The 57,671-nt window shown below is 62.7% G+C and carries 50 protein-coding genes and 2 tRNA genes (2 of these 52 cut by a window edge); 32 read left to right on the plus strand and 20 right to left on the minus strand.

Annotated features, from left to right (window positions below; translation table 11 throughout):
- Positions 1-811 carry the 5' portion of a 1-acyl-sn-glycerol-3-phosphate acyltransferase gene (locus JNK74_04915; protein ID MBL7645515.1) on the minus strand. It extends 323 nt beyond the left edge of the window, so only the first 811 of its 1,134 coding nucleotides appear in the window; the start codon lies at positions 809-811; the stop codon falls past the left edge of the window.
- 182 nt (positions 812-993) lie between these two features.
- A complete protein-coding gene (locus JNK74_04920; protein MBL7645516.1) occupies positions 994-2,217 on the minus strand; it encodes a cofactor-independent phosphoglycerate mutase in 1,224 nt (407 codons plus the stop codon).
- A 376-nt stretch (positions 2,218-2,593) separates the two neighbouring features.
- On the opposite strand from JNK74_04920, the gene JNK74_04925 reads away from it, so the two are divergent.
- Positions 2,594-3,229, plus strand: a complete 636-nt coding sequence (locus JNK74_04925; GenBank protein MBL7645517.1) for a class I SAM-dependent methyltransferase — start codon at positions 2,594-2,596, stop codon at positions 3,227-3,229.
- 685 nt (positions 3,230-3,914) lie between these two features.
- Here the strand turns inward: JNK74_04925 and JNK74_04930 are convergent.
- On the minus strand, positions 3,915-4,946 hold the full coding sequence (locus tag JNK74_04930; GenBank protein MBL7645518.1) for a glycosyltransferase family 9 protein: 1,032 nt from the start codon (positions 4,944-4,946) through the stop codon (positions 3,915-3,917).
- A gap of 163 nt (positions 4,947-5,109) precedes the next feature.
- A tRNA-Ser gene (locus JNK74_04935) sits at positions 5,110-5,199 on the minus strand.
- Positions 5,200-5,451: 252 nt separating this feature from the next.
- Between JNK74_04935 and trxA the strand changes: the two genes are divergently transcribed.
- Both trxA and JNK74_04945 read left to right on the plus strand, forming a co-directional pair.
- Complete coding sequence (gene trxA, locus JNK74_04940) at positions 5,452-5,772, plus strand: thioredoxin (GenBank protein ID MBL7645519.1); 321 nt, start codon at positions 5,452-5,454, stop codon at positions 5,770-5,772.
- Positions 5,773-6,055: 283 nt separating this feature from the next.
- Positions 6,056-7,060, plus strand: coding sequence for an aspartate-semialdehyde dehydrogenase (locus JNK74_04945; protein ID MBL7645520.1), 1,005 nt, complete (start codon positions 6,056-6,058; stop codon positions 7,058-7,060).
- A gap of 63 nt (positions 7,061-7,123) precedes the next feature.
- Here JNK74_04945 and idi read toward each other — a convergent pair whose 3' ends face one another.
- Positions 7,124-7,648, minus strand: a complete 525-nt coding sequence (idi, locus tag JNK74_04950; GenBank protein ID MBL7645521.1) for an isopentenyl-diphosphate Delta-isomerase — start codon at positions 7,646-7,648, stop codon at positions 7,124-7,126.
- Positions 7,649-7,863: 215 nt separating this feature from the next.
- On the opposite strand from idi, the gene crtY reads away from it, so the two are divergent.
- From crtY to JNK74_04975, 5 genes are all read left to right on the plus strand, one after another.
- Positions 7,864-9,030, plus strand: a complete 1,167-nt coding sequence (gene crtY / locus JNK74_04955; protein ID MBL7645522.1) for a lycopene beta-cyclase CrtY — start codon at positions 7,864-7,866, stop codon at positions 9,028-9,030.
- The gene (locus tag JNK74_04960) at positions 9,027-10,097 is read left to right on the plus strand and encodes a polyprenyl synthetase family protein (GenBank protein ID MBL7645523.1); all 1,071 of its coding nucleotides are present in this window, start codon (positions 9,027-9,029) and stop codon (positions 10,095-10,097) included. The genes crtY and JNK74_04960 overlap by 4 nt, the downstream gene beginning before the upstream one ends.
- A complete protein-coding gene (locus JNK74_04965; protein ID MBL7645524.1) occupies positions 10,090-11,646 on the plus strand; it encodes a phytoene desaturase in 1,557 nt (518 codons plus the stop codon). Before JNK74_04960 ends, JNK74_04965 begins: the two co-directional genes overlap by 8 nt.
- Positions 11,647-12,639, plus strand: coding sequence for a phytoene/squalene synthase family protein (locus JNK74_04970; GenBank protein MBL7645525.1), 993 nt, complete (start codon positions 11,647-11,649; stop codon positions 12,637-12,639). It abuts the gene before it with no gap.
- Between the two features lie 81 nt (positions 12,640-12,720).
- Positions 12,721-14,286, plus strand: coding sequence for an NAD(P)/FAD-dependent oxidoreductase (locus tag JNK74_04975; GenBank protein ID MBL7645526.1), 1,566 nt, complete (start codon positions 12,721-12,723; stop codon positions 14,284-14,286).
- A gap of 593 nt (positions 14,287-14,879) precedes the next feature.
- Here JNK74_04975 and JNK74_04980 read toward each other — a convergent pair.
- The 4 genes from JNK74_04980 to JNK74_04995 form a co-directional block, all read right to left on the minus strand.
- Positions 14,880-15,824, minus strand: coding sequence for a MerR family transcriptional regulator (locus JNK74_04980; protein MBL7645527.1), 945 nt, complete (start codon positions 15,822-15,824; stop codon positions 14,880-14,882).
- Between the two features lie 54 nt (positions 15,825-15,878).
- Positions 15,879-17,153, minus strand: a complete 1,275-nt coding sequence (locus JNK74_04985; protein MBL7645528.1) for a hypothetical protein — start codon at positions 17,151-17,153, stop codon at positions 15,879-15,881.
- A gap of 133 nt (positions 17,154-17,286) precedes the next feature.
- Positions 17,287-18,513 (minus strand): phosphoglycerate dehydrogenase, encoded by a 1,227-nt coding sequence (gene serA, locus JNK74_04990; protein ID MBL7645529.1) that lies wholly within the window; start codon positions 18,511-18,513, stop codon positions 17,287-17,289.
- Positions 18,514-18,650: 137 nt separating this feature from the next.
- Positions 18,651-18,800 carry a hypothetical protein gene (locus JNK74_04995; GenBank protein ID MBL7645530.1) on the minus strand — a complete coding sequence of 50 codons (150 nt, stop codon included), beginning with the start codon at positions 18,798-18,800 and terminating at the stop codon, positions 18,651-18,653.
- Positions 18,801-19,044: 244 nt separating this feature from the next.
- Between JNK74_04995 and JNK74_05000 the strand changes: the two genes are divergently transcribed.
- Positions 19,045-19,626: an NAD(P)H-dependent oxidoreductase gene (locus tag JNK74_05000; protein ID MBL7645531.1), complete on the plus strand. Its 582-nt coding sequence runs from the start codon at positions 19,045-19,047 to the stop codon at positions 19,624-19,626.
- Positions 19,627-20,417: 791 nt separating this feature from the next.
- Here the strand turns inward: JNK74_05000 and truA are convergent.
- Together truA and JNK74_05010 are read right to left on the minus strand one after the other, a co-directional pair.
- The gene (gene truA / locus JNK74_05005; GenBank protein MBL7645532.1) at positions 20,418-21,176 is read right to left on the minus strand and encodes a tRNA pseudouridine(38-40) synthase TruA; all 759 of its coding nucleotides are present in this window, start codon (positions 21,174-21,176) and stop codon (positions 20,418-20,420) included.
- Between the two features lie 85 nt (positions 21,177-21,261).
- On the minus strand, positions 21,262-21,579 hold the full coding sequence (locus JNK74_05010) for a hypothetical protein (GenBank protein MBL7645533.1): 318 nt from the start codon (positions 21,577-21,579) through the stop codon (positions 21,262-21,264).
- Here JNK74_05010 and JNK74_05015 point away from each other — a divergent pair.
- The 18 genes from JNK74_05015 to JNK74_05100 all read left to right on the plus strand — a co-directional run bounded on the left by JNK74_05015 (position 21,554) and on the right by JNK74_05100 (position 40,930).
- On the plus strand, positions 21,554-22,336 hold the full coding sequence (locus tag JNK74_05015; protein ID MBL7645534.1) for a sulfite exporter TauE/SafE family protein: 783 nt from the start codon (positions 21,554-21,556) through the stop codon (positions 22,334-22,336). The two genes, JNK74_05010 and JNK74_05015, sit on opposite strands and share 26 nt — an antisense overlap.
- 72 nt (positions 22,337-22,408) lie before the next feature.
- Entirely contained in the window at positions 22,409-22,861 is a 453-nt protein-coding gene (locus JNK74_05020; protein ID MBL7645535.1) for a DUF4330 family protein, read from the plus strand.
- Positions 22,858-24,231, plus strand: a complete 1,374-nt coding sequence (locus JNK74_05025) for a hypothetical protein (protein ID MBL7645536.1) — start codon at positions 22,858-22,860, stop codon at positions 24,229-24,231. Before JNK74_05020 ends, JNK74_05025 begins: the two co-directional genes overlap by 4 nt.
- Positions 24,228-24,668: a hypothetical protein gene (locus JNK74_05030; GenBank protein MBL7645537.1), complete on the plus strand. Its 441-nt coding sequence runs from the start codon at positions 24,228-24,230 to the stop codon at positions 24,666-24,668. The genes JNK74_05025 and JNK74_05030 overlap by 4 nt, the downstream gene beginning before the upstream one ends.
- Before the next feature lie 629 nt (positions 24,669-25,297).
- Positions 25,298-26,746, plus strand: coding sequence for a PAS domain-containing protein (locus JNK74_05035; GenBank protein MBL7645538.1), 1,449 nt, complete (start codon positions 25,298-25,300; stop codon positions 26,744-26,746).
- 31 nt (positions 26,747-26,777) lie between these two features.
- Positions 26,778-27,113, plus strand: coding sequence for an STAS domain-containing protein (locus JNK74_05040; GenBank protein ID MBL7645539.1), 336 nt, complete (start codon positions 26,778-26,780; stop codon positions 27,111-27,113).
- Entirely contained in the window at positions 27,110-28,831 is a 1,722-nt protein-coding gene (tadA, locus tag JNK74_05045; protein MBL7645540.1) for a Flp pilus assembly complex ATPase component TadA, read from the plus strand. Before JNK74_05040 ends, tadA begins: the two co-directional genes overlap by 4 nt.
- A 4-nt stretch (positions 28,832-28,835) precedes the next feature.
- A complete protein-coding gene (locus JNK74_05050) occupies positions 28,836-30,065 on the plus strand; it encodes a type II secretion system F family protein (protein ID MBL7645541.1) in 1,230 nt (409 codons plus the stop codon).
- Positions 30,066-30,097: 32 nt separating this feature from the next.
- Positions 30,098-30,631 carry a prepilin-type N-terminal cleavage/methylation domain-containing protein gene (locus JNK74_05055; protein ID MBL7645542.1) on the plus strand — a complete coding sequence of 178 codons (534 nt, stop codon included), beginning with the start codon at positions 30,098-30,100 and terminating at the stop codon, positions 30,629-30,631.
- Complete coding sequence (locus tag JNK74_05060) at positions 30,609-31,175, plus strand: prepilin-type N-terminal cleavage/methylation domain-containing protein (protein MBL7645543.1); 567 nt, start codon at positions 30,609-30,611, stop codon at positions 31,173-31,175. Before JNK74_05055 ends, JNK74_05060 begins: the two co-directional genes overlap by 23 nt.
- 16 nt (positions 31,176-31,191) lie before the next feature.
- Entirely contained in the window at positions 31,192-31,584 is a 393-nt protein-coding gene (locus JNK74_05065; protein ID MBL7645544.1) for a prepilin-type N-terminal cleavage/methylation domain-containing protein, read from the plus strand.
- Positions 31,581-32,453, plus strand: coding sequence for a prepilin-type N-terminal cleavage/methylation domain-containing protein (locus JNK74_05070; GenBank protein ID MBL7645545.1), 873 nt, complete (start codon positions 31,581-31,583; stop codon positions 32,451-32,453). The genes JNK74_05065 and JNK74_05070 overlap by 4 nt, the downstream gene beginning before the upstream one ends.
- On the plus strand, positions 32,450-36,328 hold the full coding sequence (locus JNK74_05075; protein ID MBL7645546.1) for a hypothetical protein: 3,879 nt from the start codon (positions 32,450-32,452) through the stop codon (positions 36,326-36,328). The genes JNK74_05070 and JNK74_05075 overlap by 4 nt, the downstream gene beginning before the upstream one ends.
- Positions 36,329-36,446: 118 nt before the next feature.
- Positions 36,447-37,526, plus strand: coding sequence for a hypothetical protein (locus JNK74_05080; GenBank protein ID MBL7645547.1), 1,080 nt, complete (start codon positions 36,447-36,449; stop codon positions 37,524-37,526).
- Positions 37,527-38,117, plus strand: coding sequence for a hypothetical protein (locus JNK74_05085; GenBank protein MBL7645548.1), 591 nt, complete (start codon positions 37,527-37,529; stop codon positions 38,115-38,117). It abuts the gene before it with no gap.
- Positions 38,114-38,671, plus strand: a complete 558-nt coding sequence (gene pilO / locus JNK74_05090) for a type 4a pilus biogenesis protein PilO (protein MBL7645549.1) — start codon at positions 38,114-38,116, stop codon at positions 38,669-38,671. Before JNK74_05085 ends, pilO begins: the two co-directional genes overlap by 4 nt.
- Complete coding sequence (locus JNK74_05095; GenBank protein ID MBL7645550.1) at positions 38,664-39,212, plus strand: hypothetical protein; 549 nt, start codon at positions 38,664-38,666, stop codon at positions 39,210-39,212. The genes pilO and JNK74_05095 overlap by 8 nt, the downstream gene beginning before the upstream one ends.
- On the plus strand, positions 39,209-40,930 hold the full coding sequence (locus tag JNK74_05100; protein ID MBL7645551.1) for a hypothetical protein: 1,722 nt from the start codon (positions 39,209-39,211) through the stop codon (positions 40,928-40,930). The genes JNK74_05095 and JNK74_05100 overlap by 4 nt, the downstream gene beginning before the upstream one ends.
- 126 nt (positions 40,931-41,056) lie before the next feature.
- Here the strand turns inward: JNK74_05100 and JNK74_05105 are convergent.
- Positions 41,057-41,133, minus strand: a tRNA-Met gene (locus JNK74_05105).
- 203 nt (positions 41,134-41,336) lie between these two features.
- On the opposite strand from JNK74_05105, the gene JNK74_05110 reads away from it, so the two are divergent.
- Positions 41,337-43,757 (plus strand): LysM peptidoglycan-binding domain-containing protein, encoded by a 2,421-nt coding sequence (locus tag JNK74_05110; GenBank protein MBL7645552.1) that lies wholly within the window; start codon positions 41,337-41,339, stop codon positions 43,755-43,757.
- Between the two features lie 110 nt (positions 43,758-43,867).
- Here JNK74_05110 and JNK74_05115 read toward each other — a convergent pair whose 3' ends face one another.
- The gene (locus JNK74_05115; protein MBL7645553.1) at positions 43,868-44,761 is read right to left on the minus strand and encodes a hypothetical protein; all 894 of its coding nucleotides are present in this window, start codon (positions 44,759-44,761) and stop codon (positions 43,868-43,870) included.
- 181 nt (positions 44,762-44,942) lie between these two features.
- On the opposite strand from JNK74_05115, the gene JNK74_05120 reads away from it, so the two are divergent.
- The gene (locus tag JNK74_05120; GenBank protein MBL7645554.1) at positions 44,943-45,935 is read left to right on the plus strand and encodes an aldo/keto reductase; all 993 of its coding nucleotides are present in this window, start codon (positions 44,943-44,945) and stop codon (positions 45,933-45,935) included.
- 244 nt (positions 45,936-46,179) lie between these two features.
- Here JNK74_05120 and JNK74_05125 read toward each other — a convergent pair whose 3' ends face one another.
- The 4 genes from JNK74_05125 to JNK74_05140 all read right to left on the minus strand — a co-directional run bounded on the left by JNK74_05125 (position 46,180) and on the right by JNK74_05140 (position 49,658).
- A complete protein-coding gene (locus JNK74_05125) occupies positions 46,180-46,536 on the minus strand; it encodes a flagellar protein FlaG (GenBank protein MBL7645555.1) in 357 nt (118 codons plus the stop codon).
- Positions 46,537-46,746: 210 nt separating this feature from the next.
- The gene (locus tag JNK74_05130) at positions 46,747-47,568 is read right to left on the minus strand and encodes a flagellin FliC (protein ID MBL7645556.1); all 822 of its coding nucleotides are present in this window, start codon (positions 47,566-47,568) and stop codon (positions 46,747-46,749) included.
- A 207-nt stretch (positions 47,569-47,775) separates the two neighbouring features.
- Positions 47,776-48,591, minus strand: a complete 816-nt coding sequence (locus JNK74_05135) for a flagellin FliC (protein ID MBL7645557.1) — start codon at positions 48,589-48,591, stop codon at positions 47,776-47,778.
- A 251-nt stretch (positions 48,592-48,842) separates the two neighbouring features.
- Positions 48,843-49,658, minus strand: coding sequence for a flagellin FliC (locus JNK74_05140; GenBank protein ID MBL7645558.1), 816 nt, complete (start codon positions 49,656-49,658; stop codon positions 48,843-48,845).
- Positions 49,659-50,464: 806 nt separating this feature from the next.
- Between JNK74_05140 and JNK74_05145 the strand changes: the two genes are divergently transcribed.
- Positions 50,465-51,616 carry a VCBS repeat-containing protein gene (locus tag JNK74_05145; GenBank protein MBL7645559.1) on the plus strand — a complete coding sequence of 384 codons (1,152 nt, stop codon included), beginning with the start codon at positions 50,465-50,467 and terminating at the stop codon, positions 51,614-51,616.
- 468 nt (positions 51,617-52,084) lie between these two features.
- Here the strand turns inward: JNK74_05145 and JNK74_05150 are convergent, their stop codons facing one another.
- From JNK74_05150 to JNK74_05160, 3 genes are all read right to left on the minus strand, one after another.
- A complete protein-coding gene (locus JNK74_05150) occupies positions 52,085-53,971 on the minus strand; it encodes a cation acetate symporter (GenBank protein MBL7645560.1) in 1,887 nt (628 codons plus the stop codon).
- The gene (locus JNK74_05155; protein ID MBL7645561.1) at positions 53,971-54,273 is read right to left on the minus strand and encodes a DUF485 domain-containing protein; all 303 of its coding nucleotides are present in this window, start codon (positions 54,271-54,273) and stop codon (positions 53,971-53,973) included. The genes JNK74_05150 and JNK74_05155 overlap by 1 nt, the downstream gene beginning before the upstream one ends.
- A 179-nt stretch (positions 54,274-54,452) precedes the next feature.
- Positions 54,453-55,424 (minus strand): DUF1559 domain-containing protein, encoded by a 972-nt coding sequence (locus JNK74_05160; GenBank protein MBL7645562.1) that lies wholly within the window; start codon positions 55,422-55,424, stop codon positions 54,453-54,455.
- Positions 55,425-56,148: 724 nt separating this feature from the next.
- Here JNK74_05160 and JNK74_05165 point away from each other — a divergent pair.
- Positions 56,149-57,174 (plus strand): DUF1559 domain-containing protein, encoded by a 1,026-nt coding sequence (locus JNK74_05165; GenBank protein MBL7645563.1) that lies wholly within the window; start codon positions 56,149-56,151, stop codon positions 57,172-57,174.
- A 168-nt stretch (positions 57,175-57,342) separates the two neighbouring features.
- Positions 57,343-57,671 carry the start of a DUF3748 domain-containing protein gene (locus tag JNK74_05170; GenBank protein MBL7645564.1) on the plus strand. The gene runs 1,078 nt beyond the window's last position, so 329 of the gene's 1,407 nt are visible here — the first part of the coding sequence; the start codon lies at positions 57,343-57,345; its stop codon lies beyond the right edge, outside the window.

Consider the following 57,671-nt stretch of genomic DNA (forward strand, 5'->3'; position numbering starts at 1 on the left):
GTTGATGGAGGCATTTGAGATAAATGAACATGCTCAAAAAGTGCAGCATGTGCAATTCCACCAGATCGGAAAGATCGCAAAACAGCGCCGCATCGAAGTCGCGCTGGGCCTCCCGACGCGCGTTGGGCTCCAGGTGGCGGGGCGTTCCGACGATGACCGCACTGACCTTCTTGATGGGATTATAGGTTCGCCCTACCGGTACGCCGGGCACGGGAAGGTCCGGATTGCGTCGTTGGGCCTGGGCCACAAAGAAGGCCACCGAGCCGGGCTCGTCGCCGCCGGTATGTACCTCCAGCCAATGCCCGCTCCGGCTTCGCCCGCCGCAGGGGAAGATGACAAAGGAGTCGGGCTCCAGCAGAATATCGATCAGCGGCTTGAGCTGGGCGAGGGAGGGGCTGCCCTGGGCGATGTTGTAGGAGCCGCCCATTTCCGCCACCTCGTTCATATCGATGGGAATCCAGTTCCAGGGAAAGCCGCCAAAGTAATCGTCGCGCATGACGAAGCGCGTTTTCATCGTGTAATCACTGGCTTCCTGCACGGCGTAGCACACGAAGAATTGATCGTCCAGCTTGAGGTGGTTGCCGACGTAGACGGCGGGGTGCTGCTTCGGGCAGCGCTCGGTGTGGCGCACACGGATGCGGGGATCCATGCGGGTGATCTGGCGGTAGGCCACTTCCACGCGCCACCAGTGCCGCACAAAGCTGGGTCGTTTGCCCAGATGGAGGCGGTAGAGCACATAGCGGAAGAGCAGATAGAGGGTCACGGCCCAGCACCAGAGCCGGGTGAGGAGCGGGGGATTGCGGCGGCTCATCGGGACGGTCCCGGCGGGACATAAGTTTTGCCGCTCGGAAATTTACCCCCCCTGCCCCCCCGCTTGCGGGGGGGCAGGGGGGGTAGACTCCGCACGGGTATGTTATCGTCGATAGAAATTTCCAGTGCTTCCAAGGTCGGGATCATACGCTTGAAAAGTTCAAAATATATATAAGGCTAAACCTAGAACACCAGCACAGGCTCGCGAATCATCCGCTCGATGAGCGTATAGCCGTCTTCAATCAGCACATGGGTGTTGGCCGCAATCTTCTCCGAATAGGCGGTCTGGCCGTCCACGGGCACACCCGCGCCACAGAGACCGAAGGGCACCGGGCCCCCCGCGTGGGTGCGGGTCTGGATGGTCGTGTAGTGGTCGGGCGCAATGAGAATCCGCATGTCCGGGTGGCTGTCGTGATAGGCCAGGGCCGGCGCCACAATGCGCGCATCGTAGTCCTCGATGGCCTGAATCTTGAGATCGGCGCGACCCTGGTGGGCGGTCTCGTCCGGGGCTTCCAGGTGGACGTAGACGAAGTCGTGGTCCTCCAGCGCCTTTAGTCCCGCCTGGATCTTGCCTTCATAGTTCGTATCGATCCACCCCGTGGCTCCGGGTACGTCAATCACGTCGAGACCGGCGCAGACGCCGATGCCCTTCACGAGATCCACAGCGGAGATGACGGCGCCCGTGAGGCCGAAGCGATCCGCGTAGCTTTCCATTTCGGGGGCCTTGCCCTGGCCCCAAAGCCAGATTGAGGTGACCGGACGCTTGCCATCGGCGATGCGCTGTTGATTGATGGGGTGATTGTGCAGGATCTCCTGAGAGCGGGAAATCATGGCCCGGGCCATGTCGCTACCCTTGCCCTGGGGGAGCCACGCCTCCGTGGCCTGGTCGGTGATGTTGTGGGGCGGCTCGCAGCGCATGCGCACCATGTCGTCCAGCGACGCGGCAGGGGAGTCGGTGACGATAGCCAGATGGCGATAGCTTACGCCGGTGTGAAAGACCGCTGGAAATTCCTTGCCCAGGGTTTCATTTAGAATCGGGATGATCTCAGCCGCCTCTTCGGTCGCGATATGACCGGCGGTGAAGTCGCGCATCATGCCGTCTTCAATCGTGACCAGATTACACCGGTAGGCGACCTGATTGGCCGCCAGCGGTATGCCCTGATTTGCCGCTTCGATGGGCGCGCGACCGCGGAAGCTTGCCTTGGGATTGTAGCCGAAGAGAGAGAGATTACCGATGTCGCTGCCGGCGGGTAGACCATCGGGGATGGGACAGAACTGGCCCGTCATGCCACGGGCGACCAGGGCGTCCATGGCGGGGGTCTTTGCCACTTCGATGGGCGTGCGGCCGCCATATTCGGGCAGGGGCCAGTCCGCCATGCCATCGCCAAGAAGGATAAGGTATTTCACGACAATTCTCCGGTGATTTGGGGTGTTTCGGGCATGTGGGGCATACGATAGCATACGGGGCGGCGGCGGTGCATTTTTAGGCTTCAGGCTTCAGGCTGTAGGCTTCAGGCTGTAGGCTGTAGGCGTTAGGCCTGGAGTCTGGAGTCTGGAGTCTGGAGTCTTATGGGTCTTATGGGTCTTATGGGTCTTATGGGTCTTATGGGTCTTATGGGTCTTATGGGTCTTATGGGTCTTATGGGTCCTTGGGACGCGACGTGATGCATACCAGTAATTACAGCCTGCCGCCTGAATCCTCAATCATTGCGTTAGTGACCGCCGGGCGCGTAGGATCCCTTGACCAACTCAGCAGTCCCTTCTACCCCCGGAGTTCCATGTAATGCCCGATATCGATTGGTTTGACCGCGTTGCCCGCCATGGCGTTGTACTGGATGCGCGTCAGTTGGAGCAGTTGACCCAGTACGGATTCCTGTTGCGGACGTGGAGCGCTTTCACGGCGCTGGTGTCGTCGGGGAATCTGGCGGAGCTGGAGTCTCTGCATTTTGTAGACTCCCTGAGTCTGGTGGACGTGGTGCGGGGAAATGTGGCGCCGGGCGAGACGTTGCTGGATATCGGCACGGGTGGGGGCTTTCCGGCCATTCCGCTGGCGGTGGCGCTGCCGGACCGGAAGTTTGTCCTGATGGAACGGAGCGCAAAGAAGGTCTCGTTCCTGAGGAAGGTGATGGGGGCCCTGGGTCTGGGGCACGTTTCCCTCATCCATGGGAGCTTTCCGGAGGATGTGCCGGAGGAGCCGCCGGTGGCGATTACCGCCAGGGCCGTAGAGCGTGCGGATGCGATTTTGGCCGATATCGTGGATATTCTGCCGGATAATTGCGTGTTTCTCTGCCAGTCCGGCGATCCGACGGATAAAATTGACGGAAAAGTGTTCCACGTGGAACATGTGGAGGATGAATGGACCCGCAGCGGAGACCGGCGGGGCAGTCTCCATCTGGTGCGCCTCCGGGAGCAGGGCTGAAGGGCGGAATTGTTCCACGTGGAACATTCCGGGGGACGGACCCGCGCCCCAGTGATGCCGGATCGCGCAAATCATCCGGTACCGCAACGGAAGACGGACATTGGCGGCGTGTGTTCGATGCGTGGGCCTGTCCCGGTGGAGGTGTGGGAGCGCGAAGTGCAGCAAGACACCCATCTTCCAGGACCCTTATTGTGAACGCCCACGTCGCGACCTTACATCCTCGGGGACATGCCGCCGCCTCCGGGCGCCCGTCTTCGACCCGGTAGCGCGAGGTTGTGCCTGGGGTGCTTCTCTTGACCTGGCGGGCTTGCGGCGGTACGTCCCTCGGGACGGACCCGCGCCCCTGTCTGCGGCGAGGGCCGAAATCGTTGCAAGCTGTTGCCAAGGTAGTGTGACGTGTATGACAATGCGTGTTGGAGCCGGGCGGTCTTCTCGGCGGCATCGGGGTCAAATCACGTTTGAACGGGCTTTCGACGCGTTGTTTTTCCCTTTCCGTGAACTTCCGTGCCCTTCCGTGGTCAAAAGCGAACATAGACCACGGAAGGGCGCGGAAGTTCACGGAAAGGGAAGTGCAGGGGCACATGCATTGCTATATGCCGCCATGCAAGCTGTACTGTTATAGTGTGTTTTCGGACAGATTGTCACAGAACGGAGGTTCTTATTGGGGCTTCTGCCGCGAACCGTCCTAGCTGTGGAGCAGCTCGACGCAGGTGTCGTACACCATTTCCGGGGTGATCTTGCGGAAAAGTTCGTCCGCATTCGCGCGGTCGATGCTCTTCACCGGAATCTCCGGGCCCGCATAGAGCACCTTGGAGGGCTGGCGCAGGGGGGCGTGCTGGCTGGGGTGCGTGCCGCCGAAGATCGCCACTACGGGGGTGCCCATGGCCGACGCGATGTGCATGGGTCCCGTGTCGCCGCCGCAATAGAGGTCGCACTGGTCCACCAGAGCGGCGTAGTGCTTCAGGTCCGGGGTCTCGGGGGCCACATGGGGTTTGCCGTGGATAAGCTTGATGAGCTGATTAATCGTAGCCCGCTGGCCGGGGCCCCAGGTGAGCAGCACCTCGTAGCGACCGTCGCTCATGATCATCTCGGCCAGTTCCGCGTAGAACTCCAGGGGCCACTGCTTCTCCGGGCGGTCCACCGGAGCGTGGAGCGCGATCACCTTCTTGGCGCCGTGGAAGACCTTGTGGAAATAGGCGTCGATGGTGTCATCCACATCCTCGGGGATGTCGATAACGACGTCCAGGGAGTGGCATTTTGCTTCGAGGACCTTGCAGAGTTCGAGGTTCTCTTCGATCCGGTTCATGAACTTTGAGGGCAGGGCCACGCGACGATTGGTGGTCAGGAAACTGAGCTCCTGGCTCCGGGGACGGCTGAAGCCGTAGCGCAGTCCGGCACCGGAGGCCAGGGTTAACAGACCCGTCTTGAAAATGCCGTGGAAATCGATGATCCAGTCGTAGCGATTGGCCCGGATGGTCCTGCACAGTTCGAGGAAACTGCCCACGCTGTGTGGCGCGTTGCCGCCGCGATCAAAAACATGGATCTGGTCGAGGGCTGGATGGCCGGAGATGATCTCGTAGGACTTCTGCTCGATCACCCAGTCGATCTGGGCGTTGGGATAGCGGTTGCGCAGGGCGTGCAGGGCGGGCAGAACGCGGACCACGTCGCCAATGGCGCTCAAGCGTATGATGAGAATACGAGGTACGCCATTGATCATCGTTTCGGTCCAACCAATCCAGAATACCCTTTGGGCAAGGAATGTCTGTCCGGACCCCAGTTACCGCACAGACGCGGCGCAATGTGCCGGAAGACAGGTGCGTGGCCAGCGCCCCCGGCTGGACTGTGTCAGCCGCCTGGCGGCTGTAAAACCTGAAAAAAAATGGCGGAGAGTGAGGGATTCGAACCCTCGGTACGCTTTCACGCACACACGCTTTCCAAGCGTGCTCCTTTAGCCACTCGGACAACTCTCCACGGGGCAGATCAGTATAGGGTTTTACGGTGCCGGAAGTCAAACGCGCTACTGGAAACAGATCGATTGGACGGATAAGACGTACAGGACCGATGTGATCCCATCCGTCATATCGGTCCTATCCGTCCCTGGAGGCCACCCCCATTCCCGACTTTACCCGCGTGCGCGGCCTCGGCTATAATTTCCCCTTAACTGGTCAACCGCCCTTCCCGTCGGCACGCAGGAAGGTTCAACGCCAAGGAGCTTCGTTTCAATGAGCAATGCCACGGAACTTACGGAAGATAATTTCAAAGACACGGTCGCCCAGGGCGTTACCCTGGTGGATTTCTGGGCCGAATGGTGCGGACCCTGCCGCATGATTGCCCCCGCGCTTGACGAGCTGGCCGTGGAGTTCGCCGGCAAGGCGACCGTTGGCAAGGTGGACGTGGACAGCGCCGCAAACCTCGCCCAGGAGTTCAGCGTCTCCAGCATCCCCACGCTTCTGGTGATGAAAGACGGTGCGGAAGTGCGTCGCTTCATCGGCGTGACGAGCAAGACCGAGCTCAGCCAGGCGCTCAACGCCGCGATTGGGTAAATATAGATAGTTCTTGAAGCCCCGGCGTGATCGTCGGGGCTTTTTTTGTTCGACGATGACTTCTCTATCTTGCAGGGACATCAGCGACTTCAGGGACGGCAGAAGAAATACCGCCGACCCTGCTTTTTCGCGCACACGCCCCAACTTTCGTTGGGCCCCCGCGTTGCGCTATACTAAACCAGTCCGCTTCTGGACTCATCCGGGCCTTCCAGTCCCGTCACCCTTCGAATTCCTGAGGGCCCCCGGTATGCATAGGCCCCGATCCCACTAAGGAGAGTTCCCCATGAATCCAAAACACGTTGCCGTTGCGGGCGCCACCGGCGTGGTGGGCCAGCAGATGCTGCGGGTCCTGGAAGACCGCAACTACCCCATCGCCTCCATCAAGTTTCTGGCCTCCGCCCGTTCGGTCGGCCGCACGCTCACGTTCAAGGGTGAGGAAATTCCGGTGGAAGAGCTGACCGAGCAGTCCTTCAAGGGCGTGGATGTGGCCCTCTTCAGTGCGGGCGGCGGGACGAGTACCCACTTTGCCCCGTTCGCGGCGAAAGATGGCTGCGTGGTGGTGGACAACTCCAGCGCCTGGCGTATGGACCCGGAAGTGCCCCTGGTGGTGCCGGAGGTGAACGCCGCCGCGATCAAGACGCACAAGGGCATCATCGCCAATCCCAACTGCTCCACCATCCAGATGGTCCAGGTGCTCCAGCCCATCCACGCGGCGGCCGGGATCAAGCGCATCGTGGTATCCACCTACCAGGCCGTCTCCGGCGCGGGCAGCGCCGCATTGAACGAGATGATGGACCAGATGGCTTCCGTGATGAAGGGCGATGCCGCCGCCTGCACGATTTTCCCCAAGCCCATCGCCTTTAACGTCATTCCCCAGATCCCCCACAAAAATGCTTTTGGCGACAATGGCTACAGTTCCGAAGAGATGAAGATGGTGAAGGAGACGAAGAAGATCATGGGTGACGACAGCATCATGGTTACCGCCACGACCGTGCGCGTCCCGGTGCATACCGGGCACAGCGAATCGGTCAACGTGGAAACCGCGAAGAAGCTCACAGCCGCCCAGGCCCGCGAACTGGTTGCCTCCGCCCCCAATGTCATCGTGATGGACGACCCCACGAAGGACCTGTTCCCCACGGCGCTCGACGCGGCGGGCAAGTTTGAAACCTATGTCGGCCGCATCCGCGAAGACATTTCGCACCCGTCCGCCATTGATATGTGGATCGTGTCGGACAATCTGCTGAAGGGCGCCGCCCTGAACGCCGTGCAGATCGCGGAACTGCTGTAATTATATTTTGAACACGTTCAGGCGCGTCCTCCGGGGCGCGCCTTTTTCGTGGTCCGCAGGCCATCAGGCCGCCGCAGACTCCACGTGCTTCAGCACACGCCCCGCCGCTTCGCGAAACCACACCGTAAAGTGCTCCGGGTGAGCCGCTATCTCCTCCATCAAATCCACACCCTGAATCCACCGCCATTCGCATACCTCGGCCGGGTCCGGTTCAGGTATGCCCTCGAAACGCCCCACGAATACGTGGTCCAGTTCGTGCTCGATCAGTCCATTGTCGAAGCGGGCATGGTAAAGAAACTGAAACAGCGGGGTGATGGGCGTTTCTATCCCCATTTCCTGGCCGAGGCGAATCCGGGCCGCTTCCATGGTCTCCTGGCCAGGCTGCGGGTGGCTGCAGCACGTATTCGTCCAGAGGCCTCCAGAGTGATACTTGTCTGGGTGGCGCCGTTGCAGCAGCCACCGGCCCTGCCCGTCGAACAGGAAGACCGAAAAGGCGCGGTGCAATTCTCCCGTCTGATGGGCCGCAAGCTTTTCACAGCGGCCCAGCGGCTTGTCCGCACTGTCGACCAGAATAACTTCACCAAACATAGCCACGTTCACTCCATCGGGTTTCGGGCGTCAGTCTACTTCGTTCCGCCTCCAGAAATGTAACACGGCGTCTATGTTTTGTCAAAATAAACCTTGACAAAATATAATATGCCCGGTAAGATGGGTTTAAGAGGGTCGCAAGATGATCCCTCCATGATGTACCCGGCGTCGGTGCTGCGTGCGCGCACCACGTCCATAATCCTGAGGCAAATGCGGTGGCGAATCCGGCGGTACATACCTTCAACCACCTGCTGGTCGGTGGCGGACTCCAGAACGGCCTGATTGCGTGGCTGCTTCTGAAGCGTGATCCCGAGGCCCGGGTGGCGCTGATTGAGGCGGGGGACTGCCTCGGCGGCAATCACACCTGGTCCTACCATGCGTCCGACGTGCCCGAGTCCCACGCGTGGGAGCTGAGGCCCCTGGCGCAATATAGCTGGGATACGTATCAGGTGCACTTTCCGCGTTTCATTCGGGAGCTACGCCTGGGCTACCGCTCGCTGCATTCCAGCCACCTGAATCGACTCCTCCTCCACCAGTTCCAGCGGTCGTCCCAGGCTCGTCTGATTCTTTCCACCCGCGCCACGGAAGTCCGTAGTGACCGTGTGGTGCTGGAAACCGGGGAAGTGCTCCACGGTCGCAGCGTGATCGATGCCCGGGGCCCGGTGTTGGATGACACGCCCCGGGCGGCCACCGGCTATCAGAAGTTTGTGGGTCTGGAATTGCGGCTGGGCGCGCCGGGTCGGGCCCGGGTGCCGATCCTGATGGATGCCTGCGTACCCCAGGAAGACGGCTTCCGCTTTTTCTACGTTCTCCCCTATGGGCCCGACCGCGTACTGATCGAGGATACGCGCTTTTCCGATAATCCGGACCTGGACGTGGCGGCGCTTGAAGCGAGCGTGCTGGCCTATGCCGCCGAGCGTCGCTACGACGTGAAGTCGATAATCCGCAAGGAGTCGGGCGTACTGCCCATGCCCTGGACGGCGCGCACGGACTGGCCCAACGCCATGCCGATGGTCGCGGGTTACGGTGGCGGTTTTATTCACCCGGCCACCGGCTACTCTTTCCCGGTGGCGTTGCGCGTGGCGCTCCATGTGGCCAACGCGGCGCCGGGCAATCCCCTGGGCCCGGCGTGGGCGGACCTCCTCACGGGGCACCAGCGGCAATACCGCTTCGCCGCGTTTCTCAACCGGCTGCTCTTCACGGCCTACGAACCGCAGGACCGTTTTCATATCTTCAAGCGCTTCTATCATCAGCCCGAAGAGACCATCGCCCGCTTCTACCGGCTGTCCCTGGAGCGCGCCGATATGGCCCGCATGTTCACGGGGCGACCGCCCAAAGGATTCTCCGTCAAACGCATGGTAAAAGGAGCTCTTCATCGATGATTGGACCCGCCATCGCCGAAACGTCGGCCCCATCGGGGCCCCTGGCGCCCGCCCGTATCCGCGCACGTCTCCTGCATCAATTGCGACTTGAGCTGGAGCCCTATTCACTTCGACGTCAGGGCGCGGGAAACGGGGTGGCCCTGCCGCGCCAGTACTGGCAGAAAGCCCTGGGGACGCCTCTGCGCGATTTTCTCGGTCGGGGCTCGAAGATGTTTCGGGCCCACATGGCCGAGTGGGCCTGGTCCGCGGCCGGTGGCGAAGGGGAATTGTGCATTTCCATACCGCTGTCGGTGGAGGCGCTCCATGCGGGCTCGCTGATTATTGACGATATTCAAGACAAGGCCAGTCTGCGCCGGGGCGACGTGGCGCTTCACGAGCGCTATGGGCTCGCCACGGCGCTGAATGCCGGAAACTGGCTCTATTTCTGGCCGGTGCGACTGCTGTCGGAGGCCAATTTCTCGCCCGAGCAGGAACTGGCGGCCCTGAGGAAGCTGGCGGAAACCCAGCACCGCTGCCATCTGGGCCAGGGCCTGGACGTATCGCTCAAGGTTCACGATATCCACCAGCAGGACATGGTCGGTGTGGTCCGTTCAAAAACTGCGCTGAAGACAGGCGCCCTCATGGGCCTCTCCGCCTACCTCGGCGCCATGGGCGCGGGTGCGGATTCGGAAGCCCGGGAGGCCTTTGCTCGATTCGGTGAAGGCCTTGGCGGCATCCTGCAGATGCTTGACGACGCGGGATCCATCACGAGCGAGGACCGATCGGAGAAGGCCCGGGAGGACCTGATGCAAGGCACGCCGACCTGGCCCTGGGTCTGGGCTGCGGAGCGCCTGGAAGGGGCCGCGTACCGGGAACTCGTGAATCTGTCCCACGATGTTCAGGCGGGTCATGTCGATTTCACCTTTCTCCGCCAGCGCCTTCGCCATGTGCTGCCCGCGGATCTTTCCGTACTGTTGCGTGGTGAGCTGGACCTGGCGCTGGAGGCGGTCCGCCCCGCGATTGTCCGCCCGGCCACCGTGGAAGCCATCCACCGCGAGTTCACCCGCCTGGAGCAAAGCTATGCCTGAAGTACTCTCCCCGGTCAACCCCCCGGCCCGGCACCCAGGGGCCGATCATCCGCCCCGTCCCACGGCGGCCGTTATCGGCAGTGGTTTTGGCGGTCTGGCCGCCGCCATACGCCTGCAGGCGGGCGGCGTTCAGGTGACCCTTTTTGAGGGCCGCGACAAGCCAGGCGGGCGGGCCTATGTCTACGAGGATCAGGGCTTCATATTCGACGGGGGCCCGACGGTCATCACGGCGCCCCAGTGCCTGGAAGAACTCTTTGAAGTGGCCGGGCGAAGAATGTCGGACTATGTGACCCTGCTCCCGGTTCATCCTTTTTACCGCCTTCAGTGGGACGACGGTGATACGCTGGATTATACCGGGGATCTGGACGCCATGCTGGCCCAGATCAACGCCCGAAATCCGAAGGATGCCGAAGGCTACCAGCGCTTTCTCGAATTTACACGCAAGGTATTCGTCAAAGGCTATGAGGAACTGGCCCACGTGCCCTTTCTGCGTTTTGGCGACATGGTGCGGGTGGGACCGGACCTCGCGCGTCTGCGGGCGGATCGGAGTGTGTACAAGACGGTGGCGCGCTATGTGAAGGACGAGCACCTCCGCGAGGCCCTGAGCTTTCACTCGTTGCTGGTGGGGGGCAATCCCTTTGAGACCAGCGCCATCTACACCCTGATTCACTATCTGGAGCGCAAATGGGGCGTCTTCTTCCCCGTTGGCGGAACCGGGGCCCTGATCCGCGCGCTGGTGCGCCTCTTCGAAGACCTCGGCGGCACCATGAACCTCAACGCCCCGGTGCACGAGGTGACCCTGGAGGCGCGTGAATCGCGCCCCGGTCACTGCCTCCACTGGCGCGAGGGCAAAACCGCGCCCTTTGACGCCGTGGTTTCCAATGCCGACGTTCACCACACCTACGCGCGCCTCTATCGCTCTGTACCTTCCGCGCTTCCGATGCAACGCAAGCTGGAGCGCTCCGAGTGGTCCATGTCCCTCTTCGTGCTCTACTTCGGCACGGATCGCCCCTACGATATCGCACACCACACGGTCCTCTTCGGGCCGCGCTACAAAGGGCTGCTGGACGATATCTTTCATGGCCACCAGTTGCCCGAAGATTTCAGCCTGTACCTCCACGCGCCCACCGTCACCGATCCCAGCCTGGCGCCGGAGGGCTGCGGTACCTTTTACGTGCTTAGTCCCGTGCCCCATCTCGGGAATGCGAAGCTGGACTGGGAATCGATTGCACCGGTATATGCCGACAAGATTCTGGCCTATCTGGAGCGGACCATGCCCGACCTCCGACGGCACGTAGTGACAAAACGGTGGATGACGCCGGCGGACTTTCAGGACACACTTCACGCCTATCACGGCTCGGCCTTCTCCCTGGCGCCGACGCTGCGCCAGAGCGCCTGGTTTCGGCCGCACAATCGCGATCCGAGGATTCCCGGTCTGTACATTGCCGGATCGGGCACCCACCCCGGCGCGGGCGTTCCCGGTGTGGTGAACTCGGCCAAGGCCACGGCGGGGCTCGTGCTGGCCGACCTGGGTGTGGGGGCGCGCTGAGTGGCGGGGGCAAACCAGAGCATCTTCCGGGAAACGATTCAGCACCACAGCAAGAGCTTCGCCTTCGCCTCCGCGCTGATTCCCGCAGGGGCCCGCCACCCGGTGGAAGTCCTGTACACCTGGTGCCGCCGGGCCGACGACGCGGTCGATCTGGCGCGGCCCGAAGGGCGTGAGGCAGCGCTGGAAAGGCTCGAGCGCGAACTGGACCAGATATACAGCGAAGCGCCGTTGGATGATGCCCTTGTCCAGGCCATGCGGCTGGTGGTCACCCGCTACGCCATTCCACGGGACTACCCGGCGGAGCTGCTTCAGGGCATGGCCATGGACGCCCGAGGCACGGACTACGACGACATGGAAACCCTGCTGCTCTATTGCTACCGCGTGGCCGGGACGGTTGGTTTGATGATGAGCCACGTGCTCGGGGTGCGCGAGCCCGAAGCGCTGCAGCATGCGGTGCACCTGGGCATCGCCATGCAATTGACCAACATCTGCCGCGATGTCCGGGAAGACTGGGAGAACCGAAGACTGTACATTCCCTGGAGTATTCTCAGCCGCCACGGCGGCACGGCCCTGCCCGGGTTGCGGGGACAGCCCCTCCCCGTTTCCCTGGGATTCGCACTGGCCCGATCGGTGGAAGAACTGCTCCAGCGGGCTGACGCCTACTACGCCTCGGCCGATATCGGCATGCGGAGCCTTTCCTGGCGGGCGGCACTCGCCGTGCGGGCGGCGCGCTATATTTATGCCGAGATCGGCCGCGTGGTCCGGCGGAGCGAGTGCGATGTCTTTGCCGGTCGCGCGGTGGTGCCGAAAGCCCGCAAGGTGACGCTGGCGTTCAAGGCTCTCGGCGAGTGTGCGGCGGAGATGCCCTACCGCAGCCTGCATCGGTTTGTACCCGCGGCGCTGGGCGCGCCCCTTCGCTTTCCCGATGACGTGCTGTTGCTGGAGAAATCGGACGGATCAGACCGATCGGACCGATCGGACCGATCGGTGTGAGCACTCCGATCCGCCTGATCCGTCCGATAACGGGAAATAGCTTTCGATTAGAGATCAACAGCCTCAGAAAGAAAACTGAACATGTCCGAATATGATTTCGTTGTCGTGGGCGCCGGCCACAATGCGCTGGTTTGCGCCGGCTATCTGGCCCGGGCCGGTTGCCGGGTACACGTGGTCGAGCGGCGTCCCGTCGTGGGGGGCGCCGTCGTGACGCAGGAAATTGTGCCTGGCTTCAAGTTTGACCTGGGGGGCTCGGCTCATATCCTTATCAACCACACGCCCATCGTTCGGGAACTGGGTCTGGAGCAATACGGTCTGGACTACATTGACCTGGACCCCCTGTTTTTTCATCCCTTTCCCGACGGCAGCCAGATTACGGTGTGGCGCGATATCGACAAGACTTGCGAAAGCATCGCGGCCATTTCAGAACGCGATGCCGTGGCGTACGGGGCCTTCGTGAAGAAGTGGGAGCCGGTAGCGGAGACCTTCCTGGACGCGTTCATGAACCCGCCGTCCCTGAAGCAGATTACCCAGTCGCTCATGGTGGACACCTGGGCCCGGAGCGAGAATTTCCGGGAAACCTGCCGCGATGCGCTCCTCGGCTATGGCGCCCTGGTGCGGCGCAGTTTCAGCGATCCCCGCGTGCGGGCCCTCGTCGGCTGGATGGCCGCCCAGTCAGGACCGCCGCCCAATGAAGCTGTTTCAGGCCCGCTGGCCATGTGGCATCCGCTGTACCATCGCAGCGGCATGCGCCGTCCCCGGGGCGGTTCGGGCATGCTCACCCAGGCCCTGGCGAAGATGATCGAGGCCCACGGCGGGACCATCACCACCGGCGCGCCGGTTAGGCGAATTCTGGTGGAGCAGGGCCGGACTTGTGGCGTGGAATGTGCCGACGGGACGGTGATCCGGGGCAGGAATGTAGTGTCTGGCGCCCACATACACACAACGCTGAGCATGCTGGACAAGGACGCTATTCCATCGGGATTCCGCAAGCGGGTGATGAAGCGGCGTATAGGAAATGGCTTTGGAATGGTGGTGCGTTTTGCCATGAACGAGCTGCCCAATTACACCGCCCTGCCCACGGGGCCGGAGGGTGGCGAGCATCACAACGCCCTCCAGTTTGTCTGCCCGAGCATGGACTATCTTGATGCATCCTACGCGGACTTCGAGCGGGGCGAGGCGTCGAAGGATCCCGCGCTGGTCGCCATGACCTTTTCGCGGGCCGATCCGTCCCTGGCGCCGGCGGGAAAGCACACGCTCTTTCTCTGGGGCCAGTACTATCCCTACGACTTGGCCAGTGGCGAAAGCTGGGACGACATTGGCAATCGCGAGGCGGACCGCATGCTCGATACTCTGGCGGCCTACGCGCCGAACGTCAAGGGGGCGGTGATTGACCGGCTGGTAGAATCGCCCCTCTATCTGGAGCGGGAACTGGGCCTGCTGCGAGGAAACGTGATGCATCTGGAGATGTCCGCGGACCAGATGTTCTTCCAGCGTCCGGCCTTCGGGGCGCACCAGTACAGAGGCCCCATTCCGGGGCTGTACCTCACGGGCGCCAGTACCCATCCCGGTGGCGGCATCATGGGCGCGGCGGGCCGAAACGCGAGTCGAGTGATCCTGGAGGATTGGGGACGCGAGTCATTCTGAGACAGGATTCTCCCACAGATGGACTCAGATAAGAAAGTATGAGGTACCTTCGTTGAGTGAAGTGCCTAACAGAAATTTTTAGGCCACGTAGACACGGAGGCCCGGAGAAGTAGAGGAGTACCAGAAGTATTGGTTCAGAGGCGCGGTACTCCCACCTGCAATGAGACCTGCTTCATTGCCTTCTCGCAGGTTCTTTCCCCGTGCCTTCGTGCGCTCTCTTTAGTTGAGTACGTAAAAACACGGAGAATTGAAAAACACCAGGAAGAGCCAAGCGACCATCCCGCCTTCCATCTGCACTACTACCTGCTATCTTGGTGCATTTTTTCGTAGAATTGAAAGACTGTAATAGCTGTATACTTGCCTGATGTCGCGCCCTTGCAAGGCTTATATATTTTTTGAACGCGTTTAACCCTGGGCGTCGCCCAAGGCTAATATGTTGGTGGCCCTTCGGGCCGGAATACCATATTCCTATCAAACCCCAATTTTGATGTTCTTATTCGTGAAAATTTGTGTGGTTCAAAATTTTGGTTGTGGCTACGCCACGCTGTGTCCATCTGAGTCCATCGGTGGGATAGCGCTTGGGTTCGGCGTCGCTAGCGGTTCAGCGCCACCAGCCGGTCGCGGAACTGGGCCAGATTATCCACGCAGTAGACGCCGTCCAACTCGTAGTGATGGCGGTTCTGCACGATGCCGCCGCCGCCCGCAAGCATGGGTATGCGCTCCTGGAGCACGTGGCGCAGCGTATGGAATTCGTGGATTACGGAAGGGTTGTTGCCCGGCGCCACGATGCTGACGGCGACGGCGACCGCATTGGCTTCCATGGCGGCCAGGGCGATCTCCTGGGCCGGTAGATTGGGGCCCAGGTAGAGGTCGCGCCAGCCTTCATTGGCCGCGATGGTGGCGGCCATCAGCGCGCCAATCTCGTGGTCCTGCCCGGCGGGGGTGGAAATGACGATGCAGGGCGCACCCACGCCCGCGCGGCGGATCTGCTTCATCCGGCCCAGGAAGCTGCGTATGGCGGCGGTGGCCATGTGCTCATGGGCCACGCGTATTGACCCGTCATGCCAGCGCGCGCCCACCCAGCTCATGAGGGGGCCCACAAGATCATCCAGCAGGGTCAGCAGGGGCAACTGGACGCTGGCGTCCAGAAGCGTCCGGGCGAGCACCTCCTCGTTCATATTCAGAACAGCATCCTTGCAGGTGGACATCAGCGCGGCGACCTGGTCCTGATCGCCGGCCCGACGCGTGTCCAGGGCCGGGCTGGCGGCGAGCTTGTCGCCGTCCACCTGCGTCAGCATTTTCTTCAGCTCCTGATTGGGGAGCTGGGCGATAAGCCGAATGGACTGGCCCTGCGCCTTGACCTGATTGAGGAGTTTCAGCCGGTCCACATCCGCGTCGCTGTACAGGCGACGGTTGGTGTCCGTCCGCTGGGGCTGGATGGCGGAATAACGCCGTTCCCACACGCGGATGACATGGGTGGACAGGCCCGTGCGATGGGCCACAAAGTTGATCGGATGTCGGGGTTCTTCGTAAGTCATGGGGGAATTATAGCAGAGCTGTCTACATATAGATACAACAAATTTTAGACAGAACTACTCTTGTCTGAGCCGGGGCGGCAGGTTTACTTCGGCAAAGGTTACCGCGCGAATCTCATAGGGAATCCCCGATTCGTCCTGCTCGATCTTCAGATAGTATCGCCCCGGACCATCCAGTACGCAAACCCGCATCTGGAGATAGTCCACATTGGTGATTCGGGTAAAGGGCTGGTCCGTTTCCGCGAGATACACCGTAACGGCGAACTTCCCCGGTATGCCGAGATCCTTCCGCAACACAACGAGCCGCCAGAAGGGTTCCGAAATCTCAAAGGACTCCGACTTGAAGCTCCGCACCCCCTGCCACTCGGCCACCACGGAGCCGGGCAGATTCGGCGTATACGGTTTGTCCAGACCGCCATTCATCGCAGCGATTCTCGATTGAAACCAGGCAACCCGTTCGGCGACTTGCGTCGAAGACCTTGACAGGCCGATACCGTAGTCCTCGATTATTCCCAGGGAGCGATCGATGGCGTCGAGGGCCGCTTGATGGGGCGCGACACTTCGCCTGTACTGCCGATTGATCTCGTCCCGGTCTTCGGTGGCCTGGCCCGCCTGCGCGGTGGCGGCGTCATCCAGGATCTCTTTGATAAGATTGCCGTTTCTCGACTGGCCGAAGGTGGCCACCGATTCTTCAAGTTGTCGCTCGATGGCGTCCGAATTGTCTCGGCGGATGACCTCCTGCTGTGCCTCATCCCGGAGGGCCGCCAATCGGTCGATCTCCTCCTGATGCTGGGTGGCCTGAGCATTCAGCGCCTCGATCTCGCTATCCAGCCGCGTGCGCTCCCGCTCGAAGTTGGTCTGGTTCTCCTGACCGACATGCAGAAGATTCTCAGTGATAAGCCTCCGCTCTTCAGCACTTAGCTTCCTCCAGAATTCCACCTGGGCGTCTTCCAGCGCCTGCTCCTTCAATAGATTCCTTGCGTGAATCGCTTTGGAATCGAGGGTGCCCGAAGGTTCGGCGGAACCGGCAGCGGGCCGTTTCGCCGCTATGCCGGAAGGGCTCTTCTTCTCCGCCCGGGCTTTGTTCAGGTTGAAGCGCTCCAGCAGGGCCGCCCGCGCGGCCGGGTCCTCGTCGATCCGGGGTTCGCCGACATCGGTGCGTTTCCGGCTGACTTTTTCAACCCGGCCCTCATCGGGAAAGTAGATGTGGTGGTTGCTTCCGTCGCTGCGTATGTAAACGTTGCTGTAGAGCCGCGTGCCGACCGTAATCGAATCGGCCGGGGTGCCGCAGGCCAGCAGTATCGCAAGAATCCAAAGAATCGAACGCCCCATGCCGATGCTCCTTATTGCTGCCGTTACGCCGCACGAGAGGTACCCGCCTTGAGCGCCTCACCCGCTTAGTATAAGCGTGATACCGTAATTGCGCAAGGATATTTACCCGCCCAAAAGCTCGGCCTGTGCGCGGCTAAAACAGCGCGCGGACTTTGATGGTCTCGGGCATTTCGGAGAGCTGTTTGATCATGGCCTTGGTCGCGCTCTTGTCGGTGTCCATGATGAGGTAGCCCACGTCCTCGTGGGTGCGGAGGTACTGGGCGGCGACGTTGATGCCGACCTCGCCGAACATGGTATTGACCTTTTGCAGTACGCCGGGGACGTTCTGGTGGATGTGGAGGATGCGGTGGTGATCGCGGAGTTCGGGGAGGACTTCGCTGGGGAAGTTGACCGCGCCTTCGGTGCTGCCGTTGTTGGTGAAGCGGATCAGCTTGCCGGAGACTTCGAGGCCGATGTTGCGCTGGGCCTCTTCGGTGGCACCGCCGATGTGGGGCGTGAGGATGACGTTGTCCCGGCCCTGCAGGGGCGACTGGAATTTCTCGTCCTTGGATTTGGGCTCTACGGGGAAGACGTCGAGGGCGGCGCCCGCGATTTTTCCCTTGTCCAGCGCGGTGGTCAGGGCGTCGATATCGACCACGGAGCCGCGGCTTGCGTTGAGCAGGAAGGCGCCCGGGCGCATCCACGCGAGCTCTTTCTTTCCGATCATGCCTTCGGTGTCGCGCGTACCGGGGACATGCAGTGTGACCACGTCGGAGCGCTCCATGAGATCGCGCAGGTCCACCGTGCGGGTGGCGTTGCCCATGCTGAGCTTGTCCATGACGTCGTAGTAGAGCACGCGCATGCCGAAGGCCTCGGCCAGGACGGAGACCTGCTGGCCGATGTGGCCATAGCCCACGATGCCGATGGTCTTGCCGCGCATTTCCACGCTGCCTGCGGTTTCCTTGGACCATTCGCCCGCATGAGCGCCTTTGATCTTGCCGTAGAGTCCGCGGAAGAGCATGCCCATGTAGGTCATGACCAGTTCGGCCACGGAGCGGGTGTTGGAAAAGGGTGCATTGAAGACGGGGATGCCGTTGCGCATCGCCGCGTTGATGTCGATCTGGTTGGTGCCGATACAGAAGGCGCCCACGGCCAACAGGCGGTCCGCCTTGTCGATGACTGTCCGGGAGATCTGGGTCTTCGAACGGATGCCCAGGATATGAACGCCCTTGATGGCCTTGCGCAGTTCGGCCTCGTCCATCGCGCCCTTGTGGGCTTCCACGCTGAAGCCTTCGTCCTGGAATCGGCGCACGCTTTCGGGGTGGACGCCTTCCAGCAGAAGGACCTTGATCTTGTTCTTGGGGAAAGAGGTGGTGGTCATGGCAATACCTGTGCTGTCGTGCCCGGCGGCGGTTTTTTGGGGATCAGCGGAAAGTATACCGGAGGAGGGGCCGAAGTCTGAAATGGGAGGCTGTGGGTTGTAGGCTTCAGGCTTCAGGCGTGAACGCAGTCCACAGGTTATGCGCGACTTGAAGGACCCAAGGGACCCAAAGGACCCAAAGGACCCAAAGGACCCAAAGGACCCAAAGGACCTAAAGGACCCAAGGGACCCAAGGGACCCAAGGGACCCAAAGGACCCAAAGGACCCAAGGGACCCAAGGGACCCAAGGGACCCAAAGGACCCAAAGGACCCAAGGGACCCAAGGGACCCAAAGGACCCAAGGGACCCAAGGGACCCAAGGGACCTAAAGGACCCAAAGGACCCAAAGGACCCAAAGGACCCAAAGGACCCAAAGGACCCAAAGGACCCATACGACCCCCAATTCCCACCCTTCGTTTGATTTCCTTTGAACTCAGTCCCGACAATGGTCTCCGGCAATTCTGCCTCTGTTTACTTCAAAGGAGTATCCCCATGTCGAACAGCAACGCCCGAATTCTGGCTTTCGCGGGAAGCACCCGTGTCCATTCCTTCAACAAGAAACTGGTCGCCGCCGCGGCGAAAGGGGCGGAGGCCGCCGGGGCGCAGGTCACCCTGATTGATCTTCGGGAGTATACGCTGCCCCTCTTTGATCAGGATCTGGAAGCCGCCGAAGGTCTGCCCGAGAATGCAAAGGTCTTGCGCGAGCTTTTCCTAAGCCACAACGCACTGTTGATCGCGTGCCCGGAGTACAACGGTTCCCTTCCCGCCGTGCTCAAGAACGCCATCGACTGGGTGAGCCGCCGCCAGGAGGGCGAGCCGCCCCTGGCGTGCTTCAAAAACAAGATCGCCCTGCTTCTGGCCACTTCGCCGGGGGCCCTGGGGGGCCTGCGCGCCCTGCGCCACCTCCAGACCGTGCTCATGGGGATGCAGGTGGTGGTGCTTCCCGAGCAGAAGGCGATTCCAAAGGCGGCCGAGGTCTTCAACGAGGAAGGCATCGGCGATGAGAAGATTCGGGCGGATGTGGAGCGCCTGGGCGCGCGCCTGGCCGAAATGGCCGCGCTGTTTCACGCGTAAAATTGGTCCCGCGCGGGGCTAAAGTACCTTCCCCCGCTGCCGATATAAGACGCATGAGGCTGAGACACGGAGGTCAAGGCGACGAATCGACACGGAGGTCGGCGGAGACGACGGGTAAGGCTAGATGAAACGCCGGGTGTCATTCCCAACACCAACGCGATCGGCGATTTGTCCCATAGTCTTTCCATCCATGAGAGGCGCCACTACAACCTTGTTGTGGCGTTTTTCTTTTTTTGAGCGGGGACAACAAATACCGCAGGTGGAAGATTCCGTCGGCCATCTCTGTTGTGCCTGCGGTGGTGAAGTACGGATTTCACCATCGGAATGACATACCCATCCATCCATTTTGCCCGTCTAAAGTATTCTGGAACGGTGCCGATAGTTTAAGTACAAGGCCGAGACAAGGAGGTCGAGGCCAGCGCGACACGGATGTCAATTGCTTAATACCTGGAAATGTACTCCCAGGGCGGAAAATCCCGCCGCCCGCTTTAAGAGTCGCCCCCAGGGTCTTACCTCGGAAACGCGTTGCAGGCCTCCTGCAGCGCGTTTCAGGTATTTGGAGCGCGATCTTTTTCGTGCCCGCCCGCTAAAGTTCCCCGCAGGCCTGCCGATAAGAAACCAAGCGGTCACTGAGCTTGCAGATTCCTAAAGAATCGCCGGGCCGAACATCCCACGGCGTATCCGGCAGTCAATCTCAGGTACTTGCCTCCTGGGTGGCGGCATGGCTTCGTCCATGACGCCGTCTTTTTTTTTGTGCGCCCCATCGAATGGGGACGCGTCGTGGCCGCCCTTCATTCATAGTTCACTTCCTTCATCACCAGTCCCTGGGGCGGCGCGCAGTGGCCCAGGAAGGGCCCGCCCGACTGCAGGGACTCGTCGATAAACGACGGGTCGAATCGTCCACGCCCAATTTCCACCAGGGTGCCTGCAAGATTGCGCACCATCTTGTAGAGAAAACCGTCGCCATAGAATTCAATGTGCCAAAGGTTCTTGGCGTCGATGGGGCCAATGACGCCGCCTTTCTTCAACTGCACATCGAAGAGGGTGCGAACGGTGGTCTTCATCTGGCTGCCCGTGCTTTGGAAGCCGGCGAAATCGTGGGTGCCCACCAGCTTCGGCAGCAGCGACGTCACCAAGTCCAGATCCATCTTGTAGGGCACCCGCCAACTGTAGGGCGCGCTGAAGGGATCGGTTTCCCGGCTGAAATTGAAGGTGTAGCAATAGCGCTTGGACTTCGCCGAAAAGCGCGCGTTGAAGTCCGATGTGGTTGGCTCCAGGGCCGTGATCTGGATCTCCGGCTCCAGCATCATGCAGAGCGCGTGGCGAAGCGTGGGATTCAGGGGCCGGGGCCATTCGCAGGAGAATACTTGCCCCAGGGCATGAACCCCCGCGTCGGTGCGGCCCGCCCCCTGAATGCGAATGGGCTGCGAGGCGATCTTGCTCATCGCCGCCTCGATCTCGCCTTGAACGGTACGTTGATCATGTTGGGATTGCCAGCCGGCGAAGTGGGTGCCAACATAGCGGACGGTGCCTTTAAGTGGATACATCATCCGGGTATTGTAGAGGGCTGTCGGCGTGAAGTGCCAGTTGGGGGGAAGTTGAAGGATGAAGGTTGAAGGGTGAAGGTTGAAGGCTTCAGGCTCGGAGATACCGCGCCAGCCCGGGTCCCAAAGGACCCAAGGGACCCAAGGGACCCAAGGGACCCAAGGGACCCAAGGGACCCAAGGGACCCAAGGGACCCATAAGACCCATAAGACCCATAAGACCCATAAGACCCATAAGACCCATAAGACCCATAAGACCCATAAGACCCATACGACCCATACGACCCATAAGACCCTCGACCAGGAAGGCGATAGGTCTGGCGCCCGCCCGCATAGTACAATCGTCGCCTGAAGTCTGAAGCCTCCAACCTGAAGCCTCTTCCATGCTCTTTATTTTCGAAATGCTCATCCTCGGTATTGCCGCGGGACTTATCAGCGGCGCCCTTGGCCTGGGTGGTGGCGTCGTGATGGTGCCCGCCTTTCTTGCGTTTGTTTCCTGGATGGACGTCCATACCGCCAAAGGGACCAGTCTTTTTATCATCGTCTTTGTTTCGGCGACCAACGCCTGGCGGCTGGGCAAGCGCCTGGAGGTGGTGCCCTGGGGCCTCGTGGGCAAACTGGCGACGGGCTCCATCGTGGGCGGCTATCTGGGCGCCTGGATAACCACCTTCGCGTCGGAACGCGTTATTCTGGGGCTTTATCTCGCTCTCGTCTGCACCATCGCCTGGCGCTTGTTCCACACCGCCAATGTCGCGGAAGTTCAGCGGAGCGCGGCGCCCCGATGGTGGTTCCCGCCCTTGCTCGGGGCTTTCAGCGGCGCGGCGGGCGGCGCAACGGGGACGGGGGGCGGACTCATTCTTGTTCCGCTGGCGCTGCAGACCGGTCTGGCGACAAACAAGAACGCCACGGCCATATCCAACATGGTCATGGTTCTCGTGGCCACCATGGGCACCGTTGCCCACCTGCGGGCCGTGCCCACCCTGTCGGTGGCGTGGACCGTGGGCCACATCAATTTCCAGGTCGTGCCGGCGGTGTTCATCGGCGCGCAAGTGGGATCCGCCCTCGGCCGCCGCTTCGATCACCACCTCTCCCTGCGCGGGCGCCGGATCGTGCTGGGCACCCTGCTCCTGCTGATTGTTGCGTCGCTGCTGCCCCGCATGGTGTAGTGGGATAGTACGGACTGATATTCGCCCGCACCGCCGGCCCGGCCGGTGTTTGAAGAAAGGCCCCGATCCACCATGCCCCTGCTCGACAAGAAAGGCCGCCTGCTCGGGCGCTTCAACATCTTCGATCTCTTTGTGGTGAGCGTCGTGGCCGCGCTGGCCGCCATCGCCTACGTGAAGTTCAGCGCGCCCCAGCGCGTGGCGCCGCCCTTTGCCCTGGAGGAAAACCGCGCCCCGGTGGGGGTTGCGCTTCAGCTTCCCGCCGACCAGCCCTGGATGTGCGACTATGCGAAGCCGGGTCTGGCCGAGCGCGATCCGCGCACGGGTGAAGTGATCGCGGAAATCCTGGGCTGTAGCATCCGCGACGGCTTTCCGACGGTTGATTTGCGAATCCACGCCGTGCGCGACAGCGAAGGTCGCATCCTCTTCGAAGGCCAACCGCTGGCGCCGGGACGTTCCCTGGAGATAAACACCGACACGGCGATCCTTTCCGGCGTTGTGCGCGCCGTCTCCACCGAGGCGCCGTGATTTCGGGGGCCGCCTGGCGCGCAAGCCGCACGGGCCGCCTGGTGAGGGCCTCGCTCCTCTATCGATGGGGCCAGCGGAAATCCACGGTCCTGCCCCTGCTGGAAGAGGCCCGAGGATTGGGGTGGATTCCCCGTCGATCCGGAATCTTTCATGGGGCCTTTGCCGCGGCGCTTCTCGCCGCCGGGTTGGCGCTGTTTTCCGGGCAGGCGGCACTCGCGCTCGCGCTTCTCCCACTTGCCCTGGCCCTGCGGGCACCCGGGCCCGCGCTTGCGGCCCTGCCCGCCCTGTTTATCTGGGCGCCGCGCCTGACGCTGGGGGAAGGTGGTGGTGAAGCCATCTTCCTGCGCCTCGATCAGTTTGTCGTGGCCGGCCTGGTGCTTCGCGGACTGATCCACCCAGGCGAGCGACTGGCGAGTCCGCCGGCCCACACGGGCTTCCTCCTGTTTCTGGCGGCCCTCTGTCTCAGCGTGGTCCTCGGCCTGATTCGAGGGACCCTGGCGGCTCCCGTGTCGGCCCTGCTTTATCTGGCCCAATGGCTGGAGTTCTACGCGCTTTACGTGGTCGCCTGGAACTACGCGCCCCGCACTCGGCGCCTCCTTCCCTATGCCTGGACCTTGCCTCTGGTTGCCCTCGCGGCCTATGGCCTGGCGGAGAGCGCCTGGCCATTGCACGAAGATCCCGAGGTGCGCTACCGCACCTTTGAGCGCGCGCTTTTTCCCGGGCAGGCCAACCATGCCGCCGGGCTTTTCGCGCTGGCCACCGCCACGGGACTGGGCATGACCCTGAAGCCTCGCTACCGCGTCCTGGGCCTTGCCCTGGCGATCCTTTCCACCCTGGCCATCTGGCCCACGGGCTCGCGATCGGGCGCACTCGCGTGGGCCGCCGGTATTGGGGCTTTCCTCGTGGTCCGCGTGCCCGCCCTTCGCTGGTGGGCCGCGCCCCTGGTCGTGCCGGGGTTGGCGGCGGCGCCGGGCAGCTTCTGGGCCGCCCACAGTTTGCCCGGCAGCTCCATGCATGATCGTCTCGTGGCTTGGAAGAGCGCCTTGAGCACCGTGGACGTGTACCCATTCCTGGGCCTCGGCGCGGGCGCCCGTCACCGCTCTTACTACGACAATCAGTACATCATGACCCTCGCGGAATCGGGCCTTGTGGGGATGATGCTGTTGCTGATGCTGCTCTTCGGCCTGGCGCGCGCCCTGGGCCAACGATCGGGGTCCCGCCCGGAATGGTGTGCGGTCGGCGCCCTGGCGGGGCTTGCAGCGCTCATGGTTCACGGCCTGGCCACAGCCACCTTTATCGTCACCATGACGGCCGGGCCCCTGTTCTGGTATCTTGGCGTGGCGCTGAGCGCACGCGAGGAGAGCCCATGAGCCCCGGTATTCCCCCCAGTCTTGATCGGCAGGACCAGCGCGTGGCGCTTGTCGTCGGCACAATTATTCTCGTCGCCATGTTTGTGGCCACCCTCGTGGTGGTCGTCGGACGAACCGCGGGAGGGCCGCCCTCCGAAGAGGGTCCCCCCGCATCGCGTCTCGACCGGTACCTGGCGGAAGAGGAGCGGGCCAGCGCCTATGCCGTCGTGCGGGATCAATTGGACCAGATGAAAGAGGAACAGGGTATCGCGGCGGTGTTTTGCCGCGACAGTTCCCATCGCTGGATTGGCGGGGAGATCGAATTTCGGGGACAGGTGGACTTCCAGATGGAGGAGGGAGGTATGGAGCGGCACGACTATACCGCCCGCCTCAGCGGTTCCCGGCAGGCCGGATGGCAGGTGCTTTCCATCGAGTTGGCTGTCGAAGAGGCACTCTAAATCCAATCGAATCCACCGGATCCGCCGGTAAGAATTCAACAGGATCCGCCGTCCCTGTGGGACCAAACCCAGCGTGACTCCACTTTAATCCACTGCGGCTCCTTTCAGGGGCCGTCCTTATACCAGCGGTTCTACCGGTGGTTACGGAATCGGGGGAAATTTCAGTAGTCAGGGGGATTCGGGGCGGGTAATCCGTGCCCCTGTGATCGCGATGCGGTTTTTCCTTTGTACCCCTCCTGGGCCGTATCAATTCCTTTGCGCGCATCCGTACCCGACGCAGCAAAATCCCGCTTTAATTGTTTATAGCATTTAGGGCTTCAATTCTAGCGAGAATTATACGCGAAACACGGAAATTTCTCAGCTTTCCCCCGGGGATTATTTCGTGGCCACGTTTCAAAATTCGCTAAATCTGAAAATTTCACTTGCAACATGTCTGGTATCTGTGATAGAATCGCAACTACATAGTGTGGCTGCGATTCGCAGCGACCACTATATGCATGGGGGACATGCTTTCGGGGAATGCGCTACCGGGCGGTCGGCGCCGTTGTGTATCAAGAGCGTTTGGAACGGGGAGGGGGAACTGTGTCAGCTCGGGCAGAGTTGTACACCCAAATTTGGAGCATACGCCTATGAGTACCCCAGCCAACTGGGAGTCAAGGTCCCGGCACGTCGCCGTAGTGCTGCCCTCCATTCTCGGAGCCGCAGGCATTGCGACGGGGCTTGCGGCATTTATAAATCCGCGTATTGCTCATCTGTTGGCCGACAACGGCAGCCTCCTGCTCTGTGCGACGGGCGCGTTGCTGCTTGCGGCGGCGGCGGCGTCATCCACGCTGGTGGGCCTTTCCCGCCGCGCCGATCGTCTGGCGGCGGTCCTGGATTCGGTCGCCAGTGGCGAAGACGTCGGCCCCCAGGCCGCGCGCATTCAAACATCCCATCCGAAACTGGCGGAGAGCCTGATTCGCTGTCTTGAGCATATCCAGCGCGAAACGGCCATGATCGACTCGGCCCTGTTGACGAATCGCGCGCTGGCGCGGGAGTTGAACGAACTGGGCGCCCTGCTGGATCGTTTGCCCGTGGGAATTCTGCTGCTGGACCGGAATCAGGAGATACTCCTGGTGACGGAGGCGATTGCGCCCTTCCTGAATGTGCCGCCCCACGAGGCGCTCCACCAGCCCCTGGGCGAGGTGCTGTCGGCGTCGATTCTGGAGCGTGTTTTCCCCGCCGGGGGCGACCCGGCGGCCGAAGCGGTGATTTCGTGCCAGGTCCTGGTGAACAACGAGCCCCGGGACTATGCGATCCGCATCCACGCACCCTCCGAACAGCGCCATGGGCGCCTGCTGCTGGTGTTCAGCGACGTGACGCAGCAGCGCCTTCAGGAGCAACACGAGGTCAGCGTCGTCCGCACGGTGGCCCGGCTTGTGGAAGGCCCGCTGCAACGCGTGGAAACGGCCCTCTATCCGGCGACCCAGCCCGGGGGGGACGGTTCGGCGCTCGCGTCCTCCGGAACGGCCATTCATCTTGAGATTGAGGCCGTGCGCCATCTGATGCGGAATCTCGAACTGCTGCCCTCGTTGCAGCAGGGCTCCCTGCATGTTGATCGGACGGGGGTTTCCGTGGAGCGTCTTTTCGCGGATGTGGAATCGACCTGCGGCCGGAGCTGCGCCGTGCAGAACATTGAATTCGAAGTGGTCCAGCCCGCACGGGCCCTCGCGCTGGAGGGCGATGCCCGGCTCCTTGCCACGCTCCTGAGCAATCTCATCTATGCGGTGCTGCAGCGCAGCCATTCCGGCGCGCGCATCCGGCTACAGACCAGTGCCCACGAGGATGCCTTTCACATCGAAGTGCATGACAACGGTCCCAACGTGACGGCGCGGCTTCGCGAGCAACTCGGCGCGGCGCGCCATGATCGCGCCTTTGCCCTGGAGCAACTGGAACCGGGCGAACTCGGCCTTGCGGTGGCGTGCGAGATAGCGCGGCTTCACCACGGCACGCTGGAGCCCGGCGGGCCGGCGGAGGCGGGCAATACCTGCACGCTGCGCCTGCCCCGGACCGTATTGCAGGGTCCCGCCAATGATTGAGCACCTCAACGAGATCGGGGCCTGACGCGCGATGGACGTATCCCGAGAGCAACATGGCATGGTAACGGTTCTGGGCCTGCGGGGCGGGCTCAACTGCGACTCTGTGGAAACCCTGATGGCCGAGATTGCCTCGTGCAAGGCCTCGGGCTTGTTCCGCATCGTGCTGGAAATTCGGGATGTGCCGGTGATCGACAGTGCGGGTCTTGAAGCGATTCAGACGCTGGTCATCGATCTCGGGCGTCGCGGTGGCGACCTGTGCCTCGCGGGTGTGAACAAAGTCTGCCAGGACATCTTCACCGCGACCCGTATGGAGAGTCTTGTCCGCGTCTATGACGACGTCTCCAGCGCCGTGAGGAGCTTCACGTGAGCGCCGCGCCCCGCAAACGCCTCGGCCAGATCCTCATCGACAAGCACCTGCTCCTTCCCGAGCAGCTCGATATCGCCTTGTCGCGCCAGAAGGAATCCGGGAAGCGCATCGGCCAGGTGCTGGTGGACATGTCCTACGCGTCGGCGGGCGACATCATCATGGCCTTCTCCGAGCAATCGGGCGTGCCCCACGTGTGGCTGCGCCGGGGGCTCGTGGATGCGCGCGTCATCGACCTGATAGAGCCGGAAATGGCCGCTATTCACGGGATCATCCCCATGTTCAAGGTCTATGGGGTGCTCACCCTCGGCATGGCGGACTCGTCCGACGTGGACACGATCGACCGCATCGAAAAGCTTACGGGGTTCAACGTCCAGCCTGTTCAGTGCCGCCGGGAAGATATCGAAGCGGCCATCGAGGATTATTACGGGAAGTCGGAACAAGAGCTCGCGATCCAGGAGGAGTCCACCGAGTCGGCGAGCGGCCACGGCCACCGGGAAGAATTGCGCATGCTGCCGGAAGGTACGGAGGGGGCCCACGTCATCAACCTGGTGAATCGTGTGCTGCTTGACGCCGTGAAGGAAGGGGCGAGCGATATCCACATTGAGCTCGACTCCCTCGTTTCGCGCGTGCGCTTTCGAATCGACGGTATTCTTCAGGAAGTGCTCACGGCGAACCCGTCGGGCCATCCGGCCATTGTGTCTCGCGTCAAGGTGATGTCCCGCATGGACATCGCCGAGCGGCGCCTGCCGCAGGACGGCCGTATCCTGATCAAGGTGGAAGGGAAAGAAATCGACATCCGTGTTTCAACCTTGCCCACCGTTCTCGGCGAGAAAGTGGTGATGCGATTGCTGGACAAGAGCCGGATGAAGCTCGATATCAATCTTATCGGCCTTTCCGAAACGAATCTGGCGATTTACAAGGGCCTCCTGCACCGGCCTCACGGGATAGTCCTCGTGACGGGTCCCACGGGCAGCGGCAAGACGACCACGCTCTACTGCGGACTTTCCTACATCAGTACGGTGGAACGAAACATCGTGACGATCGAGGACCCGGTCGAGTACCAGTTGCCCATGATCAATCAGGTGCAGATCAACGAGAAGCAGGGCCTCACTTTCGCCCACACGCTGCGCTCGGTGCTGCGCCAGGATCCCGATGTGGTGATGGTGGGGGAGATCCGGGATCGCGAGACCGCCGAAGTGGCGATTCAGACCGCGCTCACGGGACACCTGGTGCTGTCGACGCTCCATACCAACGACAGCGCCGGCACCGTTGCCCGCTTGGTGGACATGGGGATAGACCCCTTCCTTCTCACCTCCTCCATCAACGGGGTCATCGCCCTGCGCCTGGTGCGGACGATCTGCACCCATTGCCGCAGCAAATACCGCCCCGATCCGTCCTTCCTGAAGCGCATTCACTGGCCGGAACCGGAGACCGTGTTCTATCACGGCCGGGGCTGCCGTCACTGCTTCAATTCCGGACTGCGGGGCCGGACGGGTGTTTTCGAGTGCCTGCTGATGAACGACGCGGTGCGCCAGGTGGTCGTTCGCGACGCCTCGACCCACGCGATCCGCCGGGCGGCGCAGGAGGGGGGCATGCGCACCATGAAGGACGAGGCCTTCGATCTGGTGGCGCGCGGAATGACGACGCTGGAGGAGATCATGGGGGTGGTATTCCTCGACGACGAAGCGCCGGCGCCCGCGCTGGCGGAGGCGCGCTAGCACCATGGCTACCCTGCGATACGAAGCGCGCACGCTCCACGGCGAGGCGGTGGAAGGCACCCTGGATGCCGAAAACGAACTGGAGCTGAGGAACCGGCTCAGCATGCGCGGCCTTGAAGTGTTGCGCGTCGAGCCCGTCGTGAGCGCGTCCAGGCGCTCCCTGGATTTCCAGCGTTTCCTGCCCCGGCGACGCATCGGCACGCGCGTTCTGGCGGAAAACACGGGCCAGTTGGCGCTGATGCTCCGGACAGGCACGCCGCTGGTGGAGAGCATGAACGCGCTGGCGGAGCAGACCGTGGACGAGCGGATGCGCGAGGTTCTGGAGGCCGTGGCGGCGAGTATCCGCGGCGGCAGCACGCTGACCGAGGCCCTGAGCGCCCATCCCCACGCCTTCGACGAATTCTATGTGAGCAGCGCGCGCGCCGGCGAGGCGAGCGGCGATCTTGCGGAAGTATTCAAGCGCGTCGAGATCCAGCTTGTGAAACGCATGGAGCTCCGGTCCAGCATCGCCGCCGCGCTGATCTACCCCGTTATCGTGTCGCTGCTGGCCCTGTCCGCCGTGATCTTCGTGGTGACCTACGTATTGCCCAAGTTCATCGTCATATTTGAGCGCGGCCGCGTTCCCCTTCCCCTGCCGACCCGAATGCTGATGTACATGGCGGAAACGCTTACCACGTACTGGTATCTGGTTCCCTTTGTGGTGGTGGGCGTGCCCCTGGGCCTCTACCTTTTCTTCCGGACCAGCGCGGGAGCCCAGCTTCTGGATCGGACCATTCTCCGCGTGCCGATCGCGGGACCGATTGCCCATCTCGTGTATTCGTCCGTGCTGCTGCGAACCTTGGGAGCGCTCATGGCGGCCGGGGTTCCGCTGGTGGAAAGCCTGGGCATCGCCTCGAGCGCCTGCAAGAACTACATGTACAAGGCTTTCGTTTCCGACCTCGCCGCGCGTGTCATTCGGGGCGAACCCCTCGCGAACGGCTTTCTCGCCAGCACGCTCATTTCGCCGAGTATCAAGCAGATGGTGAGCACGGGCGAACGCTCGGGCGCGCTGCCCCTGGTGCTGAATTCCGTGTCCGACCATCTGGACGCGCTGACCGACAAACGGGTGAAGCGCCTCAGCGCCATTTTCGAACCCCTCATCATTATCGTCATGGGCGTGGTGATCGGCTTTATCGCCATCTCCGTGCTCCTGCCGTTGTTCCGACTGTCTACAGCCGCCCGCGGAGGCGCGTGATTCCGCACCCAACACATCAAGGAGCTCAAAGCATGCAGATCAAGAAACGCAAGTCCAATCAAGGTTTTACACTGGTCGAACTCATCATCGTCATCATCATACTCGGGATTCTCGCGGCGCTGGCCATCCCCCAGTTCAGCGCCTCGACGGATGACGCGAAAAAGGCCACCTTGCAGGGGAACCTGGCGGTGTTGCGCAACGCCATCAGCCTGTATTACCACCAGCACAACAGCGTCTATCCGGGCGCGGTGGACGAGGCCGACGGCACCACCGCCGTGAAGGGCACGGATGCCGCCGACGCCCTGATCGCCCAGCTTACGAAGTACACCAACGCGGCCGGCAAGACCAGCGACAAGCAGGACGCCGATTTTCCCTACGGCCCCTATCTCGTCTCCATGCCGACCAATCCCCTTTCCACGACGGACGTGGTGACGGCGGGCGGCGAAGCCACGGTCACTGTGACCCTGGATGAAGGCGACCTGAAGGCGGACGGCAAGACCGGCTGGCTGGCCAGCTCCAAGACGGGAAAAATCATCGCCAACAATGACAGCTATTCCGATCTATAGCCGCAGCTACTCTACCGGGTTTACCGCGATTGAAGTGGTCATCGTAGTCATGGTGCTCGGCACGCTCGCCGCCCTGGCCGCGCCACTGCTGAATTCGGCACTGGTGGACGCGCGGCTCGGGTCGGCGACGGCCGATATTTCCGCGGCCATCGAATTTGCCCAGATGGCGGCCATGAATACGGGACGCCCCTGCAGGGTCTCCGTGGACGCCGACACGGAGACCCTGCGGGTCGAACAGCGGGTGGACGCCGAGGCGGCCCTGCTCCTGGATCCCGCCGAGACGGAAATTGACGCGGGCGTGGTGGAGCTGGAGGAGTCCTACTTGGAGATGGAAAACCCCAACCACCCCGGGAGTGCCTATACGGTGGACCTTCGCGCGACAGGGGTGGAGGTCGCGAAGTCGGGCATGGGCCCGGCGCAGCCCCTGCTGTTCAGCGAAGTTGGAAAGCCCTCTTCGGCCGCCGAGGTGATACTCACCTGCGCGGGCAGGGAGCGGCGCATTGACGTGGACGGCCTGTCGGGCGCCGTCACATACAGCGAGTAATCGGTCCGGAGCAAGCATGCCCAGTACGCCAAAGGACAAAGCCGGTTTCACCCTCGTAGAGGCGCTCCTCGCGGTGGTGGTGCTTGCCTTGATGGCCAGCGTGCTCTCCGGCCTGTATCTGGCGGGACTCCAGAATCTTGACGCCCGCGATGATCGCATGGCCCTGGACAGCGCGCTGCGCAGTCGCATGGAAGAGCTGTTGTCGGGCGCTTTCACCGAGATCGCGTCGGGCAGCGAAACGATCACCGTGAACGGCGCGAGCCGGGAAATCGTGTGGACCGTAGAGAATCTTGATCTGGACGGCGACGATTCGCCCGAGGTCGATGCAAAACAGATTACCGTTACCGTGGGAAACACCAGTATCAGCACCGTCTTCGTCGATCACGAAGGCACACTGGCACAGCTATGAAGCGATCGCGTCGACAGGGCCTGACCCTGATAGAACTCACCATCTCCATCGCCGTTCTTTCGCTGATTGCGGCGGCGGCGGCGGCGCTGTTGTCCGTTTGCCTTCAAGCCCAGGCCCACGGCATGGCCCGGTCCAGTCTCCAGCGGGAGGGCGCCCTGGCCATGGAGCGCATGGTGAGCCAGATCCGGAAGACGTCCCGCATCGCGATTCCGAATGGCCAGCAGCCGCTGCGCGACCAGCTCGCCCTGGCCGAGGGGCTGAACAACGACGGCGACTTCTATTTTGACGATCCCCTTTTTCCGCGCATCGATGAGGACGGGGACGACGACAACAACGGTGACGGCGCCTCGGGAATCAAGGGCTATGACGACGACGGGGATGGGGTCATCGACGAAGACGCCGCGGAGGACAACGACGAGGACGGCACGTCCGGCGAGGACAAGGCGGACGGGCTGGACGACGATGGCGACGGCATGGTGGATGAAGATACCCCCGGAGACGCCAACGCCGACGGTGCCTCGGGCCTGGCCGGCGCGGACGACGACGGGGATGGTGAAATCGATGAAGGCGACGCCGAGGACGACGACGAGGATGGTGTCTCCGGCGAAGATCCGCCGGAGTTTCTGGTATACGCCTTTGACGCCAAGGCGAAGACGCTAACGGAGTATTCGGCCGCGGCCGGACAGAGCACCGTGCTTTCGGCGCAGGTAACCGCGTTTGAAGTGAACTACGAGCCCGTCGATACGACGCGCGACGCGCGGCTGACCCTCACGCTGAGCCTCACCGGGCCGGACGGGGAGACCGTAACCTTTCGAGAGAGGGTTTATCCCAGAAACCTGGTTTCGAAGTGGGGGCGGCGCGTGTTATGAGCGGCCACCCACCCCACTTTTCCGGCGACGAAGGCATGGCGTATGTCGCGCTGCTCTTCCTGCTGGTGATCCTGCTGACCCTCGGGCTTTCCTTCATCTATTCCACCAGCAGCCAGACGGCCTCCACGATGGGCCGCACGGAGCAGATGCAGGCCCAGTATCTGGCGGAATCGGCCGTGAATCACGCGCTGTGGCGGCTGAAGAACGAGGAGGGCTGGGCGCCCGACGCGAGCACCTACTACATGCACGACACGGCGAACGGACGCTATGGTTACAAGGTTCGGCCCCAGACGGACGCGGAGCCGGTCACCGTGGCGACGGTGGGCGTTGTCGGGGAAAGCGTGGTGCGGCAGAGTTACGTGCTCAATCTGGTCCCCGCCACCCAGAGCTACCGCAGCCGGCTTTACTGGACCGATCAGAGTTCCGCCAAGGTCCAGCGCGCGGCGCTGGACGGCACGGAGGTGGAGGATCTGGCGACGGGTCAATCCAACGTGGGGGGACTCGCCTTCGACGAGCGCGGCGCGAAGGTGTACTGGGTTGACAAGAATGCCAAAGCTATCCGGCGCGCCAACGTGGACGGATCCGATCCGGAAGACTGCGTGTCCGGACTGGCCGACGTGACCGCCATCACCATTGACTCGGCGGGTGGCAAGTTGTACTGGGCCGACCGCGCCACGAAGAAGATCCAGCGCGCCAGCCTGAATGGCGCGAACATTCAAGATATCATTGTCGCCAACGCGGCCAACGTGGCCGCCTTGGCGCTCGACCTCGTTGGGGGGCGCCTGTACTGGGCGGACATCACGACAACCCGGATCCGGCGCTCCACCCTGGACGGCGCGAGCATCGCCGTGCTCTCCAGCGCGGATGCGAAGAATGTCTCCGCCATGCTGGTGGACGCCGTGTCCGCAAAGATTTACTGGGCCGACCGCGACAACGACAAGGTCATGCGGGCAAACCTGGACGGTACGAGCCGACAGACGCTGGCGACCGGCGTGAAAGAGCCCACCGCCCTCGCGGTGAATGGCGCGGGCGGCCAGTTGTATTGGAGCGACTCCAGTACCGGCGTGATCCGCCGCGCGAATCTGGACGGCACGGGCGCCACCGATATTGTGACCGGCCAGGGCGCCATTCCGGCAATGGTGATCGACGCCACGGAACGGCGTATATTCTGGGCCGATTCCGGTGCCAAGGCTATTCGGCGGGCGGCCCTGGATGGGTCGGCGCTCACGGACCTTGTTGCGGGGATCGCCGATCTGCGTTACATGCGCCTGGGCACGATTGAGGCCGGGGTCCACTTTCAGAGCTTTACCGAGGCGCGGCAACGCGATGCGAAAGCCCTGAGCACCTTGTCGATCGAAACTCCGGACGACGTCTACGAGGGCGACCTGCTCATCGCCGCCGTGGCCACCGACGGAGATACGACCGGTACACTTTCCCCGCCCGCCGGGGAGTCCTGGAAGGCGCTCGATCTGGGGCATCAGGGCGGCCAGGTCACCTTTGGCGCCTGGTGGAAACTTGCGGCGGCCGACGAGCCGCTCAGCCATGACTTTACCTGGGAAACCAGCCAGGCCGCCTATGGCTGGATGATGCGCTTCACGGGCCACGACCACGCCATGCCCATTGACACCTCCGCCGTCACGGGCCTGATCAGCGCGCTGCCCATCGGCTCCATCGTGATCCCCCGTTACGACAACACGATGGTGCTCCGCCTGGGCGCGTTCGATGGAAACCAGATCACCCCCGGACTGACCGGGCTGGCCGGCCACGCCGATATCGTCATGGGGGCGAGCAATCAGGATATTGGGCTCCTCGGTCACTGGCGGTTCGACGAACTGCTGGGAAAGACCGCCTACGATTCGAGCGGCCACCGCTACGACGCAAAGCTCGCGAACATGACGGGGCTGGAATGGACCCCCGGCATGGTGAACGGCGCATTGACCTTCGACGGGGTCAATGACGTGGCCCAGGGGCCGGTCAGCGAGTCCGCCCTGGCCATAGCCGCGGACTACACGGCCACGGTGTGGCTCTATGCCGATCCGGTCCAGACCGCCGGCGCGGGTATCTTCAATCGCCGGGACAGCACGGCGAAACTCAACCATTTCGCCCTGGAATTTGCGACCGACGCGGAACGGCACCTCAAAGTGGTTCACGGCACGAGCGCCACCGTATGGCAGACCGATTGCACCCTGGACGAGTTTGCCGGCGACTGGCACCACCTGGCCGTGACCTATGAGCCGTCGACCTCAACGGCCCAGCTCTACCTGGACGGCGCCCTGCGCAGCCAGAATCTCAGCTTCAAGACACCACCGGCATCGGGCGCGGGCCGCTTCTACATCGGCCGCTCGCGCAACAGCGGCAACACGCGCAGCTTCAAGGGCAAGATCGACGATCTGCGGATCTACAATCGCCTGCTGAGCCGGGACGATATCGTTTCACAAATGGGGACCAAGGTCGTGTACCGTGGTTACAGAGAAGCCCGGGCGGGCGTCGATCAGACCGGCCTCACTATCGCGACGCCGGACCTTGCGACCGCGGGCGATCTCCTCGTCGCCGCCGTGGCGACCGACGGCAATACGGCCAGTTCGCTGACGCCGCCGTCGGGCTGGACCGCCGCATCCACTTCGAGTTACGACGGCAAAGTGACCCTGGGCGTTTGGTGGAAACTGGTTGCTGCGAAGGAACCCGCGACCCATGAATTCGTCTGGAAGACACCGGAGCAGGCCTACGGCTGGATAATGCGATTCACCGGCCACGATTCCGCCACGCCGATTCACGCGGTTGCCGCGGCGGGCGCAACCGACGCGACACCGTCGGGCCCCGAAATCGATACGAGCCTGGACTACACCATGATCGTGCGAATCGGCGCATTCGATCAGGGCGACATCGTCGAGGGAAACCCCGGCCTGTCGGGCCACCAGGCCATCAACATGGGGCGCAGCTCCTCCGTGGCGGGTGTGAGCCACCTGGGATTTCAGGAGGCCAAGCTCAATGCCGGCGGAACCGTACTCGACATTGGCCTGCCCGCAAGCACCGCGGAGAACGATCTGCTCATCGCCGCCGTTGCCGTGGGCAATCCGGTGGTGGCATCGCTCAGTGCGCCCATGGGTGGCGGCTGGACCCTGCTCGATCGGTCCCAGCAGGGCGATGTGACCCTCGGTGTTTGGTGGAAGATCGCCGGCGCCTCGGAAAGCGCCACGCACGGCTTCACCTGGAGCGGCGCCTCGAAAGCCTATGGCTGGATCTCGCGCTTCACGGGACACAACCCGACCAATCCCATCGACGCCTTTGCCACCGGGGGCGGATTGGATAGCTCCACACCCACGACGCCTTCCGTCACCACGACCGTGCCGGATACCCTGATACTGCGCATTGGCGGCTTTGAAGACGACGACGTTCGCGTGGACAATCCGGGACTCACGGGCCACACGACCATTACGATGGACAAGAGCGGCACCGCCTCGAAGCGCAGTTCCGGCGGCGCGGCCTACAAGCAGCAGGCCATTGCCGGCGCGAGTGGCACGGCCAATTTCTCCCTTACGACCAAACGGGGCTACCGGACCCTCACGCTGGCCATAACCCCCGCGCCCGGAACCACGGGCGAAGCGGTGTCGGGTGGTGCGGGTTTCCATCAGCTCCCCGGCGCGGGCACAAGCGCCGCCTCGGATTTTCAGTTGTACGCGGAGCGCGCCGCCCAGATGGTCACCATCGCCATCGCCCCAAGTCCCGTGGCCTCGGCGGTGTCTGGCGGCGCGGGCTATCTCTATCAGAAGAACGCCGGAATCAGCGGCGCGCCTTCCTTCCTGCTGAAGCTGCCGGAGGAATCGCGGGTGGTAACGGTCGTTCTCAAACCCGAAGAGCAGGAGAAGGGCTTATGAACTTCGGAAGCGGCCCCGGCATTTCCCACACCGGCCTCCTTCCAGGCGGCCCGTGCAATGGCCTATCGACCGAATCGCATCCGCAGACCGTAATGGCGGAGAGAGGAAGAGCTTTCACGTGACAGGCGCAGGCAACTACGGCCCGATAGGGCTGGACATACACGATCATCTGGTCTGCGCCGTGCAGTTTCGCAGGGGGCGCGGCGGGCCGAACCTGCACGCCTGGGGATCCGTCCCGGTGAATTGCGCGGGCGACCCGGGCGAGCGGGCCAGAACCCTCATGGACGCTCTGCTTCAATTACGCGCCGTCGGCAACTTCAAGGGTGACCGCGTTTATGGCGCCATCCCGAGCATCCATGTGGACGCGCGCCCGATTCGGATTCCCGGCTGGGACCACACCGGCAACAGCCGTCCCTCCGCCGAACTGTTGTCGCCCTTTCTGCCCTACCCGCTGGACGCGGCGGTGTATGACTTTCTGAGTCTCCCGACCGTACCCGGTTCGGAGGCCACCGCGCCCCACGGCTTGCTGGTCTCCACGCGCAAGGAGGTTGCCAACCGCAGCCTCGCCCTGCTCCGTGCGGTGAAATTCAGTTGCGAAGGACTCGACATCCGGGCGACCTCCATCAGCCGCGCCGTGAGAACGGGCGTCCGCTTTGACTGCCTCGTCGAACTCGGGTGGAACCTGATCGAAATGGTGCTGCGGCGCGACGGCGACGTAATCCTCAATCGCACGCTGCGCTGGGGCATCTCGACCCTCCTCGACGCCATCGCCGCCGAACTGAATGTCGACACGGACACCGCGGCGCGTTTCCTACGCCGCTACGACCTGGGCGTGCATCTGGAACGGCCCTGCGTGGACCGGGGCGAGGTCCTGGCCGATGGCAACTTTCCGAAGAACGACCTTTCCGGGCTGCTCTTCGCCCTGGTTGAACCCGAGCTGCGGGAGCTTGCGGCGCAGATCGAGCAGACGCTGCTCTATGCGCGGACCCATCAGTACACGCCGGGCGCGGAGCGCGTTCTGCTGATGGGCGAGCTGTTGCCCGGCAATCTCACCACCTACCTTTCAAATCGCCTGGGGTGCCCCGTCGCGCAGGTGGACGGCCAGGCGGATCTCCCGCCCTGGGCCGCTTCGGGCGATATCCCGCTGGCGCGCTTCGCCGCCGCCGCGGGCCTGGCATTGCGCGGAATGGATACTTGAATGACACAGGCCGTTGAACTAGCCCCCGAAGAATACCGCGTGCGGCGCGGCGCACGGAAGCGACTGGCCAGCCAGCTTGTCGTGGGCGCCGCCATCATCGCCCTGGCCCTGGTGATCGCCGGATTCGTGCGCGCCGACACGCGGCGCATCCAGACGGAGATCCAGCCGCTTCGCATCCAGGAGGCGGAGTTGCTCCAATGGGAAGCCCAGGTTCCGATGCTTGTGGAGAATGCGAAAAGCTGGAAGGTGCGCGGATGGCAGTTGCACGAACTGACCCATCAGCCCTACTGGTGCGGCGTGCTGGAAGACATGGCCCGTTCGGCGGGCGACCAGGTTCGCGTTGATTCGCTCCGGATTGAGTCCCAGACAGGCGAAGAAGACGAAGAAGGCCGGGCGTCGCTCCGGTATCTTCTCCAGATTGCCGGCGAAGCCCACTCCGATATCGACGTGGTCACGTTTCTCTCCGCGTATTCCGGTTCGGCCCACGTAAAGGAGCTGCGCCTGGAGCAGTTCAGCGCCGGCGGCGAATCCGGTTCCGGCGGTGTTCTCTTTTCGATGACGGGTGTCGTGGAGTCCACCGAGCAGCCATGAGTACGACCGAAGCCAAAATCCGCCGGAAAAATCTCCGATCCCTGTTGACGATCATCCTCGTGTCGAGCCTTACCGGCGTCGCCATCGTCGCGCTCAGCCTGATCCAGCGTTCGGCAGTTCTTGCGGAGCGGAGCAAGGTGAGCCAGGAGTCGCAACGGCTCCTTCTGGCCGCCTCCGCCGCCCGGGATGCGCGCCACACCATCGACGGCATCGTGGCCAGGGCCGGGGCCGTGGAGGAGCGAATTCCCGAGACGATTAGTTTCGAGAAGTTCTACGAGGCCTTCACCGCGCAGGCCGCCGAGCACAACGTCACGGTGCGGCAGGTAAATCCGGGAGAGCCCCGCCCCGACGGGGAGTACCACTATCTGCCGATCACCATCGAGGCCGAAGCGTCCTTCGGCGAGCTCCATGCGCTCCTCTTCTCCTGGGGGCAGTCCAGCGCCGTTATGACCCTGGAGGAACTTTCGATACAGAGCGGTGCGGACCGGCGATGCGTCATCAACCTCGTGCTGCGCCTCTACAGCAAGCAGGGAGTGGAACCGAACCATGGCTAAGACGCAACGAAGTCTCATACCGCCGGACAAGCAGGTGCCGGTCATGATTGTGAGCGCGATTATTTTCGCCGTCATTCTCTGGTGGCGATTCGGCCCGAAACCGGCGGGCACCACGGCGGCGCTTGTTCCGGCTTCAAGCGAAGTCGCCGCGGTCGACACGTCCTCGCTGGACGAATTGAAGACGCTGGTGGCGGATCTGGCCGCGCTGGAGAAGCCCGGTTCGGGGTGGCCCGAGTGGCGCACCGAGATCGCGCGCGACCCCTTCCACTGGCCGCGTTCGACCGGTGGCGAACCCGTGGAGCCGGGGGCGGAGGGGCCCGTTGGCGACAGCGGGCCGGTGGACGACGGCCCGACCGCCCTGGTCCTTTCCGGGGTGGTGCTGGACGGGCGCGGCGGCATGGCCCTGATTAATGGAAAATATGTTCGCATCGGCGATTCAGTAGAAGGTTGTCTCGTTCGCGCCATCGGAGAAACGAGCGTTACGGTAGAAGATTCTTCAGGTACCCGAGAGCTGTACCTGCCGGAGGTTGGCCAACAATGATTCATCTCAAGCAACTGCAACACGTCGCGACGCTTGCCGCGATGTGCATCGCCCTGGCGACGACCGCGCAACCCCAGAAGGCGTCCGAGGCTTCGCCCGCGGAGGGATCGGGCGACCTGCCCAAGGTTTCCGTTTCGGGCCTGACCGGCGACCATATCACCCTCAATGTGGAGCAGGTGGACATTCGCGCCATGCTGACCCTGCTCGCCCAGTCGCAACGGGTCAGCATCGTCGCCGGGCCCGAAGTGGAGGGCACGATTTCGGTCAACCTCTTCGACGTGCCATTCGAAGACGCCCTCAGTTCCATCCTGGCCGTTGCGGGTTTCACCCACTACACCAAGGGCGACGTGATCTACGTCACCACCGAGGAAGCGCGGAAGAGCATGCCCCTCGCCTCCAACGACCTGCGGGTGCGGACCTATCGCATCCGCCACGCCGACCCGGCGACCCTGATCACCTCCATCGAATCCTTTCTGTCGCCCGGCGGCAAAGTCATCATCAATCAGGCCGAAAGCGGTGGCGGCGAAGAAGGCGCCGCGACGGCCAGCGGCGACACCTTCCTGATCGTGCAGGATGCCCCCGAGTACCTGGACCAGCTCGACGAACTCATTCCCCAGTTGGACGTGCCCCCCTATGACGCCATTGTGATCGAGATAGAGCACAGCGATATGGAGACCATGCGGACCGCGGTGGAAGAGCTTCTCTCGCCCCAGGGCGCGGTGCAGATCACGGCGGAGAAGCGCATGGTGGTGCAGGACGCCCCGGAGTACATCGAGCGGATAAAAGCCGTGGTGGCGGAGCTGGATATCGCGCCCAGGCAGGTGCTCATCTCGACGCGCATACTCAATATCAGCTACGACGCCAATCTTTCCCTTGGCGTGAATTTCGGCTCGTCCTCCATTCCCTACGACCCGATCCGCTTCGATCAGAATCTGCCCTTCCTGACCAATTCCGGCCGGGATGTCACAAGCGTCACCACGGGCGAAGCGGGGATATTCTCCATGGTGCTGCGGGATCACGAGCAGCTCTACATCGACGCGCTGGAATCCCGGGGCAACGTGGAAACCCTGGCCGCGCCCGAATTGCTCGCGCTGGAGGGGGAAGAAGCCAGTATGATCATCGGCCAGAAACTGGGTTACAAGACCAATGCCCAGGCCGACAACAACACGACGTTTGAAAACGTGCAGTTTCTCGAAGTCGGCACGCAAATCAAAGTCACCCCTGAAATCACCCGCGAGGGCCTGATCCACATGCAGATCGCCCCCAAAGTCTCCGACGGCGAGATCAATGAAATCACCGGCGTGCCCGACGAGAACACGACGGAAGTCGAAACCACCACGATCGTCCGTGACGGCGAAACGATTCTCATCGGCGGTCTGATCAACGTCCGCAAGCAGCGCACCCGGTCCGGCCTGCCCGTCCTCGGAAAAATCCCCGTTATGGGCCTGCTCTTCGGACGAAAACGCTCCATCGACGCAAAGTCGGAGCTGGTCGTGCTGATTACGCCGCATATTCTCGGCGCGGAGGGGACCCCCGGCATGGCCGAACAAGCCGACCGCGTGGAGCAGCTCGGCAACGACCTGCTGGGCCGCGAGGCCGGCCCCCGCGATATGCTGGAGCGCGATCAGCCGCAGAAAATGGCCCCCCTCGAGATCGCGCCGCCCGATGCCCCCGATCTGGCCGGCGAGGCGACCGGCGAGTTACCCCCGGAGCAATGACATGAGCCGTTCGGTCGCGCCCGCCGGGCAGGCGCGACCGTGCGCACCCATCGGGCACGAGAATGAAGCGTAAAGAAAAACGCCCAATAGCCACATGCGCGGGCTATTGGGCGTTTGTGATTTAAATGGTAGCGGTGCACGGATTTGAACCGCGGACACTCGGATTATGATTCCGATGCTCTAACCAGCTGAGCTACACCGCCTCACAAGAGAACCGTATTGTACCACAGGAATCCGGGGTCGTTTCAAAATTTTCTCCCGGGCCGAATCGATATGCACCAGCCGCCCGCAAGATGCTATAGTCCCCCCAGGGGCTGCGGGCCGTGCGCCACGCGGTATTTTCGCAGAATCTGGGCGGGTCCGGCGTCACGCCGTGGCCCGGCGTCACCACTACGGAGGCCTTCCGGTGAATGAAGGATATAAGCAAGCTTCTGAGATTTCCCGAAATCTCATCCTGACGTTTATCTTCGGCATTGTCATTGGTACGGTCATCGGCTGGGGCGCGCGTTCAACCATCGTGGAGTCGCCCCCGGTCGTGGAGAATCCACCCCAGTTGTCCGTGGCGCAGGATGTGCCCCCGCCGCCGTTACCCGCGGAGACGCCGCCGTCACCCCCCGCACCCACCCCGGCCCCGGCTGTGGAGCCGGTAATCACGCCCACCCCCGCGCCGGATGTGGAGGCGCCTCCTTTTGACGCGGATGTCGCTGGACTCTGGCCCGCGGCCCACCTGTTCACGGGTATCAAGGGCACCAAGGCGGATGTCGACACCCTGGAGTGGCTGAACGAGTTCAAGCCGGGCGGCGTTGTCCTGGGGCCGGAGAATGTGACCGATGCCCTTCAGTTGTCGGCCCTGGTGCTTCAGATCAAGCAGGCGACCGGTCTGGGCACGAAAATTACGGATCCGCCCCTGATCATCTTTAATGATCCCGAGCACGCGTTGCCGCGACTGCTGGCGGTCGACGGGGACGGCTCGGAAAAGGGACTGAGCCCGGACGCGGCGGCGGCGCAGGCCCGGGAAGGGTTGAAGCAGGGCGTGGGGGTTTATCTTGGCCCGGCGATGGATGTGTTCAATCCGGGGGTGTCGGAAGCGCGCCTGGAGTTGACCACCCTGGGCTCCAGCAACGAGGCCGTGGTTGGTCCGGGCCTGGCCTATATCAACCAGTTGAACGCCGCCGGCCTCATGGCGGTGGCGCGGGAATTTCCCGGTGCCGGACTTGCGGTGAATTCGCCCGAAGGCGTCTGGCATATCCCGGCGGAGCCCATCGATGCCCTGGCGGCCTCCATGGAGCCGTTCAAGGCGGCGGTGGACGCGGGCGCCCCCGGCATGCTCGTGGGTCACATGGCCGTGCCCGGTATTGACAAAGAGCGCCCGAACCGACCCGCCGCCCTTTCGCCCAAGTTGCTCCAGTTGCTCGTGCGCCAGGACTGGCAGTACCAGGGCCTGCTCATCGCAAGTGATATTACACGCCACCCCATGACGCGGGATCTGCCTCGGGACGAGATCGCCCTGAAGGCCCTGTTCAGCGGGTGTGATGCGGTCATCCTCCAGGACGTGGATCGGGCCACACTGCGCGCCATCTGCGATACCTTTGTGCGGCTGGCGAAGCGCAGCGACTTTCCCGTTGATCAGTTTGCCGCCAGCCGCCAGCGTATGAAGGATAGTCTTGGTCGATTGGGCACGCCCGTCTCGTCCCCCGCACAAGCGCCCGTCCCCGTGGTGGCCGAAGCACCCGCGCCCGCACCCGAACCGGCCGCGACGCCCGCACCCGAACCGACCGCGACGCCCGCACCCGAACCGGCTGCGACGCCAGCACCCGCACCGGAGGCCGCCCCGACAACGGATGCGGCTCCCACCCCCGTACCCGCGCCCGAAACGGTCACGGCGGTCACACCCGCACCGGAGGCCGCCCCGACGACGGAACCGGCCCCCGTGGCTGAACCCGCGCCCGAGGCTCCCAGGGAGCACACGATTGTGAAGGGCGATTCGCTGAACGCCCTCGCCAAGCGCTATGGGGTCAGCGCGGCCGACCTGCGCGCGTGGAACAAGCTGGAAAGTGACGTGGTAAAGATCGGCCAGGTTATCAAGATCCAGGCCCCCGCCGCCGAGGCCGCACCGGCCACGACCGGCGCGGAAGAGAAACCTGCGGAGGCTACGCCGGTCGAGGAAAAGCCCGCAGCTCCCGCGGAAGCGCCGACACACGAGCTTCCGAAAGATGCCGCCGCCGTTCCGGAGCCCGCCCCTGCGGAGGCTGCCGCGCCTGAAACCCCGACGGAGCCCGCCCCCACGGAGGCTGCCGCGCCTGAGCTTGTCCCTGTTCCAGCCACGCCGAGCGAGGAGGAAAAGCCGAAGGAGACCACGGTTCCCGCGCCTCAGCCGCCGGACACCGATAAACGCGAGCACACCGTGGTTTCGGGCGAAAGTCTGGGCGCCATCGCAGGCATGTACGGCGTCACCGTTGCCGAGATTCAGTCGTGGAATGGTCTGAGCCCCGAGGACACGGTAATCAACGCGGGTGATTCTCTGGTGGTCTACCTTCCCGTGGCCGAAGCGAATCCGGAAGCCGCGCCCGCCGAAGCGGTGGCGCCTTCCGAACCCGAGGAAGCCGAAGTGGAGAAGCCTGCGGTCGCCGAGCCGGCCCCGGGGACCTACGAGACCTACGAGGTGGTCGCCGGCGACAATCTCCGGCGCATCGCCATGCGATTTGGCACCACCCAGCAGAAGCTGATAGAGATGAACAATCTCAAGAGCGCGGATCTCGTGCAGATCGGTTGGAAGCTCAAGGTGCCGAAACAAGCCGAAGCCCCGATCAGCGGGAGTACGCCGTAACCGGGGATTCGCGACGGGAATCGGATGGAAAAGCAGAGAGCGCACGGAGGACGATCAATCCTCGTTGCGCTCTCTTCATAATCTCCGCAATCAGGGAAGCTGAAAAGGGGTCAGCGCCCCGGTCCGCCGCGGAAACCGCCACCGCCGAAGCCCCGGCCTCCGAAACCTTCGCCCCCGCCTTCCCCCGTCCGTCCGGCATTCCACAGGAGCGCCCCGGGGTTGTCGCTGAACATGGGACTGTCCATGGCGCCGCGCACGGCTTGCTCAAAGGCGGCCTGGTCGGCTTCCTTCGTAATACCAAACTGGGTGGCGATGGCGCCGAGCATGTCGCCCTGTTGTTCCTGCATGATCTCCCGCGCCGCCGCCATGGTCTCGCCAAAGGCCTGGCCCAGGGCCTCCCGCTCCTCGTCCGTCTCCGCGGCGCGCATCTGATTGCGCAAGTCCAACATTTCCTGGGTCTTTTGCTCCAGCGCGACCAGCCGCTCCTGCATTTCCGGCGTGGCCGATTTTTCCAGTTCGCCGGTGAAGAAATTCGACATGTTCTCCTGCATCCGCGTGGCGAATTCCTGGCGCCGGGCCTCCCGCTCCTCGGGTGTTCCACCCCAGCGATCGCCCCGATCGCCCCGGTCGCGTCCCGGTCCCCTTTCGTCTTCCAGCGGGGGTGCGGGCGTGTCCTCCGGGGTATCCGTGGAGGCATCCACCGCGCCGTCCCCTTCGGGCAGCGCCACGTCGGCCGGGGTCACCGCCTTCGCACCGGTGGCTTCTTCCAGTTTCGCTTGCAGGGCGGCGAGGCGTTCGCTGTATTGATTGCGTTCGGCTTCAAGGCGGGCCAGCTTTTCCCCGGCGCTTTCGCTGTCGGTTTGAATACTGGCCAGCTTCCGCTCCGCCTCCGACAATTTCGTCTCGGAATCCATCAACTGGGGCATGATCCACTGGTGCATGGCCCCGGCACCCAGCACGGCCCCGAGGACCGCGCCCAGCAGAACAGAAAGTACGTTTTTCATGGTGTTATCCTTTTTGAGCTGCGTCCGGCCACATTGGGTCGCGGTTACAGGCCTCTGCCACGGAATGAAACACGCCATCGGGTCGGAAGTTCCGCCAGGCCCCGTTGCGGGTCTTGCACCTCATCCACGATTCCCATCATAATGCTTTCAAGCAGTATAGTCGAAGCGCAGGAGAAATTGTATGCGTTATCAATCACTCGGAGATTCGGGCCTCGATCTGCCCGTCGTCAGTTTCGGCGCGTGGGCCATCGGCGGCTGGTTCTGGGGCGGCCCCGACGATGAGAATGCGGTCCGGGCCATCCATGCGGCGCTGGATGCGGGAATTACGTGCATCGACACGGCCCCGAGCTACGGCATGGGCCACAGCGAAATTCTGGTGGGCCGGGCCTTGCGCGGCCGACGCGAAGGGGTCATTTTGGCCACCAAGTGCGGCATGCGCTGGGATCGGGCGGAGGGGCAGAAGCAGCTCGACACGACGATGAACGACGGCACGCCCTGCACCATTTACCGCAACGGGCGACCGGACTCCATCATCGAAGAGTGCGAGCAGAGCCTCCAGCGCCTCGAAACCGACGTGATTGATCTTTACCAGATCCACTGGCCCGACGGCACCTGGCCGCTGGACGATACCATGGAAGCGCTGCTCCGCCTGAAAGAAGCCGGGAAGATTCGGGCGATTGGCGTGAGCAATTTTGATCCGGCCATGATCCGCCTCTGCCAGACGAAGGGTCGGGTGGACAGCGTGCAGCCCCGCTACAATGCGCTCCAGCGCGAGCCCGAAGCGGAACTGCTTCCCTTCTGCGTGGAGCAGCATATTGGCGTGCTGGCCTACAGTCCCATTGCACAGGGCTTGCTGACGGGAAGGGTCACGTTGGAGCGCACCTTTCCCGAGGGCGATATCCGCAATAAGAATGTGCTCTACAAGACCGAGAATCGCGCCCGCATCATCGAGATGCTGCGCCGAGTCGAACCCCTGGCCCAGGATCTCGGCGTGACCCTGGGGCAGCTCTACACCGCCTGGCTTGTGCACCAGCCCGGTGTCACCACGGCGCTCGTGGGCGCCCGCACCGAGGCGCAGGTACACGAAAATGCCCGGGCGGGAAGCCTCGTGCTGGGCGATGCGGCCCTCGCGTTCATCCGGGAGCAAGCCGAGGCACTCGGGACGCTGGGGTAGGTCTGAGGCTGCAGGCTGTAGGCTGTAGGCTGTGGGCTGTGGGCTGTGGGCTGTGGGCTGTAGGCTGTAGGTTGTGGGTTGTGGGTTGTGGGTTGTGGGTTGTGGGTTGTGGGTTGTGGGTTGTGGGTTGTGGGCAGAGACAGCCCATAGGACCCATAGGACCCATAAGACCCATAAGACCCATAAAAAACACAGCGCCTCCGCCTGCCGTGTTGTCGGCGGGCGGAGGCGCTGTTGGGATCACTCAGGATTCGCGATCAAAGAGGAGGCCTTCGAGGCGATTGAATTTGCTGGACAATTCCAGCAACGCCTCCGGCGGAATCTGCCGGACGACCTCATTGTTTTCGTTCAGGATCTGGGCGACGATTTGATTGCTTTCTTCATCCACGCGCAGGCGGGTGTTGGGCGGCAATTGCTGGCGTACGGCCAGGGTCTGGGGCACGCCGCGGGGCTCGGGTTCGACCGAGGTCGATTCCGGCGGTGCTTCGGGCCGGGCTTCCAGGCGGCTTGCGGCTGGTTTGGCGGATGCTTCGGGGACGTAGGGAACACGTCCGGCATCCAGCGTCCCCTGGGGATTGCTGTTAATGCCTGTAACTCCCATATCGACTCCTTTCCAGCGGAACTTCCGGCCGGGTGTCGCCGCTGGCAACACCCGAGTTGACCCGTTCCGCGCGCTTCCCTGGCGCGTTCCGGGTTTCCGGCTTCATTCCGCTCTTAAACTGACGGTTGTTTCGGCGGCGGCGCCGTGCACGGCACGGCCCCGTCCGGGCTCCGGGTCGGGTCACGAGTGACCCGTCCGGCCATAGCCCGCTCAGGTAGTACCCAGCAGGTTCAACGCGGACTGTGGGACCACGTTGGACTGGGCGAGAACATTAACACCGGCATTCACGAGGATCTGGTTCCGGGTGAACTGGATGGTTTCCCGGGCGATATCGGCATCGCGGATTACACTTTCCGACGCGGCCGCGTTTTCCTCCTGGATGGCCAAGGTATTGATCGTGAACTCCAGGCGGTTTTGAAAGGCGCCCAGGGTTCCGCGAAGGCTGTTGACACTGGCCAGGGCCACGTCCACCAGGCTGATGGCGGCCACGGCGCCGGCCGCCGTGCTGACGGTAATGGCGCTGATGCGCAGGTCCGAGGTGCGCGCTCCCGCAACCGCAACGCGCAACGTCTGGCTCACGTAGGAACCGGACTGCAGGGTGATGGACTGGTTGGCGCTGAGCACCGCAATCCCGTTGAACTCCGTGTCCAGGGCGATATCTTCCACCTGGGCGATGAGTTCCTGTACTTCGGTGTTCAGGGCGGTGCGGTTGTTGGTGCTCTGGGTGCCGTTGGCCGCCTGAAGAGAAAGCTCGCGAATGCGCTGGAGGATATTCGTGGTCTGGCTCAGGGCGCCGTCCGCCGTCTGGACAAGGCTGATGCCGTCCTGGGCGTTGCGCTGGGCCACCTGGGACCCGCGTACTTCCGTGCGGAAACCCTCGGCGATAGCGAGGCCCGCCGCGTCATCGGCCGCGCGGTTGATCCGCAGGCCGCTGCTCAACCGCTCCAGACTGCGGTTCAACGCGCGGGTGGAGCGGTCGAGCGTCCGGGCGCTGTTCAGCGCCGGGACATTCGTATTGATTCGTAATCCCATGGTCTTACCTCCTGGTTAACCCGGCGGGCCATCCCTAACCCGCCAAGTCATGCGTATGCTCGCGACCCCCGACCGTTCCCGGCCTCGGGCTGCTTGCTCTCAGGCTCCTTTCTCAAGGTTGTTGGCTCAGCCCCGGGATCTCCCGAAGGGGGATCCCGGGGCCTGGCCCATCAATCTGGTTGGCGGTCCGTGCCGCCCGGTCGTCAACTAACCGAGCAACTGGAGGGCCGTCTGCGGAACCACATTGGACTGCGCCAGCACCGAGGTGCCCGCACTGACCAGGATCTGGTTGCGCGTAAACTGGATGGTTTCACGGGCGATGTCGGCGTCGCGGATGACACTCTCCGCCGCGGCCGAGTTCTCTTCCTGGATGGCCAGGGTGTTGATGGTGAACTCGAGGCGGTTCTGGAAGGCACCGAAGGTGCTCCGGAGGGTGTTCACGCTGCGAAGCGCGTTGTCCACCGTACTGATCGCGGCCACCGCCAGCGAAGCGACCGAAAGGGTCACCGCGCTCACGCCGATATCCGCCGCGCGCGCGCCGCTGACCCGGACCGTCAGGGTCTGGCTCACGTAGGCGCCCGTCTGGAGCGTTACCGTTTGTGCGCTGCTCAGCACGCTGATGCCGTTGAACTGGGTGTTCGTCGCGATGTCGTTGATCTGGCCGATCAATTCATTCACTTCGCGCGTCAGCGCCAGACGGTTGTCCGTGCTCTGCGTGCCGTTGGAGGCCTGCACCGCAAGCTCGCGAACACGCTGGAGAATGTTGGTGGTTTCGCTCAACGCGCCTTCCGCCGTCTGCACGAGGCTGACGCCGTCCTGCGTGTTGCGCTGGGCGACCTGCGACCCGCGGACGACGGAGTTGAAGCCGTCGGCGATGGCCAGGCCCGCCGCGTCGTCGGCCGCGCGGTTGATCCGCAGGCCGCTGGAGAGGCGTTCCAATGAACGATTGAGAGAAATGGTTGAACGCTGGAGCGTCCGGGCCGCGTTCAATGACGCGACGTTGGTATTGATTCTGAGTCCCATAGCTATTTTCCTCCATGAGTGGCCAGAGGGATTCCCTTACCCTCCGTCATTGTGATTACTGGTACATACAAGACACTTTATGCGGCCATGCTCGACGCGACTCGACCATAACCCAATGTCCAGCGGTCCTCCTTTCTTCGCTTAACAGGTTAATTCGGATTTATAGGTTCAACAGGGCGGCCGGTCGCCGGAGACTCCGCCGCCGGCGTCCCGCCTCAGCGGGGCCCGGCCGCCCTGAACCCGTACTCATGCTATCCCAGCAACTGCAGCGCCGTCTGGGGCACCACGTTGGCCTGGGCGAGAATCGACGTGCCCGCGCTCACCAGGATCTGATTCCGGGTGAAGGCGATCGTCTCCTGGGCCATATCCGCATCGCGGATGGCGCTTTCGGAGGACGCCGAGTTCTCTTCCTGGATCGCCAGGGTATTGATCGTGAACTCCAGGCGGTTCTGGAACGCGCCCAGCGTGCTGCGGAGCGTGTTCACGCTGCGCAGCGCGTTGTCCACCGTACTGATCGCGGCCACCGCCAGCGAAGCGACCGAAAGGGTCACCGCGCTCACGCCGATATCCGCCGCGCGCGCGCCGCTGACCCGGATCGTGAGGGTCTGGCTGACGTAGGCGCCCGCCTGCAGCGTCACGGTCTGCGCGCTGCTCAGCACGCTGATGCCGTTGAACTGCGTGTTCGTGGCGATATCGTTGATCTGGCCGATCAGTTCGTTCACTTCGCGCGTGAGCGCCAGACGGTTGTCGGTGCTCTGCGTGCCGTTGGAGGCCTGCACCGCCAGTTCGCGGATGCGCTGAAGAATGTTGGTCGTCTCGCTCAGCGCGCCTTCCGCCGTCTGCACGAGGCTGACGCCGTCCTGCGAATTGCGCTGCGACACCTGTGAACCGCGTACTACGGACCGAAATCCTTCTGCAATCGCCAGTCCCGCCGCGTCATCGGCGGCCCGGTTGATCCGGAGGCCGCTGGAAAGGCGCTCCAGGCTCTTGTTCAAATCGCCCGTGGAGCGGCGCAGAACGCGGGATGTGTTCAGCGCGGAAACGTTGGTATTGATGCGAAGTCCCATGATGTATTCCTCCGTGAGTGGTTGGTTTTGCGCGTCCTTGCGCTACCACTGGCCTTCTTCCGCGTAGAAGCCCTTGCGAGCTCCGTCCCATCGCGGCGTCGGCCAGAAACCCGTTCAACTGAAACGGGCGGTCCCATTGATTTCGTTGCTTCGTGTCTCAGCGTACTGGTCACCCAATGTGTCCCGCATCGGGCGGCCTGCTGCTGAAACGAGGTCGTTTCTTGCCGGGGTCGGGGGCGTCCTGCCCACCTTGCCGGCGTATTTCGAAGAATTTCGATCAAGATTCAAGTGATTCAAATGTTGTAACCGGGTCCGAGGACCCTCGTGCGGGCGCATACCCCGCCTTTTTCGCGTTCATCCTCCATGATGTTGCGTGGCGCGCGTCCCTGCGCGCCGTTCAGGTTTCAAATTTAGTCGCCGTCAGGTTCTATTTCGGCTTACCTGTAGTTTTTATCGGCAACTTTAGGCGGAACTTTAGCGCTTTCCGAAAAAAAGTTTCGGCGGGCGGCACCGACGCAGAAATTCGCAAGAAATCGGAAACCAACGCATACCCGCAGTTTTTGGGTGGCGCGCCCCATAGATCCCGCATACCCCGCAAAAATGTTTTTTAAAGTTCATGATTTTTTTTCCGAAATCACGCCCAAAACTTTAGCGCAGCCTCCCCTCGTCGTGATCACCTATTCGTCCCCACAAGCGGCTTGACAAGGCCCCCGGTACTGGCTGATCATGACATCCGACCGCATTTACACGGAATTTGAAGCGCACGGCGGGTCTGGCCGCCGGCGCGGGGAGTACCTTCACGCATGATGACTGAAATATTCCGCCCGATTGCCACGGGAATCACCCTTCTTGGACTCACGGCCACCGTAGCCAGCGCCGAGTTGGCCTTTGACAAGCAGCGAATCGGTACGGGAACCTACGAGGCGGGCTCGCTCTTCGACGTGGACAACGACGGCAGTATGGATATAGTCTGCGGGGAGTACTGGCACCCCGGCCCGGAGTTCACCGCGTCACACCTGATAGGCAAGATCTACACCGAGGCCGAATACTACGACGACTTCTCCAACTATCCGCTGGACGTGAACGGGGATGGCTTCCTGGACGTGGTTTCGGGGGGCTGGTTCAACAAGAAAGTGGTCTGGCGCGAGAATCCCAAGGGCCAGCCGGTGGAGTGGACGGTCCACGAGGTTGCCGAAGTGGGCAACGTGGAGCGGGGCTGCTTCTGGGATATCGACGGCGACGGCCATGTGGAGGCGGTGCCGAACCTGCCCAACAACGGCATCGCCATCTTCATTCTTGAGCGGGACGCCGCCGGCAAGGGCACGGGTACCTTCAAGCGGGTGGATGTCTATGCGGAGCCGCAAGGCCATGGGCTGGGCTTTGGCGACGTGAATGGGGACGGTCGCGGCGACCTGATCATGCACCTGGGCTGGCTGGAAGCGCCGGAGAAGCCCTTTGAGCAGCCTTGGACCTACCACGCCGAGCTCGCGCTGGGCGAAGCCAGCATCCCGATCATCGTTCACGATATGAACAAGGACGGCAAGAGCGACCTCATCGCCGGCAGCGGCCACGACTATGGCCTGGCCTGGTATGAACAGGGCGAAGCCGACGGCAAGCGCACCTGGACGAAGCACGACATCGAGACGGACCGCTCCCAGTTCCACGAGATGGTGCTGGCGGATCTGGACAACGACGGCGCTCCCGAACTGATTACCGGCAAGCGGTATCGCGCCCACAACGACGGCGACCCCGGCGCGGCGGATCCGGTGGGCCTGTACTACTACCCCCTGACGGGCGGAGAAATTAAGCGCCACGTGATCGATTTCGGCCCCGGCGACACCGCGGCCGGCACGGGCATCTACCTCTGGGTGGACGACGTGGACCGGAACGGCTGGAAGGATGTTCTGGCGCCCGGCAAAGGCGGCGTGTATCTCTTCAAGAACCTGGGGATGAAGTAATGCTCAATCCAGGCTGATCCACCGGCGCTGTCGGAGAGAATTCAACAGGCTCCGCCGTTTGGCCTTTGCATTGGTCCCTGTGGCAACGCGTGGGACATGAATCGCGACGGGTACCGCACGCTGGAACCCATATTAGCTCCGTAGGAGCGGCAGTCAATAGCCCGGGGCCTAAGCCCCGGGTCGATGTCCCGCAACTTGTTTGAATCCGCGAAGCGGATGGTCGCGCAATACGACGCGAATCTGCCATCCGCTTCGCGGATTGGTAACGTTTCGGGCCTCCATAGCAATCCAGAAATATCGAGCCGCGCGTTTCACCCCGATGGACCCCATAGGCCCTGGCGAACAGAACGTTTACCTGGACCAACCGGCCCATTTCAGGGGCCCTCCTCATAACCCCGGCTCTGTCGGTGGTTACTGATTCGCCCCCTCGGGTCGGGATCTTCCCGGTCCGAGGGGGCGATCTTTTTCTTACGCCTCCGCCAACTCCTCGGCCACGGAGTGCTCTGGCTTCGGGGTCAGCAGCGACACCACGATGAGCACCAGGAATCCCAGGGGGATGGTCACCAGGGCGGGCTGGCTGAAGGGGATGATCGAGGTTGTGGGGTCCCAGCCGTAGACTTTGGAATAGGTGTCTCCGGAGATCAGGATCCAGATCAGGGAGGTGGTCATACCCACAAACACGGCGGCGGCAATACCCTGCTTGGTGGTGCGGCGCCAGAAGAGCATCATCACCAGGGCGGGCAGGTTGGCGGAGGCGGCGATGTTGAAGGCCCAGCCGACCAGGAAGCTCACGTTGAAGTCCTTGAAGAGGACGCCGAGGATCATGGCGCCGACCCCGAGGAACACGGCGGCGAACTTGCCGTAGAGCACTTTCTGGTGATCATTCATGGGGATCTGGAAATAATTCTCCAGCAGGTCGTGAGCCACCGCGCCGGAGCCGGCCATGATGAGGCCGGAGACGGTGCCGAGCACGGTCGTGAAGGCGATGGCGGAGATGACGGCGAACATCATTTCGCTGAAGGTGCGGGCCAGCAGGGGCGCGGCCATGTTGCTGTCGGTCACGTCCATGGCGCCGGAGGTCATGGCGCCCAGGCCGAGGTAGAGGGTGAGCACATAGAAGAAGCCGATGGCGGCGATGCCCACCACGGTGCTCTTTCGGGCCGAAGCCTGGTCCTTCACGGTGTAGTAGCGGATCAGGATGTGCGGCAGGGAGGCCGTGCCGCAGAAGAGGGCGAGCATGAGGGAGATGAAGTCAAGCTTGTCGGTAAATTTCGGCGAAGTCATACCTTTGAAGTAGCCGCCCGGCGTAAGCAAATCGGCGCCGCTCTTCTGGACCGGGTAGTACACCACGGTCTTGGTATCGCCCGATTTGAGCTCTTCCTTGCTCCAAGTGGTCACCGTCGACTGGCGCAGGGTGTCGAAGTATTCCACGGGACCCACGGCGCCGGTCGACTCCACGCCGCCGGGCAGGGCGGAGACGGTGCCCACGGGCGTCAGGTCGTGATCCATCGACTGGGGCTGTCCGTTGACCAGCTTCGTGCCATCGGCTTTCACCACGAGGGTCTGGGTGGCCACCCAGCCGGCATCGGTCACGCGGAGCACGGATTCGACCCCCTCGGCGGAGGTCACTTTCACGTAGGGTTTGTCGGGCCAGGCTTTTTCATCGATCTGACCGCCCTGAGCGGTCACTTCGGCCCGGACGCTCTCGGGACTCCGGGGCGCTTCCTGGGGCGTGGTCTTGAAGCCGCGCCCGAGGATCATGATGGTGAGGGCGGCGCAGAACAGCACCAGCAGGAAGCCTTTGATGAACTGTACCCAGGTGGTGGAGACCATGCCCGCCGTAACCACGATGAGGGTCACGGTGACGCCTACGATCAGGACGCCCGCATAGTGGGGCAGGCCCAGCAGGGGCGTAATCAGCGCGCCCGCGCCCACCATCTGAGGAATGAGGTAGAAGGCGCTGACGACCAGCGTGGAAATGGCCACGGCCAGCTTGATCGCCTGGGAGTCGTAGCGGCTGTCCAGCGCGTCGGCGAAGGTGAACTTGCCGAGGCGCTTGATGGGCTCGGCGATAACGAAAAGCGCCACCACCCAGCCGGCGAGATAGCCGATGGAGTAGAGGAAGCCGTCGTAGCCATAAAAGGCGATCAGGCCGCAAATGCCGAGGAAGGAGGCCGCGCTGAGGTAATCCCCCGCGAAGGCGACGCCGTTCACGGCCCAGTGAATCTGGCCGTGGGCCGTGTAATAGCCTTTGGCGCTCTGGCCGCGCCGGCCCAGGTAGAAGGACAGGCCCAGCACGGTGGCCACGAAAAAGACAAAGACCATGATGGCCGCGGGCGAAGTCGAATAAAGCATCAGTGGGACTCCGTCTCGTTGTTGCGGGCTTTCTGCTCGGCGTCGCCGGCGGCCGACTGGGGCACCGCCTTGCCGCATAGGAACACGTAGACCAGGGCGAGGGCCAGGGCCGCGCCGATCAGCGCGAATCCGTAGGCAATGGCGAGGTTCGCCCCGCCCGGCATGATGGCGCCCATGACTTCCGTGCGGAACACGGCGAGAAACACGAATCCGCCGTACAGCGCGACGTATATCGCGAACAGAATAAGGCCATACCGCGCGTTGCGGTTGACGACGTGGGAATGATCTTCGTGGTAATGCATGACTCTCCTTGCGATCCGGCTGCTGCCTTGCGCCCCGTTCGGCATAGTAAAGCCTATCCGGCACGAGCCGTTCAACCTGAGGCCGTCGCCGCGTGGCCCGAATAAACGGCGAAGGCCGGTACACCATCCGTGGCGTACCGGCCCTCGATATCAAGCTAAATGAGATTCACGCACCCGTATCAGGCGCCGCCTACACCCGTCAGGGCCGCGAAGGCCTTGGAGGAGAAGCCGGTCTCGCCCAGCTTACGGAATTCAACGTGTCCGTCCATGAACAGCACGTTGCAACCGCCGGGGATGTGGTTGTAGCCCGTCGGCGTGACCGAAGCGATGTCGGCGGAGATCTGAAGCGTGCTCTGGGCCTTGGAGCTTGCGCCGGCATTGTTGATATCCGTGATCAGAAAGCGCTCCGCGCCTTCACGAAGGCGGGCAATGGAAGTGCCCTTGGCATTACCGGAGTTCGCGGGGATCAGGCCACCCGTGGCCGTGGCAACGGTACTCGTATTGATGGGGTTATTGCAGGCGTCGAAAGTGCCCTGATCGTCCAACCAGAACAGCACGGCGGCGAGCTGATTCGGAAGTGTGAAGGACGCAAAAGCCGGATCGGAGTTGAACGCGGCGGCGGGAACGGTCGCCGTCTCGAAATCGTCCAGTACGAATCCCATGTACAGGTAGCTCTCGTCTGTCTGGGAGCTGCCGTAGTCGTAGTCGGCACACTCAAGGTGGATCCACGGTTCGCCCGAGTCGGGATTCGCCACCAGACCCGGGTTCGCTTCCGACGGGCAAATGTAAATGTTCGGATCCGTCAAGTACTCGGGATAAATCCGTCCAACCTTGGCGTGGAAAGCCGTGCGGGATTCTGTGGCTGTCGGAAGGATCTGGGCGTTTGTAGGGAAGTTCTTACCCGTCGACGTATCTCGACATTGGTAGCCCGGTGTTGTGCGATATTGAGCAATTTCGGGATAAAGTTCGCCTTTGCTTTCGTTGGCGTACATCTTAAACACCAAGCCCCACTGTTTCAGGTTGTTCTGGCAACTGGCACGGCGGGCGGCTTCGCGCGCTCGGGCCAGCGCCGGCAGTAGAATCGCCGCAAGGATACCGATGATTGCAATAACCACCAGCAGTTCGATAAGGGTAAATCCTTTGTGTTTCATGATACTTCGTCCTCACATATGAGTTCTTGATTAAAGACAAAACAAATTCAAGTGCCAACCACAATATTGCTCCGGCCGGACTGCCTGTCCGGCCACCACTGCCCCTGCATGCACGCTATCGTCCCCTGCGACTCTCCTGTTGGATGCTAACGACCAGTAAGTAACCGTCACGTTCGGCCCTAACCTTCGCAGCGCATATTGTTAATCGAATGCGCCGATTTGTCAATGAAAAATAATAGGACACCACAGGGTGCGCGGGCTTTTATGGATTCGCGCACTTTGAGTCCGCTGCGGACCGCGACCGAGGGGCGGGCGCACCGCCGGAATTCGGCGTGTATACGCGCGATGCTTTCCGCCACTCCCATGGTCGGGCCGCGACGCGGTCCGTGTCGCCTGTCGCTGCCACATGCCTGGCCCGGCGCACCGCCATCGATAGCAAGGTCTCGGCGCCGGAAATCCGAATCCCGCACGCGCCCGGCGGTGACGCCCGACGCACGGCACGGGCCCGATCACGGCAATTTTTGTATTGACAACTCATCCAGTTGCGTATTTAATAGCATAGTAATACGCGCGTTGCATCGCAGTTGGCCGGTCGCGGGGAGCGGTTAAGGCCAGGTAGGAAAGGAGGAACGTGCAACACGCGGGCGAGCTCACGTTTGGTTGTGTACTTAAAGAGCGGATCGAACTTTCAAGACAACTAGCCAAAGCGAAGGAGTCATATCCAATGAGGAAGAATGGTTTTACACTGATTGAGTTGCTGGTGGTCATTGCGATCATCGGCATTCTGGCGGCGATCCTGTTGCCGGCGCTTGCCCGCGCCCGCGAGGCCGCCCGGAGGGCCAGTTGCCAGAACAATCTCAAGCAACTCGGCATAATCTACAAGATGTACGCCAATGAGAGTAAAGGCGAGAAGTGGCCCCCGCTCCATGGCGACGAGATCTACGGCGACGACAGCAACTGTCCGAATTGCGACAATACGCTGGACGACAGTGATTTCATGGCCGATATGAGCAAGCTCTATCCCGAATACCTGACCGATCCGGCGGTGCTCATCTGCCCGTCGGATGCCGGCCTCGAAGGCAGCACCGCGGAGTCCATCGACCTGGTGGTTGACAACGGCACCGGCCTTTGCCCTCGAACCTGCGTCGGTCAGATCACACAGAGCGACGAGAGCTACTCGTACAATGGGTATCTCACGGATAAGACGGAAGACACCCACCCGACGGTTCCCTCCGCAATTCTCGGGCTGACCCCCGGTACGCTTCTGGTCAACGCGCAGATCGCGGCCGTGTTGGCCTATGCGCTCATCGGAAACGGGACGCCGTACCTGGGCGAGAATCCTCTCACCTTCGACAATCCCGCCACGCCGAATATCAACGAAGACAACGATCAGTTCATGGACAACGACGTCAACGCCGCCAGCATCCCCCTTGTGGGCGGTGTCTTCAACCCCCTGAACATCGGGTCGGGTGACGGCGACGTGATACTCCGCCTCCGTGAAGGTGTGGAGCGCTTTGTCATCACGGACATCAACAACCCGGGCGCATCGGCGAGAGCGCAGAGCACCGTGCCGGTAACCTATGACACGATCGCCTCCGGCGAAGCGGAAGCGGGTGGCATCGGCCTCTACAACCACATACCGGGCGGGGCCAATGTGCTGTACATGGACGGCCACGTGGAATTCTCGAAATATCCGGGCAAATTCCCCGCCAGTAAGAGCTATGCCGGTCTGGTGAGCTTCTTCGGATAACCGGACCACCCCAAACCTCGGTGATAACGGCGCGCGGCCTTCAGGCCGCGCGCCATTTTGTGTGTGCCAGGCACGCTGGACTCCCCGGACGCCCATGGGCTATCGTGGATAGTCAATTACGGGTGGGGCTCACCCCCGCCCGCCGCCTTGGAGAGGAGAACCATCACAATGGGACGGATCAGCATTATGTTCGCACTTGCCGCAGTCGCCGCGGGAATCCTGGGGGCCGGCGCCCAGGAAAAGCAGCTCACCACCAGCCCGAAGAACCACGACCTGGACAACAACGACAACTTCTCGCCGGACGGGAAATATCTTTGTTACGACACGCGCAACATGGACGGTCCCGGTATCGACAACGGCCAGGAAATCTACGTGGTGGAAATTGCGACGGGCAAAGAAACGCTGCTGTATACCCCGCCGAAAGTGGTCATCGGCGAAGGCGCCGCGCCCGGCGTGGGCGCCGTGTCTTTCTCGGGAACGGAGAACCGCGTGGCCTT

Source organism: Candidatus Hydrogenedentota bacterium (assembly GCA_016791475.1).
Lineage (GTDB): Bacteria > Hydrogenedentota > Hydrogenedentia > Hydrogenedentales > JAEUWI01 > JAEUWI01.

What these genes read in the sequence shown, in the direction of transcription:
- JNK74_05165 (MBL7645563.1), top strand. Translation starts at nt 56,149, where the DNA reads ATGAGGAAGAATGGTTTTACACTGATTGAGTTGCTGGTGGTCATTGCG.
- JNK74_05070 (MBL7645545.1), top strand. Translation starts at nt 31,581, where the DNA reads ATGAAGCGATCGCGTCGACAGGGCCTGACCCTGATAGAACTCACCATC.
- serA (MBL7645529.1), bottom strand. Translation starts at nt 18,513, where the DNA reads ATGACCACCACCTCTTTCCCCAAGAACAAGATCAAGGTCCTTCTGCTG.
- JNK74_05040 (MBL7645539.1), top strand. Translation starts at nt 26,778, where the DNA reads ATGGACGTATCCCGAGAGCAACATGGCATGGTAACGGTTCTGGGCCTG.
- JNK74_05155 (MBL7645561.1), bottom strand. Translation starts at nt 54,273, where the DNA reads ATGCATTACCACGAAGATCATTCCCACGTCGTCAACCGCAACGCGCGG.
- JNK74_04960 (MBL7645523.1), top strand. Translation starts at nt 9,027, where the DNA reads ATGATTGGACCCGCCATCGCCGAAACGTCGGCCCCATCGGGGCCCCTG.
- JNK74_04930 (MBL7645518.1), bottom strand. Translation starts at nt 4,946, where the DNA reads ATGATCAATGGCGTACCTCGTATTCTCATCATACGCTTGAGCGCCATT.
- JNK74_05145 (MBL7645559.1), top strand. Translation starts at nt 50,465, where the DNA reads ATGACTGAAATATTCCGCCCGATTGCCACGGGAATCACCCTTCTTGGA.
- JNK74_05010 (MBL7645533.1), bottom strand. Translation starts at nt 21,579, where the DNA reads ATGAGCATTTCGAAAATAAAGAGCATGGAAGAGGCTTCAGGTTGGAGG.
- JNK74_04945 (MBL7645520.1), top strand. Translation starts at nt 6,056, where the DNA reads ATGAATCCAAAACACGTTGCCGTTGCGGGCGCCACCGGCGTGGTGGGC.
- JNK74_05050 (MBL7645541.1), top strand. Translation starts at nt 28,836, where the DNA reads ATGGCTACCCTGCGATACGAAGCGCGCACGCTCCACGGCGAGGCGGTG.
- JNK74_05015 (MBL7645534.1), top strand. Translation starts at nt 21,554, where the DNA reads ATGCTCTTTATTTTCGAAATGCTCATCCTCGGTATTGCCGCGGGACTT.
- JNK74_05095 (MBL7645550.1), top strand. Translation starts at nt 38,664, where the DNA reads ATGGCTAAGACGCAACGAAGTCTCATACCGCCGGACAAGCAGGTGCCG.
- JNK74_05130 (MBL7645556.1), bottom strand. Translation starts at nt 47,568, where the DNA reads ATGGGATTACGAATCAATACGAATGTCCCGGCGCTGAACAGCGCCCGG.
- JNK74_05030 (MBL7645537.1), top strand. Translation starts at nt 24,228, where the DNA reads ATGAGCCCCGGTATTCCCCCCAGTCTTGATCGGCAGGACCAGCGCGTG.
- JNK74_05075 (MBL7645546.1), top strand. Translation starts at nt 32,450, where the DNA reads ATGAGCGGCCACCCACCCCACTTTTCCGGCGACGAAGGCATGGCGTAT.
- JNK74_04965 (MBL7645524.1), top strand. Translation starts at nt 10,090, where the DNA reads ATGCCTGAAGTACTCTCCCCGGTCAACCCCCCGGCCCGGCACCCAGGG.
- JNK74_04980 (MBL7645527.1), bottom strand. Translation starts at nt 15,824, where the DNA reads ATGACTTACGAAGAACCCCGACATCCGATCAACTTTGTGGCCCATCGC.
- JNK74_04925 (MBL7645517.1), top strand. Translation starts at nt 2,594, where the DNA reads ATGCCCGATATCGATTGGTTTGACCGCGTTGCCCGCCATGGCGTTGTA.
- JNK74_05035 (MBL7645538.1), top strand. Translation starts at nt 25,298, where the DNA reads ATGAGTACCCCAGCCAACTGGGAGTCAAGGTCCCGGCACGTCGCCGTA.
- JNK74_05120 (MBL7645554.1), top strand. Translation starts at nt 44,943, where the DNA reads ATGCGTTATCAATCACTCGGAGATTCGGGCCTCGATCTGCCCGTCGTC.
- JNK74_04975 (MBL7645526.1), top strand. Translation starts at nt 12,721, where the DNA reads ATGTCCGAATATGATTTCGTTGTCGTGGGCGCCGGCCACAATGCGCTG.
- JNK74_05055 (MBL7645542.1), top strand. Translation starts at nt 30,098, where the DNA reads ATGCAGATCAAGAAACGCAAGTCCAATCAAGGTTTTACACTGGTCGAA.
- JNK74_05100 (MBL7645551.1), top strand. Translation starts at nt 39,209, where the DNA reads ATGATTCATCTCAAGCAACTGCAACACGTCGCGACGCTTGCCGCGATG.
- JNK74_05020 (MBL7645535.1), top strand. Translation starts at nt 22,409, where the DNA reads ATGCCCCTGCTCGACAAGAAAGGCCGCCTGCTCGGGCGCTTCAACATC.
- JNK74_05085 (MBL7645548.1), top strand. Translation starts at nt 37,527, where the DNA reads ATGACACAGGCCGTTGAACTAGCCCCCGAAGAATACCGCGTGCGGCGC.
- JNK74_05060 (MBL7645543.1), top strand. Translation starts at nt 30,609, where the DNA reads ATGACAGCTATTCCGATCTATAGCCGCAGCTACTCTACCGGGTTTACC.
- JNK74_05135 (MBL7645557.1), bottom strand. Translation starts at nt 48,591, where the DNA reads ATGGGACTCAGAATCAATACCAACGTCGCGTCATTGAACGCGGCCCGG.
- trxA (MBL7645519.1), top strand. Translation starts at nt 5,452, where the DNA reads ATGAGCAATGCCACGGAACTTACGGAAGATAATTTCAAAGACACGGTC.
- idi (MBL7645521.1), bottom strand. Translation starts at nt 7,648, where the DNA reads ATGTTTGGTGAAGTTATTCTGGTCGACAGTGCGGACAAGCCGCTGGGC.
- JNK74_05065 (MBL7645544.1), top strand. Translation starts at nt 31,192, where the DNA reads ATGCCCAGTACGCCAAAGGACAAAGCCGGTTTCACCCTCGTAGAGGCG.
- JNK74_05160 (MBL7645562.1), bottom strand. Translation starts at nt 55,424, where the DNA reads ATGAAACACAAAGGATTTACCCTTATCGAACTGCTGGTGGTTATTGCA.
- JNK74_04985 (MBL7645528.1), bottom strand. Translation starts at nt 17,153, where the DNA reads ATGGGGCGTTCGATTCTTTGGATTCTTGCGATACTGCTGGCCTGCGGC.
- JNK74_05115 (MBL7645553.1), bottom strand. Translation starts at nt 44,761, where the DNA reads ATGAAAAACGTACTTTCTGTTCTGCTGGGCGCGGTCCTCGGGGCCGTG.
- JNK74_05000 (MBL7645531.1), top strand. Translation starts at nt 19,045, where the DNA reads ATGTCGAACAGCAACGCCCGAATTCTGGCTTTCGCGGGAAGCACCCGT.
- JNK74_05150 (MBL7645560.1), bottom strand. Translation starts at nt 53,971, where the DNA reads ATGCTTTATTCGACTTCGCCCGCGGCCATCATGGTCTTTGTCTTTTTC.
- truA (MBL7645532.1), bottom strand. Translation starts at nt 21,176, where the DNA reads ATGATGTATCCACTTAAAGGCACCGTCCGCTATGTTGGCACCCACTTC.
- pilO (MBL7645549.1), top strand. Translation starts at nt 38,114, where the DNA reads ATGAGTACGACCGAAGCCAAAATCCGCCGGAAAAATCTCCGATCCCTG.
- JNK74_05140 (MBL7645558.1), bottom strand. Translation starts at nt 49,658, where the DNA reads ATGGGACTTCGCATCAATACCAACGTTTCCGCGCTGAACACATCCCGC.
- JNK74_05125 (MBL7645555.1), bottom strand. Translation starts at nt 46,536, where the DNA reads ATGGGAGTTACAGGCATTAACAGCAATCCCCAGGGGACGCTGGATGCC.